Annotated in this window: 54 protein-coding genes (1 of these 54 cut by a window edge); 43 read left to right on the top strand and 11 right to left on the bottom strand. The window is 73.9% G+C overall.

The genetic code is table 11. The features are described from left to right. The 12 genes from eccCa to LX15_RS19550 form a co-directional block, all read left to right on the top strand. Window positions 1–452, top strand: partial view of a type VII secretion protein EccCa gene (gene eccCa / locus LX15_RS19605; protein WP_253671074.1) — the 3' end only. 3,595 nt of this gene lie to the left of the window's left edge; only the last 452 of its 4,047 coding nucleotides appear in the window; its start codon lies off the left edge, out of view; the stop codon is at window positions 450–452. Window positions 453–664: 212 nt separating this feature from the next. Beyond that, the gene (locus LX15_RS19600; RefSeq protein WP_253671073.1) at window positions 665–2,593 is read left to right on the top strand and encodes a type VII secretion-associated protein; all 1,929 of its coding nucleotides are present in this window, start codon (window positions 665–667) and stop codon (window positions 2,591–2,593) included. 69 nt (window positions 2,594–2,662) lie between these two features. Beyond that, on the top strand, window positions 2,663–3,058 hold the full coding sequence (locus LX15_RS19595) for a hypothetical protein (protein WP_253671072.1): 396 nt from the start codon (window positions 2,663–2,665) through the stop codon (window positions 3,056–3,058). A gap of 168 nt (window positions 3,059–3,226) precedes the next feature. Continuing rightward, window positions 3,227–3,547 carry a WXG100 family type VII secretion target gene (locus tag LX15_RS19590; protein ID WP_253671071.1) on the top strand — a complete coding sequence of 107 codons (321 nt, stop codon included), beginning with the start codon at window positions 3,227–3,229 and terminating at the stop codon, window positions 3,545–3,547. 68 nt (window positions 3,548–3,615) lie between these two features. Then, entirely contained in the window at window positions 3,616–3,903 is a 288-nt protein-coding gene (locus tag LX15_RS19585; RefSeq protein ID WP_253671070.1) for a WXG100 family type VII secretion target, read from the top strand. Between the two features lie 670 nt (window positions 3,904–4,573). Next, window positions 4,574–5,017, top strand: a complete 444-nt coding sequence (rplM, locus tag LX15_RS19580; RefSeq protein ID WP_253671069.1) for a 50S ribosomal protein L13 — start codon at window positions 4,574–4,576, stop codon at window positions 5,015–5,017. Beyond that, window positions 5,014–5,496, top strand: a complete 483-nt coding sequence (gene rpsI, locus LX15_RS19575; protein WP_372502759.1) for a 30S ribosomal protein S9 — start codon at window positions 5,014–5,016, stop codon at window positions 5,494–5,496. The genes rplM and rpsI overlap by 4 nt, the downstream gene beginning before the upstream one ends. Window positions 5,497–5,662: 166 nt before the next feature. Continuing rightward, window positions 5,663–6,997, top strand: a complete 1,335-nt coding sequence (glmM, locus tag LX15_RS19570) for a phosphoglucosamine mutase (RefSeq protein ID WP_253671068.1) — start codon at window positions 5,663–5,665, stop codon at window positions 6,995–6,997. A 28-nt stretch (window positions 6,998–7,025) separates the two neighbouring features. Beyond that, entirely contained in the window at window positions 7,026–7,376 is a 351-nt protein-coding gene (locus LX15_RS19565) for a hypothetical protein (RefSeq protein ID WP_253671067.1), read from the top strand. 259 nt (window positions 7,377–7,635) lie between these two features. Beyond that, the gene (locus tag LX15_RS19560; protein WP_253671066.1) at window positions 7,636–7,953 is read left to right on the top strand and encodes a type VII secretion target; all 318 of its coding nucleotides are present in this window, start codon (window positions 7,636–7,638) and stop codon (window positions 7,951–7,953) included. Next, the gene (locus tag LX15_RS19555) at window positions 7,946–10,915 is read left to right on the top strand and encodes a WXG100 family type VII secretion target (RefSeq protein ID WP_253671065.1); all 2,970 of its coding nucleotides are present in this window, start codon (window positions 7,946–7,948) and stop codon (window positions 10,913–10,915) included. Before LX15_RS19560 ends, LX15_RS19555 begins: the two co-directional genes overlap by 8 nt. Window positions 10,916–10,979: 64 nt before the next feature. After that, complete coding sequence (locus LX15_RS19550) at window positions 10,980–11,417, top strand: hypothetical protein (RefSeq protein WP_253671064.1); 438 nt, start codon at window positions 10,980–10,982, stop codon at window positions 11,415–11,417. Window positions 11,418–11,661: 244 nt separating this feature from the next. Here LX15_RS19550 and LX15_RS19545 read toward each other — a convergent pair whose 3' ends face one another. Continuing rightward, a complete protein-coding gene (locus LX15_RS19545) occupies window positions 11,662–12,483 on the bottom strand; it encodes a dienelactone hydrolase family protein (protein ID WP_253671063.1) in 822 nt (273 codons plus the stop codon). Between the two features lie 78 nt (window positions 12,484–12,561). Here LX15_RS19545 and glmS point away from each other — a divergent pair, with 78 nt between their 5' ends. The 12 genes from glmS to tsaD all read left to right on the top strand — a co-directional run bounded on the left by glmS (window position 12,562) and on the right by tsaD (window position 23,431). Beyond that, on the top strand, window positions 12,562–14,433 hold the full coding sequence (gene glmS / locus LX15_RS19540) for a glutamine--fructose-6-phosphate transaminase (isomerizing) (RefSeq protein ID WP_253671062.1): 1,872 nt from the start codon (window positions 12,562–12,564) through the stop codon (window positions 14,431–14,433). A gap of 87 nt (window positions 14,434–14,520) precedes the next feature. Next, window positions 14,521–15,144: a hypothetical protein gene (locus LX15_RS19535; protein WP_253671061.1), complete on the top strand. Its 624-nt coding sequence runs from the start codon at window positions 14,521–14,523 to the stop codon at window positions 15,142–15,144. Between the two features lie 43 nt (window positions 15,145–15,187). Beyond that, window positions 15,188–15,580, top strand: a complete 393-nt coding sequence (locus tag LX15_RS19530) for a holo-ACP synthase (RefSeq protein WP_253671060.1) — start codon at window positions 15,188–15,190, stop codon at window positions 15,578–15,580. After that, window positions 15,577–17,046: an NAD(P)H-hydrate dehydratase gene (locus tag LX15_RS19525; protein WP_253671059.1), complete on the top strand. Its 1,470-nt coding sequence runs from the start codon at window positions 15,577–15,579 to the stop codon at window positions 17,044–17,046. Before LX15_RS19530 ends, LX15_RS19525 begins: the two co-directional genes overlap by 4 nt. A gap of 70 nt (window positions 17,047–17,116) precedes the next feature. Further along, the gene (locus LX15_RS19520) at window positions 17,117–17,476 is read left to right on the top strand and encodes a DNA polymerase beta superfamily protein (protein ID WP_253671111.1); all 360 of its coding nucleotides are present in this window, start codon (window positions 17,117–17,119) and stop codon (window positions 17,474–17,476) included. Next, window positions 17,365–17,634: a hypothetical protein gene (locus tag LX15_RS19515; protein WP_253671058.1), complete on the top strand. Its 270-nt coding sequence runs from the start codon at window positions 17,365–17,367 to the stop codon at window positions 17,632–17,634. The genes LX15_RS19520 and LX15_RS19515 overlap by 112 nt, the downstream gene beginning before the upstream one ends. A 434-nt stretch (window positions 17,635–18,068) precedes the next feature. Further along, window positions 18,069–19,355, top strand: a complete 1,287-nt coding sequence (gene alr, locus LX15_RS19510) for an alanine racemase (protein ID WP_253671057.1) — start codon at window positions 18,069–18,071, stop codon at window positions 19,353–19,355. Beyond that, a complete protein-coding gene (locus LX15_RS19505; protein WP_308213490.1) occupies window positions 19,352–20,614 on the top strand; it encodes an alpha/beta fold hydrolase in 1,263 nt (420 codons plus the stop codon). The genes alr and LX15_RS19505 overlap by 4 nt, the downstream gene beginning before the upstream one ends. A 2-nt stretch (window positions 20,615–20,616) precedes the next feature. After that, window positions 20,617–21,102: a tRNA (adenosine(37)-N6)-threonylcarbamoyltransferase complex ATPase subunit type 1 TsaE gene (tsaE, locus tag LX15_RS19500; RefSeq protein ID WP_372502760.1), complete on the top strand. Its 486-nt coding sequence runs from the start codon at window positions 20,617–20,619 to the stop codon at window positions 21,100–21,102. Window positions 21,103–21,177: 75 nt separating this feature from the next. Further along, entirely contained in the window at window positions 21,178–21,867 is a 690-nt protein-coding gene (gene tsaB, locus LX15_RS19495; protein ID WP_253671056.1) for a tRNA (adenosine(37)-N6)-threonylcarbamoyltransferase complex dimerization subunit type 1 TsaB, read from the top strand. Continuing rightward, window positions 21,864–22,373, top strand: a complete 510-nt coding sequence (gene rimI / locus LX15_RS19490) for a ribosomal protein S18-alanine N-acetyltransferase (protein ID WP_253671055.1) — start codon at window positions 21,864–21,866, stop codon at window positions 22,371–22,373. The genes tsaB and rimI overlap by 4 nt, the downstream gene beginning before the upstream one ends. Next, the gene (gene tsaD, locus LX15_RS19485; protein WP_253671054.1) at window positions 22,370–23,431 is read left to right on the top strand and encodes a tRNA (adenosine(37)-N6)-threonylcarbamoyltransferase complex transferase subunit TsaD; all 1,062 of its coding nucleotides are present in this window, start codon (window positions 22,370–22,372) and stop codon (window positions 23,429–23,431) included. Before rimI ends, tsaD begins: the two co-directional genes overlap by 4 nt. 5 nt (window positions 23,432–23,436) lie before the next feature. On the opposite strand, the gene LX15_RS19480 is transcribed toward tsaD, so the two are convergent. Beyond that, complete coding sequence (locus LX15_RS19480) at window positions 23,437–24,978, bottom strand: FAD-dependent oxidoreductase (protein ID WP_253671053.1); 1,542 nt, start codon at window positions 24,976–24,978, stop codon at window positions 23,437–23,439. Window positions 24,979–25,290: 312 nt separating this feature from the next. Here LX15_RS19480 and groES point away from each other — a divergent pair, with 312 nt between their 5' ends. From groES to LX15_RS19465, 3 genes are all read left to right on the top strand, one after another. After that, window positions 25,291–25,587 (top strand): co-chaperone GroES, encoded by a 297-nt coding sequence (gene groES / locus LX15_RS19475; RefSeq protein ID WP_073479286.1) that lies wholly within the window; start codon window positions 25,291–25,293, stop codon window positions 25,585–25,587. 85 nt (window positions 25,588–25,672) lie between these two features. Further along, the gene (gene groL / locus LX15_RS19470) at window positions 25,673–27,298 is read left to right on the top strand and encodes a chaperonin GroEL (RefSeq protein ID WP_253671052.1); all 1,626 of its coding nucleotides are present in this window, start codon (window positions 25,673–25,675) and stop codon (window positions 27,296–27,298) included. 230 nt (window positions 27,299–27,528) lie between these two features. Beyond that, the gene (locus LX15_RS19465; RefSeq protein WP_253671051.1) at window positions 27,529–28,413 is read left to right on the top strand and encodes a helix-turn-helix domain-containing protein; all 885 of its coding nucleotides are present in this window, start codon (window positions 27,529–27,531) and stop codon (window positions 28,411–28,413) included. 50 nt (window positions 28,414–28,463) lie between these two features. Here LX15_RS19465 and LX15_RS19460 read toward each other — a convergent pair whose 3' ends face one another. Continuing rightward, window positions 28,464–28,805, bottom strand: coding sequence for a PLD nuclease N-terminal domain-containing protein (locus tag LX15_RS19460; RefSeq protein WP_253671050.1), 342 nt, complete (start codon window positions 28,803–28,805; stop codon window positions 28,464–28,466). 188 nt (window positions 28,806–28,993) lie between these two features. Further along, complete coding sequence (locus LX15_RS19455; protein ID WP_253671049.1) at window positions 28,994–29,290, bottom strand: WhiB family transcriptional regulator; 297 nt, start codon at window positions 29,288–29,290, stop codon at window positions 28,994–28,996. Between the two features lie 303 nt (window positions 29,291–29,593). On the opposite strand from LX15_RS19455, the gene LX15_RS19450 reads away from it, so the two are divergent. The 5 genes from LX15_RS19450 (at window position 29,594) to LX15_RS19430 (ending at window position 35,072) form a co-directional block, all read left to right on the top strand. After that, entirely contained in the window at window positions 29,594–30,766 is a 1,173-nt protein-coding gene (locus LX15_RS19450) for a MerR family transcriptional regulator (protein WP_372502758.1), read from the top strand. A gap of 81 nt (window positions 30,767–30,847) precedes the next feature. Continuing rightward, window positions 30,848–31,795: a hypothetical protein gene (locus LX15_RS19445; protein WP_253671048.1), complete on the top strand. Its 948-nt coding sequence runs from the start codon at window positions 30,848–30,850 to the stop codon at window positions 31,793–31,795. Between the two features lie 39 nt (window positions 31,796–31,834). Further along, window positions 31,835–32,431: a response regulator transcription factor gene (locus tag LX15_RS19440; RefSeq protein ID WP_073479281.1), complete on the top strand. Its 597-nt coding sequence runs from the start codon at window positions 31,835–31,837 to the stop codon at window positions 32,429–32,431. Between the two features lie 967 nt (window positions 32,432–33,398). After that, complete coding sequence (locus LX15_RS19435) at window positions 33,399–33,971, top strand: sigma-70 family RNA polymerase sigma factor (protein WP_073479280.1); 573 nt, start codon at window positions 33,399–33,401, stop codon at window positions 33,969–33,971. Next, on the top strand, window positions 33,972–35,072 hold the full coding sequence (locus LX15_RS19430; protein ID WP_253671047.1) for an anti-sigma-D factor RsdA: 1,101 nt from the start codon (window positions 33,972–33,974) through the stop codon (window positions 35,070–35,072). A gap of 45 nt (window positions 35,073–35,117) precedes the next feature. Here LX15_RS19430 and LX15_RS19425 read toward each other — a convergent pair whose 3' ends face one another. Continuing rightward, complete coding sequence (locus LX15_RS19425) at window positions 35,118–35,555, bottom strand: DUF5319 domain-containing protein (protein ID WP_253671046.1); 438 nt, start codon at window positions 35,553–35,555, stop codon at window positions 35,118–35,120. A 348-nt stretch (window positions 35,556–35,903) separates the two neighbouring features. Between LX15_RS19425 and guaB the strand changes: the two genes are divergently transcribed. The 6 genes from guaB (at window position 35,904) to LX15_RS19395 (ending at window position 44,041) form a co-directional block, all read left to right on the top strand. Further along, complete coding sequence (gene guaB / locus LX15_RS19420; protein ID WP_253671045.1) at window positions 35,904–37,415, top strand: IMP dehydrogenase; 1,512 nt, start codon at window positions 35,904–35,906, stop codon at window positions 37,413–37,415. An 82-nt stretch (window positions 37,416–37,497) separates the two neighbouring features. Next, window positions 37,498–38,628 carry a GuaB3 family IMP dehydrogenase-related protein gene (locus LX15_RS19415; RefSeq protein ID WP_253671044.1) on the top strand — a complete coding sequence of 377 codons (1,131 nt, stop codon included), beginning with the start codon at window positions 37,498–37,500 and terminating at the stop codon, window positions 38,626–38,628. A 174-nt stretch (window positions 38,629–38,802) separates the two neighbouring features. Beyond that, entirely contained in the window at window positions 38,803–40,524 is a 1,722-nt protein-coding gene (locus tag LX15_RS19410; RefSeq protein ID WP_253671043.1) for a GMC family oxidoreductase, read from the top strand. 193 nt (window positions 40,525–40,717) lie between these two features. Then, window positions 40,718–40,951 (top strand): hypothetical protein, encoded by a 234-nt coding sequence (locus LX15_RS19405; RefSeq protein WP_253671042.1) that lies wholly within the window; start codon window positions 40,718–40,720, stop codon window positions 40,949–40,951. 59 nt (window positions 40,952–41,010) lie between these two features. After that, window positions 41,011–42,606: an FAD-dependent monooxygenase gene (locus LX15_RS19400; protein WP_253671041.1), complete on the top strand. Its 1,596-nt coding sequence runs from the start codon at window positions 41,011–41,013 to the stop codon at window positions 42,604–42,606. 61 nt (window positions 42,607–42,667) lie between these two features. Further along, the gene (locus LX15_RS19395) at window positions 42,668–44,041 is read left to right on the top strand and encodes an FAD-binding oxidoreductase (protein WP_253671040.1); all 1,374 of its coding nucleotides are present in this window, start codon (window positions 42,668–42,670) and stop codon (window positions 44,039–44,041) included. 667 nt (window positions 44,042–44,708) lie between these two features. Here the strand turns inward: LX15_RS19395 and LX15_RS19390 are convergent. Then, window positions 44,709–46,172, bottom strand: a complete 1,464-nt coding sequence (locus tag LX15_RS19390) for an aldehyde dehydrogenase family protein (RefSeq protein WP_253671039.1) — start codon at window positions 46,170–46,172, stop codon at window positions 44,709–44,711. A 64-nt stretch (window positions 46,173–46,236) separates the two neighbouring features. Further along, window positions 46,237–46,392, bottom strand: coding sequence for a hypothetical protein (locus LX15_RS19385; RefSeq protein ID WP_253671038.1), 156 nt, complete (start codon window positions 46,390–46,392; stop codon window positions 46,237–46,239). A 156-nt stretch (window positions 46,393–46,548) separates the two neighbouring features. Between LX15_RS19385 and guaA the strand changes: the two genes are divergently transcribed. Continuing rightward, window positions 46,549–48,162 carry a glutamine-hydrolyzing GMP synthase gene (guaA, locus tag LX15_RS19380; RefSeq protein WP_372502757.1) on the top strand — a complete coding sequence of 538 codons (1,614 nt, stop codon included), beginning with the start codon at window positions 46,549–46,551 and terminating at the stop codon, window positions 48,160–48,162. A gap of 285 nt (window positions 48,163–48,447) precedes the next feature. Beyond that, window positions 48,448–48,867, top strand: a complete 420-nt coding sequence (locus tag LX15_RS19375) for a hypothetical protein (protein ID WP_253671036.1) — start codon at window positions 48,448–48,450, stop codon at window positions 48,865–48,867. Between the two features lie 48 nt (window positions 48,868–48,915). On the opposite strand, the gene LX15_RS19370 is transcribed toward LX15_RS19375, so the two are convergent. Together LX15_RS19370 and LX15_RS32570 are read right to left on the bottom strand one after the other, a co-directional pair. Continuing rightward, entirely contained in the window at window positions 48,916–49,155 is a 240-nt protein-coding gene (locus LX15_RS19370; RefSeq protein WP_253671035.1) for a hypothetical protein, read from the bottom strand. Beyond that, on the bottom strand, window positions 49,148–50,659 hold the full coding sequence (locus tag LX15_RS32570) for a PspC domain-containing protein (RefSeq protein WP_301304898.1): 1,512 nt from the start codon (window positions 50,657–50,659) through the stop codon (window positions 49,148–49,150). The genes LX15_RS19370 and LX15_RS32570 overlap by 8 nt, the downstream gene beginning before the upstream one ends. A 203-nt stretch (window positions 50,660–50,862) precedes the next feature. On the opposite strand from LX15_RS32570, the gene LX15_RS19350 reads away from it, so the two are divergent. Together LX15_RS19350 and LX15_RS19345 are read left to right on the top strand one after the other, a co-directional pair. Further along, window positions 50,863–52,185 (top strand): ATP-binding protein, encoded by a 1,323-nt coding sequence (locus tag LX15_RS19350; protein ID WP_253671107.1) that lies wholly within the window; start codon window positions 50,863–50,865, stop codon window positions 52,183–52,185. Next, complete coding sequence (locus LX15_RS19345) at window positions 52,182–52,874, top strand: response regulator (protein WP_253671034.1); 693 nt, start codon at window positions 52,182–52,184, stop codon at window positions 52,872–52,874. Before LX15_RS19350 ends, LX15_RS19345 begins: the two co-directional genes overlap by 4 nt. A gap of 60 nt (window positions 52,875–52,934) precedes the next feature. On the opposite strand, the gene LX15_RS19340 is transcribed toward LX15_RS19345, so the two are convergent. Then, window positions 52,935–53,927, bottom strand: a complete 993-nt coding sequence (locus LX15_RS19340; RefSeq protein ID WP_253671033.1) for a DMT family transporter — start codon at window positions 53,925–53,927, stop codon at window positions 52,935–52,937. A 230-nt stretch (window positions 53,928–54,157) separates the two neighbouring features. Here LX15_RS19340 and LX15_RS19335 point away from each other — a divergent pair, with 230 nt between their 5' ends. Next, entirely contained in the window at window positions 54,158–55,072 is a 915-nt protein-coding gene (locus LX15_RS19335; RefSeq protein ID WP_253671032.1) for a LysR family transcriptional regulator, read from the top strand. Window positions 55,073–55,719: 647 nt separating this feature from the next. Here the strand turns inward: LX15_RS19335 and LX15_RS19330 are convergent. Beyond that, a partial coding sequence (locus LX15_RS19330) for a serine/threonine-protein kinase (RefSeq protein WP_253671031.1) occupies window positions 55,720–57,379 on the bottom strand: 1,660 nt, incomplete at its 5' end.

Genomic DNA, 57,379 nt, shown 5'->3' with positions numbered 1-57,379 from the left:
AGCAGCTCCAGGCGGTGATCGGCGACGTCAGGACGGCGATGACCCGACGGCTGCCCGGCCCGGACGTCACCCAGGAGCAGCTCAAGAACCGCTCCTGGTGGAAGGGCCCCGACCTGTTCTTCATCGTCGACGACTACGACCTGGTCGCGCCGAGCCCGCACGCCAACCCGCTGGCCCCCCTGGCCGAGTTCCTGCCCCAGGCCAGGGACATCGGTCTGCACTTCGTGCTGATGCGCAACTCCGGTGGCGCCAGCAGGGCCGCGTTCAGCGACCCGATCATCGGGAAGCTGCGCGAGGGCTCGGCCCCCGGCATCGTGATGAGCGGTAACAAGGACGAGGGCAACCTGATCGGCAACGTCAAGCCCTCGCCGATGCCGCCGGGCCGGGGCACCCTGGTCGCGCGCAAGGGCGGCAACCGCCTGGTCCAGATCGCGCACATCCCCCCGGAGTGACGATGGGCGGATCGGGGGGGGGCGGCGGGCGCCGTGCGCGCCGCCGCCCCCGACCCGCGCCGAGCGCGCGACAGTGCCAGCAGTGCCGATCACGGCCGGCTGTGCCCGGTCGGGGTCGGTCGTGCGACCGGTCCCGAGAACGACGACAGGACGCCCGGACCTCCGGTCCGGGCGTCCTTCTTCCGCGTCCAGCCCAGTGAGAAGGTGAGCGGGTGACCCTGCACGTCGCGATCGACTTCGGCACGTCCAGCACCTGCACCGCGGTGGCCACGGGGGAGCACGCCGGCGGCGGCAGCGAGCCGCAGGTGGTCGTGGTCGACGGGCAGCCGCTGGTGCCCTCCGCGGTGTTCGCCGCCGCCGACGGCACGCTGTTCGTCGGGCACGAGGCGGAGCGCCAGGCCGCCGTGGACCCCTCCCGGTACGAGCCGCACCCGAAGCGCCGGATCGACGAGGGCGAGCTGCTGCTGGGCAGCACGGTGCTCCCGGTGCGCGAGGTCATCCGGGCCGTGCTGTCCCGCGCGGTGGGGGAGGCCAGGCGCGTCGCCGGCGGCGCGCCGGTCGACCTGCTGGTGCTGACCCATCCCGCGGACTGGGGCGCGATGCGCACGCACGTCCTGCGGCAGGCGGCGTCGGGGCTGGCAGCGGAGATCGCGCTCGTGCCGGAGCCGGTGGCCGCCGCCGTGTTCCACTCCGCCGGCCACGGCATGGCCGACGGCGCCGCCCTGGCCGTGCTCGACCTCGGCGGCGGCACGGTCGACTGTAGCGTCGTCCGCCGGCAGAGCGCGCCGTCCGCCCACGACCCTGGGCGGCCGGTCCCGGTCTTCCAGGTGCTCGCCACCAGGGGCGACCCCACGTTCGGCGGGGCCGACATCGACCAGGCGTTGCTGGAGCACGTCGGCGGGCTGGTCGCGGGGACCGACCCCGAGGCGTGGCGCAGGCTCGTCGAGGGGCGCGACCTGGCCGACCGCCGCCGCCGGCGGGTGCTGCGGCAGGACGTGCGGGGCGCCAAGGAGACGCTCTCCCGGCACGCCTACACCGACGTGCCGATGCCGCCGCCCTTCCCCGACGCCCACGTCACCAGGGCCGACCTGGAGGGGCTCGTCGCGGGCCCGCTGTCCCGCGCCGCCGAGCTGGTGGTGGCGACTGTGCGGGACGCGGGGCTGACGCCCCAGCAGCTCTCGGGGGTGTTCCTCGTCGGTGGGTCGAGCCGGATCCCCCTGGTGTCCCGTCTCGTCTACGAGCGTACGGGCCTCATGCCGATCACCCTGGACCAGCCGGAGACCGTCGTCGCCCGGGGCGCCCTGCGCGCCGTGACCAGGGACCCGGACCGCACCGCGGGCCTGCCTCCGGCCGCGTCGGCGGCGGGCGCGTCGCACCCGCCCCGACCGGGGACGCCCGCCGTCGGGCTCCCGGCGGGTTCCCCGGCTTCCGGCCCCTTCCCCTCGGTGGGCGGGGCCGCGGGCCCGAACCTCCGGCCGGTCCCCGGCACACCGCCCGCCGGGTTCACTCCGCCGGGCGGGTTCGGGGCTCCGGGCCTCCCTCCCGCACCGACCCCACCGACCCCACCGGCGGCGCCGGCGCCCCGCCGTCGCGCTCCGCTGCTCGTGGGCGGCGCGGTCGTGCTGGTCGCGGTGATCGCCACTGTCCTCGGCGTCACCCTGAGCGGGTCGGGCGACGAGGGCGACAGGAAGCCGCAGGCCGCGCAGGGACGGGAGATCGCCCAGTACGACTACCGGTTCCGGATGCCGGCCGACTGGGAGCAGACCGGCGGCGACGCCGGGCAGCGCAAGGTGCAGGTCAAGCCGACGGACGCCGCGGTCGACACCGACCTGATCGCGGTGCAGGAGTTCAAGCTCAACTACGACAGCGACGCCGACCGGGGCCGCGCGCTGCGCCAGCTCAGGGCCGAGTTCGACCGCTCGACCAGCCGGGGGTTCTCCGACTTCGAGGAGAAGGCGAGCTTCGCCGGCCGGGACGTCGTCCACTACCGGCAGCAACGGGAGTCGACCACTGTGGACTGGTACGTGCTGTTCCGGGGGACGACGCAGGTCGCGGTGGGTTGCCAGTACACCGAGGGCGGGCGGTCCCGGGTGGCGGGCGCCTGTGACGAGGTCGTCCGCACGCTGGAGATCACGGGCTGAGGGACGGGAAGGCCGGCGGTGCGGCGGTGGCTCGCCGACCGCGCCGGCGCACGGGCGAGGGAGGCGCGGATGTCCGAAGTGGACGAGGCCATGCGGAGGTTCCTGGCGGCGGTGGACTCCGCGTCCGACCGGGGGCGTCGGGCGGTCGCGGAGGCGAGGGAGCGGGACGCCGCCTTCCGCGGGGCCACCGGGGACCTGGTCGACCGGGTGCGGCGCGGCGGGGTCCCCGCGCGGCGCGACGAGCTCACCGCCGAGCGCCTGCGCGCGGCCGCGACCGGGTTCCGCGTCGAGCACCGACTGCCGGTGGAGGAGCTGCCCTCGGGCGCGGAACTCCTCGCCGAACATTCCCTCGAGCAAAAGAAGGCATTTGTTTCCGGGAACGTCGGGGAAGGGGCCGCGAACCGTCGCCGACCCGCCGAAACCGACGATGACGAGGACTTTTCCCAGGAGCGAATCCTCTACTGAGTCGCGGTTCCCGCCCCGTCGCGTTCCCGAGCGCAACTACTTCCGGAAAAACTCACCGGGGTGGGAACCGGAACTGGCAACCTCTGCGTCGCAGTGTTGTCCGGGACGGAAGGCGAGAGCCGGGAAGCCGCGGACGACGAGGACGAACGAGACAAGGGGGCCCACGAGATGGCCGGTTCCTACACCACCGACTCGGAGACGATGCGCCAGGCCGGCGTGGACGTCCTGAACACCAACAGCGACATCCAGGGCTCGCTGAGCAGCCTGCGCGGCCAGATCGAGCCGCTGGCCGCCGCGTGGAAGGGCGACGCCGCCGCGGCGTTCCACAAGCTGATCGAGCGGTGGCAGCACGACGCCGACAAGCTCAACAACGCCCTGAGCGACATCGCCGACATGATGGGCGCCTCCTCGCAGGAGTACCTGCGCCAGGAGGAGGAGCAGGCGTCGTCCATGAACTCGATCCTGGGCGCCCTCGGCGGCGAGGTCTGATCCAGCGCACCGGTCGACCGACCTGACCGCATCCCTCACTCGACTCTCGGACGTAGAAAGGCATTTCGATGGAGATCAAGGTTACTTTCGGTGCGCTGTCCCAGGCGCAGAGCGACATCTCCAGCACGGCCAACAAGATCGAGGGCCAGCTCGAGAGCCTGAAGTCGCGCCTCCAGCCGCTGGTGTCCACCTGGGAGGGTGACGCCGCCGCCGCGTACAACGAGCACCAGCGCAAGTGGGACGAGGCCGCCGCCGACCTCAAGCAGGTCCTCAACCAGATCGGCATCGCCGTCGGCCACGCCCTCGAGCAGTACCAGGACGCGGAGCGCAAGAACGCCTCCCGCTGGGGCGCCTGAGCCTGGCGGCTCGGACCGTCGAAGACCCCGGGGTCGCCCCGACCCCGGGGTCTTTCGCGTGTCCGGTGCTCGCGGCGCGGGGACGTGGCGGCGCGACCGGGGTGACATGACATGGCACCTGACCGGGTGATGCGGGGCCTGACGGTGTGACGGGGGCCGGCCGGGACGACGGCGGCACGCCCTTCCCGCGGCCGGGGTCGGCGGCGCAGTATGATCTCTGCCGCTCGGCCGACCAGGAGGTCGGCCGAGGTCCGGACGTGAGGCCGACCACGCGTGTCCCCGAGTGACCGCGGCGACGTCGGTCCCTTCTCGCGTGCCGCCCGTCCCCCGTCACCCGTTCGGTTGGGGCTGCCATGACCAGCCGCGACCCGGTACGGTGAAACCGCCCCGGGCATCACCCGGGGTGGGGGTCTCCCGGCCGCCGCCGGCGGTCGTGCGGGGCCCGTCGGGCGCACGTGGGGCGTGGTGTTCCGCGCTCCGCGCGAGCCCGAGGGGCCCTGGTCGGCGACCCCCGTTTTGACCCCGCCTCAGGTGGGCGGGTATCTTCTCCTGCTGTTGTGCGGTGTGCGGCACGTGGCCGCGTATGCCCCGAGGTCGAGCGGTTCCGCCGTTCCGTGCCGAGGTGACCGCCGCGACAACTTCCCGACGCGAGTGACGACGAGGTAGATCCGTGCGCACGTACAGCCCGAAGCCCGGCGAGGTTGAGCGCGCCTGGCACGTCATCGACGCGCAGGACGTGGTGCTCGGCCGGCTTGCCACCCAGGCCGCCACGCTGCTGCGCGGTAAGCACAAGCCGACCTACGCCCCGCACGTCGACACGGGTGACTTCGTCATCATTGTCAACGCCGACAAGGTCGCCCTGACCGGCAACAAGCGTGACCAGGAGTTCGTGTACCGCCACAGCGGTCACCCGGGCGGTCTGAAGAAGCGCTCGTTCGGCGAGATGCTGGACAAGCACCCCGAGCGGCTGGTCGAGAAGGCCGTCAAGGGCATGCTGCCGAAGAACAGGCTCGGCCGCGCCATGGGCCGCAAGCTGAAGGTGTACGCGGGCGCCGAGCACCCGCACGCCGCCCAGCAGCCGAAGCCGTTCGAGATCACCAAGGTTGCCCAGTGACCGACGCACTTGAGGACCAGAGCGTGACCACTCCTGAGACCGCTGAGACCGCCGACACCCTGGTGGCCGAGTACGCCGCCCCGGTCGTGAGCGACAAGCCCGTCCAGACCGTCGGCCGCCGCAAGGAGGCCGTGGTGCGGGTCCGGCTCGTTCCGGGCACCGGCAAGTTCACGGTCAACGGCAAGACCCTCGACGCCTACTTCCCGAGCAAGGTGCACCAGCAGCTCATCCGCGAGCCGCTGGTGACCGTGGAGCGGGCCGAGCAGTACGACGTGATCGCCAACCTGCGCGGTGGCGGCATCACCGGCCAGGCCGGCGCGCTGCGCCTGGCCATCGCCCGCGCGCTGGTCGCCCTGGACGAGGACGACCGCCCGGCGCTGAAGAAGGCCGGCTTCCTCACCCGCGACGCGCGGGCCAAGGAGCGGAAGAAGTACGGCCTCAAGAAGGCCCGTAAGGCTCCGCAGTACAGCAAGCGCTGACGCGCCTGCCTGGCCAGGGCCAGAGTGGGACAACCTACGGGAGCAGTCATCCGTCTGTCGGGTGGCTGCTCCCGTAGTGCTTTCGTCGTAGTTTCTTCCTCGTTCCTTCCCCGCCGCTTCTTCGCTGCGTCCCCTCGACGTCGTCTCGCAGGAGGTCCCGGAACCCATGGCGCGCCTGTTCGGCACCGACGGAGTGCGTGGTTTGGCCAACGCCGACCTGACCCCGGAACTCGCGCTCGCGGTGGCCGCCGCGGCCGCCAGGGTGCTGGGCGAACGCGACAGGACGCACCGCCCCGTCGCCGTGGTCGGCCGTGACCCCCGGGTCAGCGGCGAGATGCTGGAGGCCGCGGTGACCGCGGGCCTGGCCGCCGCCGGCGCCGACGTCCTGCGGGTCGGCGTGCTCCCCACGCCCGCCGTGGCCCACCTGGTCGGCCAGCTCGACGCCGACTTGGGCGTGATGATCTCGGCCTCGCACAACCCGATGCCGGACAACGGGATCAAGCTCTTCGCTGCGGGCGGCCACAAGCTGCCCGACGCGGTGGAGGACGAGATCGCCGCCCGCCTGACGGACACCGCGGCGCGGCCGACCGGGGCCGGCATCGGCCGGGTGCGGGACGTGACGGACGCCGCCCGGCGCTACGTCGACCACCTGCTGGTCGCCGTGCCGCAGCCGCTGACCGGGCTGCGCGTGGTCGTCGACTGCGCCAACGGCGCCGCCTCGACCGTGGCCCCCGAGGCGTACCGGCGGGCGGGCGCCGAGGTGGTCGCGCTGCACGCCTCCCCCGACGGGGTGAACATCAACGACCGGTGCGGGTCCACGCACCTCGACCAGCTCCGCGCGGCGGTCGTCACGCACGGCGCCGATCTGGGCATCGCCCACGACGGTGACGCCGACCGCTGCCTCGCGGTGGACGCGGCGGGGGAGCCGGTCGACGGCGACCAGATCATGGCCGTCCTCGCCCTCGCCATGAAGGAGAGCGGCGAGCTGGCCCAGGACACGCTGGTCGCCACGGTGATGAGCAACCTGGGGCTGCACCTGGCCATGCGCGCGCACGGCGTCACCCTGCGGACCACCGCCGTGGGCGACCGGTACGTGCTGGAGGAGCTGCGCGCGGGCGGGTACTCGCTGGGCGGCGAGCAGTCCGGCCACGTCGTGCTGCCGGCCCACGCGACCACCGGCGACGGCCTGCTCACCGCGATGCGGCTCATGGCGCGCATGGCGGGCACCGGCCGGCCGCTGGCCGAGCTGGCCTCCGTGATGCGACGGCTGCCGCAGGTGCTGGTCAACGTTCCGGTCAGCGACAAGGCCGCGGTGGTCAGCGCCCCCTCGGTGGCCGAGGCGGTCGCCGCCGTCGAGGCCGAGCTGGCCGGCCAGGGCAGGGTGCTGCTGCGCCCCTCCGGGACCGAGCAGCTCGTCCGGGTCATGGTCGAGGCGCCGAGCCAGGACGCGGCCGAGGCGGTCGCCCACCGGCTGGCCGGCGTGGTGTCGTCGGTCGGCTGAGCCCGGCCGGTCGGGAGGGGGTGCGGCGGTGGGGCTCAAGGTCATCGAGCTGGCGATCATCGTGTTCGCCGTGGTCGCGGTGCTGGTCGTGGTCCTGGTCCTCGCGCTGCGCTCCCGACGCCCCAAGCAGCCGCCGAGCGGCTGGCCGCCGGCGGGTCACGGCCCCGCGCCCGGATACGGCCCACCGCCCGGTCATGGCGCACCGCCCGGTTATGGCGCACCGGCAGGCCACGGGTCGCAGCCCGGTTATGGCGCTCCTCCTCCCGGGCCGTACCACCACCCCGGGCAGGCCGGGGTGCCGCAGCCACCGACCACCCCGCCGCCGGGCTACCCGGCGCAGCCCCCGTCCGGCCCGCCGCCCCAGCAGTGGGGCGGCTGAGGGCTCGCCGCCCGAACCCACGCTGACGTTCGTCGGTTTCCACCGGTTCGTCCCCGCCTCGCCCTGACGCACCTCGCCGCGCGGCGCCGCTGCCTTCGCGAAAGCGAGCATCGCGTGCGAAGTGGACCTCTCCGCGTGATCGGCCTGGCACCATGGGAACCCTGGTCCGTTCCCGGGCGTCCGAAGCGCGGATCGTCGCCTCGGGCGTCGCCGTGGCCGGGGGGACCACGTGGGTGGGAAGCATCATGGAGGGGGCCGTATGACCGGGAAGCTCGGCGTCTCATCCGCCGACCTCACCTCGGCCGCGAAGGGGTACCAGCAGCACGGGCAGGTCGTCACCGACCAGAAGGCGGTGGTCGAGGCCGCCAGGATCGACCCGGGCAAGTTCGGCCGTGACCAGCAGTTCCGCCCCTTCGGGGCCGCGTTCGGCGAGTTGGTCGCCAAGCTGGCCGCGAACACGGCCGCCTACGGCGCGAAGGCGAACGAGGTCGCCCAGAAGCTCACCGAGACCGCCGGCGAGTACGCGAGGACCGAGCAGGGCAACGCGGCCAACCTGAAGGGGACGCACTGTGCCTGACCAGGCCAAGGGCAAGGAGATCCGCGAACTCCTCAACAGCCCGGACGTTCCCGAGGAACAGAAGAAGAACCTCGTCTTCGCGCTCGGCGCCGTCGATCCCACGAACGACTACTACCAGTACGCGGAGAAGTACGGCGTATTGCTCGATCTGCATGCCATGGATGGCGGCCAGGTCGACGCGGCGATCGCCAAGGCCAAGGAGTACCGCGAGGTCGGCACCAGCATCAAGCGCCTGGAACAGGGCGGTGACGTCGCGAACTCCAACCACCTGCTCGACGACGGCGCGCCGGGCCTGCGATTCTTCGAGAAGTTCCTCCCGCTCTACAAGGAGGCGATGGGCGTCACCGGCAAGGGCGGGGGGCAGAACGGCGACATCGACCTGCGGCGCGACGTCTACGCGGAATACGACAAGGTCCGCGACATCGATTTCGGCGCGTTCCGCCACGCGGCCAACAAACTGAACGAGGCCGGCGGCAAGCTCGACGAGGCCAAGGTCGGCATGGCCAACGCGGCCAAGCCGCTCCAGAGCACGTGGCAGGGGACCGGCGCCCAGGCCGCGTTCGCCCACATGGGCAAGGTCGACATGGGCGGCAGCGTCGTCTCCGGCGACCTCAAACGGGCGGCGCAGGCCGTGGCCGCGGCCTCCGGCGACGCGCAGAACAAGGTCCGAGAGTTCGCCAAGCGCGTGCACGACCTGTACGACGAGCGGTGCGCCGGCATGTCGGAGGACGACGTCCGCGAGGCCATCAAGGTGGCCAAGGGCGACGCCACGCTGTCGTTCGGGGAGAGCCTGAAGATCACCCTGAAGGCCGGTGTCATCGGCGCGATGACCGGTCTGTTCGCGCCGCTGGTGGGCGGCGTGATCCACATGAACGACGTCAAGAAGGCCATCGAGGGCAAGGTCAACGAGGCCAAGCAGAAGCTCGACCTGTTCACGCAGGACTTCGCGAACCGGTACCGGATCTTCCGGGAGGCGTGCGCCGCCATCCAGCGCGGGATCGGCGAGTCCTGGCAGAAGCTCCAGCAGGCCATCGGCGACGTGCACCCCGACGCCTTCAAGGACGTCCAGGCCGGGGACTACACGCCGGACCCGAAGGGCGACGACAGGGGTGACGGGAAGGGTGTCGTCGGCGGCGGCACCGGCAACGGCAACGTCGGCGGTGGCAACGGCAACACCGGTGGCGGGGACATCAAGACGCCTCCGGTGCCGGCCGTGGACGATCTGAAGCCCAAGGAACCGACGCCCGACGTGTCGACCGGCCCGACCAGGCTCAAGCCGGGCGACGTCGATCCGCGCAAGCAGGAGAGCGTGACGATCGAGGACCACGGGCGCAAGATCACGGTGAACAGCCCGGACGGCCAGGGCGACGTGAAGATCAGCGTGACGGGTCCCGACGGCAAGCCGAAGACCTACAACATCGACTTTGGCATGGCCACGCCGAAGGACGGGGCCGGCCCCGGAGCGCTCGGCCCGGACGGCAAGCCGCTGATGCGGACCATGGACCTGCGGCCGGGCGAGGGCGGCCACCTCTCCCAGCCGGGGCAGCCGACCTCTCCGGGGCACCCGGCGACCCCGGGGCAGCCGCTCGGGCACCCCGCACCGGGACAGGGCGGGTCCGGCGCCGTCCCGCCGCCGCTCCAGGTGAGCGGCGAGCAGCTCCTCCAGCCCGGCCCCGACGGGAAGGCCGTCATCCGCGACGGCGAGCTGACCATCACCGCGTCCCACCCGCCCGGCGCGCCCGACCGGGTCACGGTGACCGTCGACGCCGGTGACGGCTCCAAGCCGACCACCTACGAGCTGGACTTCGACGAGAAGGGCCAGGCCAAGCAGGACGGCGCCGCCGGCACCCGGCCCGACGGCCTCCAGCAGGGCGGGCACGGCGGCGGGCAGCGGCCCCCCGTGTCCCCGATCGGCTACCCCCAGGGCGAACAGCCGAGGCACGGGCAGCAGTACTTCACCCAGCCCTACCCGGTGGGGCAGGACGACCCGCGCCCGCCGTTCGGCGGTCAGCGCGGGGAGTTCGTCCACCCCGTGGCCCCGGTCGCGAGCGGCCCGAGGGACGAGTTCGCGCACCCGGTGGCCCCGGCCGCCAGCGGCCCCAGGGAGGAGTTCACCCACCCGGTCGCGCCCGCCCCGCACAACCCGGTCTTCCCCGGCCCCGGGCAGGGCGGGCCGGCGCCGTACGGGCCTCCCGCGCCCTACGGTCCGGTCGGACCAGCTCCCGCCGACCCGTCGAGCTGGGGTCCTGGCGGGGGCGGCGCGGCGATGCCCCCGGGAGGTCCGGCCCCGGTGGGCCCGGCCCCCGCGCCTCCGGGCGGCTGGCAGCCCTCGGTGCCGCCCTCGGCTCCCGTGGGGCCGATGCCGTACCCCGACACGTCTCCGACGGGACCGGGCGTGACCGCCCCCGCCACCACCGCGCCGGCGAGCGCTGGGTTCGCGCCGCTCAACCCGCTCGGCTTCGCGTCGGGACAGGACGGGCAGCCGCACGGGTACGGCGGAGGCCAGGCGGGACTGGCCGGCCAGGGATACGGCGCCCAGGGACACGGCGCTCAGGACGGACAGGCCGGCTACGCCTCGGCGGGGTACGGGCCCGGTGGCTACTCGGCCATGAACCCGGCCTCCTGGAGCCAGCAGGCCGGCCCCGCCGGCGCGCCGGGACCGGAGCAGAGCGGCCTGGCCAGCACCCACGCTCCGCAGGCCAACGGGCCGGGCGGTGCGGGCCTGGCCGGCATGCCCGACCAGGGCGGCGGCTCGGCCAGCGGCCCCAACGCGGGACAGGCCGGCATGATGGGCGGCGGCATGCCGATGATGGGCGGTGGCATGGGCGCCCACGGTGGAGCCGGCGGCGATCAGCAACGCGGCGGCAACCAGTGGCGCGCCCAGGGCGGTCAGCTCTTCAACGACGACGAGCAGTCCGCCGTGCATCGCATGCGGGGCGTCCTCGGGGAGGAGAAGCGGTGATGTCGTCGGCCGACCGGGTGTCCCGCGAGAACACCGCCGAGGCGGCTGAGGGGAAGGAGCGGCGGTGAGGATCGACCCGGCCATCCAGCAGTTGTTCGACGAGAGCTCCGCCGACCTCCGTCGGCGGATGTCGGACCTGGGCGCCGAGCTGGAGGAGAGCAAGGAGCGGCACGCGCAGCGGACCAAGGAGATCACCGAACGGTTCGCCGCCGAGGAACGGGCGTTGCTCGACAAGTTCGAGAACGCCATGGAGAAGCCGCAACCCCCCACGGCGGCGCGGCACAGCGGTGTCGGGGAGCACCAGTTCTTCGACGACGACGAGGAGACGGCCCGGCCGCAACCGCAGGGCGCGTCGCCGGCGTCCGCGTCGTCGGGGCCGTCGTTCTCCGCGCCGCCGCTGTCCCCGGTGGCGCCCGCTCTCCCGGCGCAGCGGCCCCGCGCTGCCCGACCCGCGCCCGTCGATGACGACGAGGACTACTCGCAGGAGAGCTGGCTCACCTGACCGGCCGGCCGGAGGGCGAACGGCTGCCGTGTCCTCTGTGGACATGGCAGCCGTCCTTTTCGGGCACCTCGGCGTCCTGTCAGCCAGTTCGTCTACTGAGGACAGTCTAGTTCGGACGGTTTCCGGTTTTTCCCCGGCGGTGCGAACCGGACGGATCGGCGGGGGACCGTGGACAGGGGACGCCCAGTCGGGACAGTGCGAACGAGACGGTGCGAGGAAGACGGTGCGCCGAGGACGGTCGACGTCACCGTGCGGCGGCGCCGGCCAACGGACCCCGCGTGAGGTCGATCGGGCACCCGCGCACGTCCTCGGACAGGAGCACGTCGTAGTCCCGTCGGCCGGCGAGGTGCCGGAGGAAGAACGCGGTCAGCAACGCCCTCGCCAGCCGCCGCGTGCCCCGTTCCGGCGCGCCGTCCAGCAGCAGGTCGCTGTAGTGACGCCCCTCGGTGAAACCCAGGTGGGTCGCCTTCCCGACGGTCCGCAACGTCACCGGCCCCGCCCACGCCCGCGCGAGGGGCTCGGCGTGGGCCACCGACGGGGCGAGGCGGTCGCGCCCCGCCGCCACGTGCAGGGCGGGCATCCGGCAGCGGCCGGCCACGGCCAGCGCGGACGGGCGGGACTCCGCCGGCGCCAGCGTCGCCACCGCGCGCACCCGCTCGTCCTGGGCGGCGGCGAGCACCGCGCACCCCGCGCCGAACGAGTGGCCGGCCACCCCGAGCCGCTCCGGGTCCACGCTGATCCCGCCGTCACCGAGGCGCACCCCGGCGCACACGTCCAACGCGGTGCTCAGGTCGGCGGCGAACAGCCGGTGCGAGGCCAGCGGGCCGCGCTGGGTGGCGGGGGCCGCGACCACGATCCCCCACGACGCCAGGTGCCGCATCAGCTCCCGGTACCGCTGCGGCGGCTGCATCCAGCCGTGCCCGAACGCCACCGCCGGCAGGCCCAGCCCCGAGCGCGGGGTGAGCACCAGTCCCGGCAGCCCCACCAGACCGAGGTCCCCGTGGAGCACCTCGTGCGGTCCGGGCCGGCTGAGCTCCTCCAGCGCCTGCTTGGCTGTGCGCGCCATGTGGTCGGACGGTAGTCGATCGCGCACGGTCGCACGGAGGTGACGGGGTGGAAGCGCGTTCTGGCTAGTCTGTCGGACGTGTGTGGGATCGTTGGTTACGTAGGGCACAGGTCCGCGCTCGATGTGGTCCTCGAGGGACTGAGCCGGCTGGAGTACCGGGGCTACGACTCGGCCGGTGTGGCCGTGTTGGACGGCGCCGGCGGCCTGGCCGTCGAGCGCAAGGCCGGCCGGTTGGCCAACCTCGAGGCGAGGCTGGACGAGGTCGGCAGGGACCGCTTCGCCGGGACCGCCGGCATGGGGCACACCCGGTGGGCCACCCACGGCGCGCCCACGGACCCGAACGCCCACCCGCACCGGGACGAGACCGGGCGACTCGCGGTGATCCACAACGGGATCATCGAGAACTTCGCGCAGTTGCGGGCCGAGCTGGAGGCCGCGGGCGTGGAGCTGGTCAGCCAGACCGACACCGAGAGCGCCGCGCACCTGATCGGCAGGGCCTACCGAGGCCTGGACGGCTCGGACTGCGCCGGCGACCTCGTCGCCAGCGTGCGGACCGTGTGCCGCCGGCTGGAGGGCGCGTTCACCCTGGTCGTGACGCACGCCGACCACCCCGACCAGGTGGTGGCCGCCCGTCGCTCCTCGCCGCTGGTCGTCGGCGTCGGTGAGGGTGAGCACTTCCTGGCCTCCGACGTGGCCGCGTTCATCGAGCACACCAGGGACGCCGTCGAGCTGGGCCAGGACCAGGTCGTCGTGATCGACCGCGAGGGCTACCGGATCACCGACTTCGCCGGCGAGCCGGCCGAGGGCCGCCCGTTCCGCGTCGACTGGGACCTGTCGGCCGCCGAGAAGGGCGGCCACGACTACTTCATGCTCAAGGAGATCGAGGAGCAGCCCGAAGCGCTGGCCAACACGCTGCGCGGGCACTTCCAGGACGGGCGCATCGTGCTCGACGAGCAGCGCCTCGACCCGCAGGACCTGCGCGACATCGACAAGGTCTTCGTCGTCGCCTGCGGCACCGCCTACCACTCCGGCCTGGTCGCCAAGTACGCCATCGAGCACTGGTGCCGGCTGCCCGTCGAGGTCGAGCTGGCCAGCGAGTTCCGCTACCGCGACCCCGTGCTCGACCGCGACACCCTGGTCGTGGCGATCTCGCAGTCCGGCGAGACGATGGACACCCTGGAGGCCGTGCGGCACGCCAGGGAGCAGAAGGCCAGGGTGCTGGCCATCTGCAACACCAACGGCGCGCAGATCCCCCGCGAGTCCGACGCGGTGCTCTACACGCACGCCGGGCCGGAGATCGGCGTGGCCGCCACCAAGACCTTCCTGGCCCAGATCGCGGCGAACTACCTGGTCGGCCTGGCGCTGGCCGGCGCGCGCGGCACCAAGTACCCGGACGAGGTGGCCCGCGAGTTCGCCGAGCTGGAGGCGATGCCGGCGGCTGTGCAGCGGGTGCTGTCGACCGTGGAGCACGTGCGGGAGCTGGCCCGCGGCCTCGCCGACGCCAAGGCGGTGCTGTTCCTGGGGCGCCACGTCGGGTTCCCGGTGGCGCTGGAGGGCGCGCTCAAGCTCAAGGAGCTGGCCTACATGCACGCCGAGGGCTTCGCGGCGGGCGAGCTCAAGCACGGCCCGATCGCGCTGATCGAGGAGGGGCTGCCGGTCGTGGTGGTCATGCCCTCCCCGAAGGGGCGGGCCGTGCTGCACTCCAAGCTGCTGTCCAACGTGCAGGAGATCCGCGCCCGCGGCGCCCGCACCATCGTCATCGCCGAGGAGGGCGACGAGACGGTCCGCCCGTTCGCCGACCACCTCGTCGAGATCCCCGCGGTGCCGACGCTGTTGCAGCCGCTGGTCGCCACGGTGCCCCTCCAGGTGTTCGCGGCCGAGGTCGCCAGGGCCAGGGGCTACGACGTGGACAAGCCGCGCAACCTGGCGAAGTCGGTCACGGTCGAGTGATCCTTCGGCGGACTGCCTCACACTGACAGGTGGCCTTCGCTACGTATGACGTGGCGGGGGCCACCTTCCAGTGCAGAGGGGACGGCGATGACAGCCACCGGGACCACCGAGCCGCGGCGCCTGCTCGCGGCCGTCGCGAGCAACGTGTTCGGGCCGGAGGTCTGGGTCGTCACCCTGCCGCTGGCCGTCGGCTGGCGGGCCACCGGCGAGCGCATCTGGCCCACGCTGGGCTGGTCGCTGTGGATCGCGGTGTTCGCGGCGGTGATCCCGATGGTCGTCATGGTCCGCGGCGCGCGGCGCGGCCAGTGGGAGGGCCGGTACGTCGACAACCGCGAGGCCCGGCTGGTGCCGTTCCTCGTGTGCATGGGCTCGGTCCTGCTCGGCTCGGTCGGCCTGTGGCTCGGCCGCGCGCCGGGCGCGTTGATCGCCCTGGCCGCCGCGATGCTGGCCACCCTCGCGGTCTGCCTGTACATCACGGTCGCCCGGCGGTGGAAGATCTCGCTGCACTCGGCGGTCGCCACCGGCGCGGTCGCCATCCTGACCGTGCTCTACGGGCCGTGGGCCGCCCTGGTCGCGCCGCTGGCCGCGCTGTCCGCGTGGTCCAGGGTGGTCCTGGGCAAGCACACCGTGGCGCAGGTCTTCGCCGGCGCGGCCGTGGCCGTCCTCGCGGGCGGGGGGCTGTTCTGGAGCGTCCAGGCGGTCCTGCCGTGAGCGCGTCCCGCGCCGGCGCCGCCGGCGTGGCAGCCTGAGTCGCATGATCGTGGGCATCGGCACCGACCTCGTCGGCGTGCGGCGGTTCGCCGCCGCCGTCGAGCGCAGCCCCGGCCTGGTCGAGCGCGTGTTCACGGCGGAGGAGCGGACGACGTCGGACGGACGGCCGCGCCGCACCGCCTCGCTGGCCGCCCGGTTCGCGGCGAAGGAGGCGACGGTGAAGGCGCTCGGGGCGCCACCCGGCTACCTGCTGACCGAGTGCGAGGTCGTGTCGGGGGCGGACGGGCGGCCCACCCTGCGCCTCTCCGGCGCGCTCGCGGCCGCCGCACGGGCCGTGGGCGTCACCTCATGGCACGTCTCGCTCACCCACGACGCCGACCTGGCCGCCGCCATCGTGGTGGCGGAGGCCCGCGCCGGGCAGGATGACGCCCCATGAAGGGCGTGTGGACGGTCGAGCGGGTCAGGGACGCGGAGCGTCGGGTCTTCGAGCGGACCCCGGAGGCCGCGTTGATGCGGCGGGCGGCGTTCGCCGTGGCGGTGCGCTCCGCCGAGCTGCTCACCGAGCACACGGGCGGCACCGCCGGCCGACGCGTCGCGCTGCTCGTGGGCGCGGGGAACAACGGGGGCGACGCGTTGTGGGCCGGCGCGTTCCTGCGCCGCCGTGGCGTGGCGGTGACCGCGGTGCTGCTCGCCCCGGAGCGTGCCCACGCCGAGGGCCTGGCCGCCCTGCGGCGGGCGGGCGGGCGACGGGTGTCGGTGCCCGAGGACGGGGAGACCGCGCGGGCGGTCGTCGCCGAGGCGGACCTGGTCATCGACGGCATCGTGGGGTTGTCGGGGCGGGGTCCGCTGCGCGTGGACGCCGAGGCGCTGGTCGCCGCCGTGACCGGGCTGGTGGTGGCGGTCGACGTCCCCAGCGGGGTCGACCCGGACACCGGCGCGGTGAGCGGCCCCGCGGTCCAGGCGGACGTCACCGTCACCTTCGGCGGGCGCAAGCCGGGGCACGTGCTCGGCGAGGGAGCGGTGTTCGCGGGCGCGGTGAGCGTCGCCGACATCGGTCTGGGCGACGAGCTGGGCGAGCCCGACATCGTGCTGCTCGACGCGGCCGACCTCGGCGCCCTCTGGCCCGTGCCGGGGCCGGAGGACGACAAGTACACGCAGGGCGTCACCGGGGTGGCGGCCGGCTCGGCGGCCTATCCCGGCGCCGCCGTGCTCGCCACGGGCGCGGCCGTGCTCGCCACCTCCGGCATGGTCCGGTACGCCGGGCCGGCGGCCGACGCGGTGCGCACCCGGTGGCCCGAGGTGGTGGCCACCGGCTCGATCGGCGACGCCGGGCGCGTGCAGGCGTGGGTGGTCGGCCCGGGACTGGGCACCGGCGCGGCCGGACGTGACGTGCTGGCCCACGCCCTCGGGCAGGGGGTGCCGGTGTGCGCCGACGCCGACGCGATCAACCTGCTCGCGTCGACCCCCGAGCTGTGGGACGCCAGGGACCCGGACACGCCCTTGGTGCTCACCCCGCACGAGCGCGAGTTCGCGCGGCTGGCCGGGGACGTGGGCGCCGACCGGGTGGCGGCGGCGCGCCGGGCGGCCGAGCGGTACAACGCCGTGGTGCTGCTCAAGGGGCACACGACGGTGGTGGCCGCGCCGGACGGGCGGGTCCTGGTGAACCGGGCGCGCGGAGCCTGGCCTGCCACGGCGGGATCGGGTGACGTGCTGTCCGGGCTGATCGGCGCGCTGCTGGCCGCCGGGACGGACCCGTGGCTGGCGGCCGGGTGCGCCGCCGGGGTGCACGAGCTCGCCGGCGACCTCGCCGCCGACGGGGCGCCGATCGGGGCGTCCGCGCTCCTGCGGGCGATCCCGGACGCCGTCCGGATGGTGCGCACCGCCGCGGCCGCGTCGGCGTAGGTCGCTCCGGGAAATTCGGTGCGTCGTCCCCCGGTTCGTGGCTACCGTTCCCGGCTCGCTCCGGAAGTGGATGCGGCTCGCCCTGCACGGCAACCCGACGGTGATCCTCCCGCTGTTCGTGCCGGAGAGCGAGGTCGTCCTCGCCACGCGCCTGGGCCGGGAGCTGAGGGCCACGCCGGAGCTGGTCCTCTCACGCCGGACGGCGCGCCGCTTCCTCGGCTACCTCGACGCCCAACGGCCCGCCTGCTGGGGGAGAAGGGGGGTGCGCGGCCGGAGCTGGTCGAACGCCACGGCTTCGACACGAAGTTCGCGTACCACATGGTTCGCCTCGGCCTCCAGGGCGTGGAGCTGCTGGAGACGGGCCGGATCACCTTGCCCATCGCCCAGCCGTGGCGCGAGCGGCTCGGCCGGCTGCGCGAGGGCGAGCTGAGCAGGGAGTTCGCGCTGGACGCGGCGGCGGAGTTCGAGGCGCGGCTCCGGGAGCTGGCGCACACGTCCCCGCTGCCGGAGGAGCCCGACGAGGACAGGGCCAACCGGTGGCTGGTCCGGGCGTACCAGTCCACGTGGGAGGAGAAGGGCTGGCTCTGAGTTCGGGCCTCTGAGTTCCGGCGGACGAGGTCTGGCTCGTGCTGACGTCGGTGTGAGCCGAGGCCGGCTCGTGCCGAGGCCGGAGGGGCCGAGTTCGAGCGGCTCCGGTGTCCGGATGTCGGGCGCGCTGGGGCGGCGCCGCTGTTCCTGCTTGCAGGCGGCGAACGCAAGACCTGCCACGCATCTCCCGCCGCTTGGGGGGATGAATTCATCCTGTGGTGAGTGGAGTTGTCCACAGGTGCCCGAGTTGTCCACAGCGCAGCGTGAGGCACTTTGACGCTCCGTGGTGGGCGGATAGGCTGGTGCAGGGGTCGCCCCCCAGGGCGGGTGGGGGCTGACCTCGGTGAAGGCGGGGCGTGGCGCGGCGTCGGTGGCCGAGGGCACGGCGGACGCGGCCGAGGCGGAGCAGCGCGCTGTGCCACGATAGCAGGGTTATGACTGCGCAGGACGGAGCATTCCCCCGCGCCGAGGTCGTGGTCGACCTGGACGCGGTGCGGCACAACGTCGGGCTGCTCGCCGACCGGGCGAACCGCTCCGGCGCACGAACCATGGTCGTGGTCAAGGCCGACGGGTACGGCCACGGCGCTGTCCAGGTCGCTCGCGCGGCGCTGGAGGCCGGCGCGAGCTGGATCGGCGTGTGTCACCTGGACGAGGCGCTGGCGCTGCGCCGGGCCGGTGTCACCGCGCCGGTGCTGTCCTGGCTGCACGTCCCGGACGAGGACTTCGCGCCCGCCGTGGCGGCCGACGTCGACCTCTCCGTGTCCTCCCTCCGCGCCCTCGACGCGGTCCTGGCCGGGGCGCGCGCGGTCGGCCGCCCGGCCCGCCTGCACCTCAAGATCGACACCGGCCTCTGCCGCAACGGCTGCCCGCCGGACCACTGGCCGGAGCTGGTCGCGGCCGCGGCGGCGGCCCAGGCGGCTGGGGAGGCCGAGGTCGTGGCCGTTTGGTCCCACCTGGCCGCGGCCGACGAGCCGAACCACCCCTCCGTCGACGCGCAGGCCGAACGGTTCGCGGCGGCCTACGACGTGGCCAGGGCGGCCGGCCTGACGCCGATCCGGCACATCAGCAACTCCGCGGCGCTGCTCACCCGCCCCGACCTGCACTTCGACCTGGTCCGCCCCGGGGTGGCCGCCTACGGCCTCAACCCGGTGCCGTGGGCCGGCGACTTCGGCCTGCGGCCGGCCATGACCTTCCGCGCCAGGGTGGCGTTCGTGAAGCGCGTGCCCGCCGGCGAGGCCGTGTCCTACGGCCGCACGTGGGTCACGCCGAAGGACACCACGCTGGCGCTGGTCCCCACCGGTTACGCCGACGGCGTGCCGCGGGCGCTCAGCGGCCGGATGGAGGTCTGGCTGGCGGGCCGGCGGCGACCGGTGGTCGGGCGCGTCTGCATGGACCAGATCGTGGTCGACTGCGGCGACGACCCGGTGGCCGAGGGCGAGGAGGTCGTGTTGTTCGGCCCCGGCGACCGCGGCGAGCCCACCGCGCAGGAGTGGGCCGACACGCTCGGCACCATCCACTACGAGATCGTTACCGGGATGGTCCGGCCCCGGGTGGTGCGTACGACGACGAGCCGCGCCGACCAGGGCGACCGCGCTGAGCAGACCGACCGGGCTGAGCAGACCGACCGCGCTAGTCAGGCTGAGCAGGCCGGCCCCGCCGACCAGGCCGAGCGCGCCGGTCGAGGCCAGGACCGGCGGACACCCACCGGGGTCAGCTCGTGAAACCCCTCTGGCGTGCCGTCGGGCTCGCCGGCGGTGTGGCGGGCGCGGTCACCGGTCTCGTGGTCGGGGTGACGGCGTCGCGGTCCCGCGCGCGTCGACGCGCGGACCGGGAGCCGCTGATCGATCCGCCGGCCGACCGCGAGTGCACGGTGGCCGCCGACGACGGCGTCCCGCTGTCGGTGGAGGAGGTCGACCCGGCCGACGGCGGCGAGCCCGACCTCACCGTCGTCCTGGTGCACGGGTACACGCTCGACCGGCGGTCGTGGCACTTCCAGCGGCTCGACCTCCCCGAGCTGACCAACCCCCGCGTGCGGCTGGTGCGCTACGACCAGCGCGGGCACGGGCGCTCGGGGTCGTCCCCCCGGGCGAGCTGCACCCTGGACCAGCTCGGCCGCGACCTGGACGCGGTGCTGCGGGCGGTCGCGCCGACCGGACCGGTCGTGCTGGTCGGGCACTCGATGGGCGGCATGACGATCATGGCGCTGGCCGAGCTGCGGCCCGAGCTGTTCCTGGAGCGGGTGGTCGGCGTCGCCCTGCTCGGCACCTCGGCCGGCGAGATCGGCCGGCACGGCCTGCCGCGCCCGGTGCTGTCCCGCTACAACCCGGTGACGCTCGGCCTGGCCACCCTGGCCGGGTGGCAGCCGGGGCTGCTCGAACGCGTCCGCCGGGTCGGCGACCACCTCAACTGGGGCGCGGTGCGGGCGCTCGCGTTCGGCGACCGCCGCGTGGACCCGCGACGCGTGGACCTGGTGCACCGCATGCTCGCCGAGACCTCCGTGCGCGCGATCACGGACTTCCTCCCCACACTGGGCTCCCACCACCGGTACGCCGCCCTGGCCGGCCTGCGGCAGTGCGAGGTGCTCGTGATGGCCGGCGATGCCGACCAGATCACGCCGTTCGCGCACTCCGAGGTGATCGCCGCCGAGCTGCCGGACGCCGAGCTGGTCAGGGTGCCCGGCGCGGGGCACATGGTGGGGTTGGAGCAGCCGGAGCTGGTCGACGAGCTGGTGGCCGCGTTCCTGCGGCGCTGCGCGGTTCGGTGCGGGACCGCCAGGAGCGGGGCCGACGGGGCGGCTGGGCTCGACCAGCCGGGGCGCGACAGAGTCGGCCTCGACCGAGTTGACCTGGACCGGGCTGACCTCGACGGGGCTGGTCTCGGCAGAGCGGGGCTCGACGGCGTCGGACCGAACGGGGTCGGGCCGGACGGGCTCGGGCTGGATCGGGGCGACGAGGGCGAGTGGGTGGAGAGGCGAGCGTGACCGTGTCGCGGATCGAGGACATCGCCGTGGAGCTGCCGGACGTCACGGACACCGTGGAGTTCGGCCGACGGCTGGGCGAGGTGCTGCGCGCCGGCGACCTGGTGCTGCTGTCCGGCCCGCTGGGCGCGGGCAAGACGGCGACGGTGCGCGGGATCGCCGCCGGCATGGGCGTGGCCGGTCAGGTGAACTCCCCGACGTTCGTGATCGCCCGCGTGCACCGTCCCGCGCCCGGCGGGCGGGGCGTCCCGCTGGTCCACGTCGACGCCTACCGGCTCAACGGGCTGGACGAGCTGGACGACCTCGACCTGGACACCGACCTGACCGACGCCGCGGTGGTCGTCGAGTGGGGTGAGGGCGTCGCGGAGCGACTGTCCGAGGATCACCTGATCGTGCGACTGGACCGCCGGCAGGACGACGTCCGCGTCGCCCGGTTCGAGCCGCACGGGGAGAGCTGGGAGTCGCGGCTGCGCGCGTCCTTCGACGTCTGAGGCTCTGAGGCGGCCCGCCCGGCTCGGGGCCGACGTGCCGCACGCGGTCCCCGGGGCGCGCCCTACGCTGGACGGGTGCTCGTCCTCGCGATTGACACCGCCACGCCGGCCGTCACCACCGGGTTGGTCCAGCTCGACGCGGCGGCGGGGCCGCGCACCCTCGCGTCGCGCGTCACCGTCAACGCCCGCGCCCACGGGGAGCTGCTGACCCCGCAGGTCAGGGAGGTCGTGGCCGAGGCGGGCGCCGCCCTCGGCGACGTGGACGCCCTCGTCTGCGGCGCCGGCCCCGGCCCGTTCACCGGTCTGCGGGTCGGCCTGGTCACGGCGGCCGCGCTCGGCCACGCGCTCGACCGGCCGGTGTACCCGGTCGCCACCCCGGACGCGATCGCGTACGACGTGTTCCGGGACGCGCCGGGCCAGGAGCTGCTGGTCGTGACCGACGCGCGGCGGCGGGAGGTGTACTGGGCGCGGTACGACGAGACCGGCGCCCGGGTCGACGGCCCGAACGTGGAACGCCCCGCCGAGCTGGCCGACCGCCTCGCGGGCGCGGTGGTGCGCCGCGCCGCCGGGCAGGGCGCGGAGCTGTACGCCGACGTGCTTGGCCTGCCCGTGACCGCGCCGGGCTTCCCCAGCCCGGCCGGGCTGGTCGGCGCGGCGGCCGACGCCGTGCTCTCCCGCGCGACCCCGGCGCCGCTGACCCCGCTCTACCTGCGCCGGCCCGACGCCGTGGAGCCGGGCGCCCGGAAGCGGGTGAGTCAGTCGTGAGCGCCGAGGGCGCCGCCGCGCTCCCGGCCCGGCTGGAGCGCCTGCGCTACCAGGACCTGGGGCGGTGCGCCGAGCTGGAACGCGAGCTGTTCCCCGGCGACGACCCGTGGCGGGAGTCGGTGTTCGCCTCGGAGCTGGACCAGGGGCACTACTACCTCGGGGCCTGGGTCGGCGACGAGCTGGTCGGCTACGCGGGGTTGGCGGTCGTCGGCCGGCGACCGGTGGCCGAGGCCAGCGTGCAGACCATCGGCGTCGACCCCCGCTGGCAGGGCAGGGGTGTCGGCCGCGGGCTGCTGCGCGCGTTGCTGCGCAGGGCGGACGCCTTCGAGGCGACCACGTTCCTGGAGGTGCGCACCGACAACGCCCCGGCCATGGCCCTGTACGTGGCGCACGGCTTCGAGGTCGTGGGCCTGCGGAAGCGCTACTACCAGCCCTCGGGCGCGGACGCGTACACGATGCGGCGCCTCCCCGTCTCCGAGGCCGAGCACGGGAGGACGGCGTCGTGAGCGCGCTCGCCGGGGCCGTCGTGCTCGGGATCGAGACCTCGTGCGACGAGACCGGGGTCGGGGTGGTGCGCCTGCGCGCCGACGGGCACGTCGAGCTGTTGGCCGACGAGGTGGCCTCCAGCGTCGACGAGCACGCCCGGTTTGGCGGCGTGGTGCCGGAGGTCGCCAGCCGGGCGCACCTGGAGGCCATGGTGCCGACGGTGCGGCGGGCCATGGAGGTGGCCGGGGTTCGGCCGTCCGATGTGGACGCCGTAGCGGTGACGGCGGGGCCGGGGCTGGCCGGGGCGCTGCTGGTGGGCGTGGCCGCGGCGAAGGCGTACGCCACGGCGTGGGGCGTCCCGCTGTACGGCGTGAACCACCTGTCCGCGCACGTCGCGGTCGACACGTTGGAGCACGGCCCGCTGCCGGGGCCGGCGTTGGCGTTGCTGGTCTCCGGCGGCCACTCCAGCCTGCTGGAGGTCGCCGACCTGGCTGGCCCGGTCAACCAGCTCGGCGCGACGATCGACGACGCGGCCGGCGAGGCGTTCGACAAGGTGGCGCGGCTGCTCGGGCTGCCGTTCCCCGGCGGCCCGCACATCGACCGGGTCGCCCGCGAGGGCGATCCGGACGCCATCGCCTTCCCGCGCGGCCTCACCGGACCCCACGACCCCGCCTACGACTTCTCCTTCTCGGGGCTGAAGACGGCCGTGGCCCGGTGGGTGGAGGCGGCGGAGCGCGCGGGCAGGAGCGTCCCGGTGGCCGACGTCGCGGCGTCCTTCCAGGAGGCCGTGGTGGACGTGCTCACCGCGAAGACGGTCAGGGCGGCCAGGGAGCGCGGCGTCGACCACCTGATCATCGGGGGCGGGGTCGCCGCCAACTCGCGCCTGCGGTGGATGGCCGAGCAGCGGTGCGCCGACGCCGGGATCACGCTGCGGGTGCCCCGGCCGAAGCTGTGCACGGACAATGGCGCGATGGTGGCGGCGCTCGGCGCGCACCTGCTGGCCGCGGGGGTCGAACAGTCCTCCTGGGACATCCCGGCCGATCCCGGCCTGCACGTCTCCGAGATCGTGATGCCGTGAGGCCCTCACGCCCGGTCGCGGTCGGCCCCTGAGACGTCCACAGGGGACAGCGGGTGCACGGCGGGGCCGTGGAGCACGCTCCCGTCGGGGCGGAACCGCGACCCGTGGCACGGGCAGTCCCACGTCCGCTCGGCGTTGTTGAACGCCACGAGGCACCCGAGGTGCGTGCAGCGGGCCGAGACGGTGTGCAGGACGCCCTCCTCGTCGCGGTGGGCGGCGACGAGCCGGGAGCCGACCCGGGTGACCGTCGCCTCGCCGGGAGCGAGGTCGGCCGGCTGGCGCCGGTTGCCCAGCGCCCGCGCGTGGTCGACCGCCGCGTGCCGCGCCACCGTGGCGTTGAAGCGGCCGACGGTCGGCAGGGACCCGAGCCGGGGGCGTCGCGCCGGGTCGTACAACGGGGCCCAGTCGTTCTCCTCGCCCGTGACGAGGTCGCGCAGCAGCAGCCCGGCGAGGGTGCCTCCGGTCATTCCCCACTGCCCGAACCCGGTCGCCACCCACAGGTTGTGGACGCCGGGGAGGTAGCGCCCGATGTACGGCAGGGCGTCGGGGGTCGCCAGGTCGTGGGCCGACCACTGGTGGGTGGGGGCGCCGATCGGGAAGCGCCGGCGCGTCCACTCCACGAGCCGGCGGTGCCGGGCGACGACGTCCTCGTGGGCGCCGGGCCGGGAGTGCTCGCCCAGCGCGATCAGGAGGTGCCGGCCGTCGTCGAGCGGGGTGGTCCGGATGGAGTGTCCACTGTCGACACCGAGGAACAGCCCGTCCGGCGGCTCGTCGACCGGCGCGGCGACGACGAGGTCGCGCACCGGGTCCAGCCGCGCGAAGAACACGCCCCTGTCCAGGATCGGGTAGTGCGTGGTCACGACGACGTCCCGCGCCCGCAGCCGCCCCCGCGTGGTGAGCACGATGCGCCCGTCGCCGCCCGGCTCGACGGTCAGGGCCCTGACCCCCTCCGCGATCACACAACCCGCCGCCTCGGCCCGGTCGGCGAGCGTGAGCAGCCACCGGCGCGGGTGGAACTCCGCCTGCCCGGTCACCACGACCCCACCCGCGGTCTCGAAGGGCAGCCCGACCGCGTCCCTGAACTCCGCGGTGAGCCCGGCCCGCGCGGCGGCCTCCGCCTCGCGGCGCAGGTCGGGGACCTTCCTGGGGTCCTCGGTGAACAACCAGCTCTCCCTGCGGCGGAAGGCGCAGTCCACGCCGAGCCGCTCGACCTCGGCGGCGATCCACTCCAGCGCGGCCGTCTGGCTGTCCGCGTACCGCGCCGCGGCCTCCTGGCCGTGCAGCGCGGCGAGCCGGTGGTACTTCATCCCGTGTTGCGTGCTCACCTTGGCGGTGGTCGCGCCGGAGACGCCGGACGCGATCCGCCCCGCCTCGACCAGGGCGACCGAGCGGCCGGCGAGGGTGAGCAGGTAGGCGGTGGTGATCCCGGCGATGCCCGCGCCGAGGACGGCGACGTCGACCTCGGCGGGCAGCTCGACGTCGGCGCGGTCGGGGGCGGGAGCGCTGGTCTCCCAGTACGAGGGGCCGCTGAGGGCAGGAGTCTCCATCTTCGGGGGATAACCGGGAACGCCGGCCGCGACGCGACCACCGACGGCGTTCCGCCCGCCTGGCGGGTGGTCCCGAGCCGGCGCGCGGACGGGTGTTCCGGCGGGTCCGGGCCCGGGGGAGCGGCCGACCGTGGCAGGGTGGTGGCGACACGCGCGCCGCGAGGGGTGGGGTGCGTTGAGCGTCTGGCACTCTCGTGGGTAGAGTGCTAGTCGCACGGCGCCGGCCCGCCCCGGCACCCGCGACGGCGGGGTGGCAGGAGCCGTCGGTACCTGCCAACGCTTCGAAGACCCCAGAAGGTGGAGGTCACACCGGTGAGCGTGAACATCAAGCCGCTCGAGGACAAGATCCTCGTCCAGGCGAGCGAGGCCGAGAACACGACGGCGTCCGGCCTCGTCATCCCGGACACCGCCAAGGAGAAGCCCCAGGAGGGCAAGGTTCTGGCGGTGGGCCCGGGTCGCGTGGACGACAAGGGCAACCGGGTTCCGGTGGACGTCAACGTGGGTGACACCGTCATCTACTCCAAGTACGGCGGCACCGAGGTCAAGTACAACGGCGACGAGTACCTGATCCTCTCCGCCCGCGACGTGCTGGCCGTCATCGAGAAGTGACGTCCCGCTGACCGCGTGAACCGCCCCGGCGGCCCCGTCTGGGGTCCCGGGGCGGTCGCGTCACGGGTGACAAGGAAGGCAGGCAATGCCCAAGCAGATCAGCTTCGACGAGCACGCGCGCCGGTCGCTGGAGCGCGGCGTCAACCAGCTCGCCGACGCGGTGAAGGTGACGCTCGGCCCGCGCGGTCGGCACGTGGTGCTGGACAAGAAGTTCGGCGGGCCGACGGTCACCAACGACGGCGTGACCGTCGCGCGCGAGGTGGAGCTCGACGACCCGTTCGAGAACCTCGGCGCCCAGCTCGCCAAGAACGTCGCCACCAAGACCAACGACGTGGCCGGCGACGGCACCACGACCGCCACCGTGCTGGCCCAGGCCATGGTCCGCGAGGGTCTGCGCACCATCGCCGCCGGCGCCAACCCGACCGCGGTGGGCCGGGGCATCCAGGCGGCGGCCGACGCCGTGGTGGAGACCCTCAAGACCAAGGCGACCCCGGTCAAGGGCCGGGACAACATCGCCCAGGTCGGCACCGTGTCCTCGCGGGACGAGACGATCGGCGCCCTGCTCGGCGAGGCGATCGAGAAGGTCGGCGAGGACGGCGTGATCACGGTCGAGGAGGCCTCGACCCTGACCACCGAGCTGGAGATCACCGAGGGCGTCCAGTTCGACAAGGGCTACGTCTCGCAGTACTTCGTGACCAACCCGGAGGCCGCCGAGGCCGTGCTGGAGGACGCCTACGTCCTGCTGCACCGGGAGAAGATCTCCGCGCTGGCCGACCTGCTGCCGGTGCTGGAGAAGGTCATGCAGACCGGCAAGCCGCTGCTGATCGTGGCCGAGGACGTCGAGGGCGAGGCGCTGTCCACCCTGGTGGTCAACGCCATGCGCAAGACGATCAAGGTCTGCGTCGTGAAGTCGCCGTACTTCGGCGACCGGCGCAAGGCGTTCATGGACGACCTGGCGATCGTCACCGGCGGCCAGGTCGTGGCCGCCGAGGTCGGCATGAAGCTGGCCGAGGTCGACCTGGAGGCGCTGGGCCGCGTCCGGCGCGTCGTGGTCACCAAGGACACCACCACGCTGGTCGACGGCGGCGGCGACCGGTCGGCCGTGGAGGCCAGGGCCGAGCAGCTCCGCAGGGAGATCGAGACCACCGACTCCGACTGGGACCGCGAGAAGCTCCAGGAGCGGCTGGCCAAGCTGGCCGGCGGCGTCGCGGTGATCAAGGTTGGCGCGGCCACCGAGACCGAGCTGAAGGAGCGCAAGCACCGCATCGAGGACGCGGTGGCCGCGACCAAGGCCGCGGTCGAGGAGGGCATCGTGCCCGGCGGCGGCTCGTCGCTGGTGCACGCGGCCAAGACGCTGGACGACGACCTCGGCCTGACCGGTGACGAGGCGATCGGCGTGCGCGTCCTGCGCTCGGCGCTGAACGCCCCGCTGTTCTGGATCGCGGCCAACGCGGGCCAGGAGGGCGCCGTCGTCGTGTCCAAGGTCCGGGAGCAGGAGTGGGGCCACGGCTTCGACGCGGCCAACCTGGTCTACCGCGACCTGCTGGAGATCGGCGTCGTCGACCCGGTGAAGGTGACCCGCTCCGCGGTCGCCAACGCCGCCTCCATCGCGCGCATGGTGCTGACCACCGAGAGCGCCGTGGTGGAGAAGAAGGAGGAGGAGCCCGAGGCCGGTCACGGCCACGGGCACGGGCACGGCCACCGGCACTGACCGGGACCGGAACGCCTTTCGGCACGAGGGGCCGGCTCGCGACGCGAGCCGGCCCCTTGCCGTCGGGCGCGGTGCCGTCGGGACCCCGGCTCGTCCTCGGACAGCCGTCCTCGGTCGGGGCCACCGGCCGAGCATTACCCGATCAAGTGACACCAGAACGCTTGTGGCGCGGCGCGCGCGGTTGAACACTCTCGCGATCGAGGACCGGCGATCAGCACTGGAGGTGTTCGGTGACCACACGCCAGAGCCCGGCCGTCGACCGTCGGCGGCTCGCGTCCGAGCTGCGCAGGCACCGGGAGCGCGCCGGTCTCACCACCGTCGAGGTGGGCGCCAGGCTCGCCTGCTCCCAGTCCAGGATCAGTCGCATCGAGCGGGCCAGGATCGGCGTGGGGCCGTGCGACGTCCGGGACCTCTGCGCGCTGTACGGCGTCTCGGGGGAGGAGACCGAGTTCCTGGTGGGCCTGGCCGGGCGGTCCCGGCAGAAGGCGTGGTGGAGCCGGTACCACGACGTCATCGACGGACCCTACGTCGAGATCGAGGCCGGCGCGGAGCGCCTGCGGGCCTACGACGCCCTGTGGGTGCCCGACCTGCTCCAGACCCCGGCCTACGCGCGGGCGGTGGTGCGCGCGGCCCGGCCGGGCCTGCCCGTCGACGAGGTCGAGCGGCGGGTCGAGTTCCGGATGGCCCGCCAGCGGATGCTCACCGACGAGCAGCCGCTGCGCGCGGCGGTCGTGCTGGACGAGGGCGTCCTGCACCGCGCGGTCGGCGGCCCAGGAGTGATGGGCGGCCAGCTCCGCCATCTCCGCGAGGTGTGCGGGTTGCCCACGGTGGCCCTGCGGGTGCTGCCGTTCGCCGTCGCCGAGGAGGTCGTCGCCGACACCGGTTTCGTCCTGCTCGACGTCCCCGGTCTGGCCACGCGGCCCACCGGCGGCATCGTCTTCCGGGACGTCGCGGGCGGTGGCGTCGCGGTGGAGGGCGCCGAGTCGGCCCGCCACCACACGGAGCTGTTCGACCGGCTGTGGTCGGCGGCCCTGCCGGAGACCGAGTCGTTGGCGTTCGTCGATGCCGTCGCCGGGAGGTTCGAGGCGCTGGCCAGGGACGAGACCGACGCCTGAGGTGAGCGCCCGCGCGGCCCCGCGTCGACCGGCCTACGGGTTGACGGGTGTCAGGGCGGCGCGGGCGGCGCCGCGCCGGGCGGTGGCGGCGACGAGAGCGTGACCGTCGAGGGGACCATGTGCGCGACGGGCCGCCCCACGGCGAACCACAGCAGGATGCCGAGGGGTTGGAAGAACAGGGCGATCAGCACCCAGAGCACCTTCCTCCCCGCGGTCATCGGGGAGCGCAGGACGCTCACCACCGTGATGATCAGCAGCACCAGGTAGAGGAGGGCCCCGACTCCCGCGCCGAGCGCGGCGCCCCACCCCCAGGCCTCGTCGTAGTCGTGGTCGTACCGGTCCCTCGTCGCCCAGAACGCGAGCGCGGACAGCGGGGCGGGTGTCGCCACCATCGGTCCCTCCCTCCTCGTCGGCTCCGCCGACGCCGACCTCCGTCGACGCGCGGAACAGGGCGCGCGGCGGCGGGTCGGTGGACAGGACGAGGGGGCGGTGCCGGGCTCCTCCCCCAAGGAGTCCGGCTCCCGCCCCCTCGCCGTGACCGTCGCCGGGGCTGCCCCCCGCGAGTCCCGGTTCCGGTCGCTCACCGCAGCGCGAGCTGCCGCTTCCTGGCCTTGATGATCGAGTCCCGCTCGGACTCGGACAGGCCGCCCCAGATGCCGTAGGGCTCCTGCACCGCCAACGCGTGGCGCCGGCACTGTTCCAGCACCGGGCATCGTTGGCAGATCGCCTTCGCCCTCGCCTCCCTCCTGGCCCGTGCCGGTCCCCGCTCGCCGTCAGGATGAAAGAAGAACGCGCTGTCCATCCCGCGGCAGGAGCCGCGGAGCTGCCAGTCCCAGAGATCCGCGTTGGGTCCGGGGAGTCGTCGGGTGTCAGCCACCGCGACCACCTCCTCACCGTGTCGGTGCCCCACCTTCGGTTGCGGTGTTGATCCGGCTTGACCGTGCCAGCGGGCCCGCGATCCCCGTCCCTCCACGCCGTGAGCCGGTCTCGCGGCTGTCTCCCGACCTTGCGAGCAGGTCTCGCTGTTCCAACCAGGACTCACGGTAGAACCGCGTCAAAACTTGTTCAAGACCTTTCGCGTCAGAAGTTGTTCAACTCGTCCCGCTGTGCGCTGGGCCACACGGGGCGCATCCGGTCGTCCGGGTTGCCACCCGGCCGGGTCACCCGGACCATGTCCCGCGTGACGACGCAGCCGGAGACGCACGACGGGGCGACGGCTGGCGACACGCACCACGACGTCGTGGGCATGGCGGACTTCCCCGAGCCGACCGAGGTGGAACCCCCCGGCACCGGGATGGGCGGGACGGGTCCCGAGACCGGACGCGACAGTGAGCCGCGGCTCACCGTGGCCGCGGTCGCCAGGCGGCTCGGGGTCGCGCCCGCCACCCTGCGCACCTGGGACCGCCGCTACGGCCTGGGGCCCAGCGACCACACCAGCGGGCGGCACCGCCGGTACGGGCCCCAGGACGTCGCGCGGCTGGAACTCATGCAGCACGCGCTGCTGCGGGGGGCCTCGCCGGCCGAGGCCGCCCGCTACGCGTTGACCTCCCCGCTGCCCGCGCTCCAGGCGGCCACCGCGGTCGGGCGGCCGCCGGTCGAGGCCGTGGGGCCGTCGCCCGGCGCGGAACCGCTGCTGCTCGCCGGTGGCGAGGGGGAGCCCGACGCGGGAGCGGGCGTCGGCGGGCGGGTGTTGCGCCTGCCCGGCGCGAGCCGTCGGGCCAGGGGGCTCGGTCGCGCCGCGCTGGCGATGGACGCCGCCGCGGCGCTCCACCTCGTCGCGGACGCGATCGCGGAGGATGGCGTGGTCGGGGCGTGGGACGGCGTGATCCGCCCCGTCCTGGCCGCCGTCGGGGAGCGCTGGGAGCACTCGGGCGCCGGGGTCGCGGTGGAGCACATGCTCAACGAGTGTGTGATGACGGCGCTCGCGAGGGCGACCGCGTCCGCGCCCCCGCCGTGCAACCCGCGCCCCGTGCTGCTCGCCTGCGTGCCGGAGGACCAACACGTGCTGCCGTTGCGGGCGCTCGCCGCCGCGCTCGCCCTCCGGGGCGTCGGCTCGTTGATGCTCGGCCCCGCGTTGCCCGTCGACGCGTTGGTGGCCGCGGTGCGGCGCACGGCCCCCGCCGCCGTGGTGCTGTGGGCGCAGCTTCCGCACCAGGCCGACCCCCGACTGCTCGCGGCTGTGCCCCGCACCCGGCAACGGGTCCGGGTGTTCGCCGGCGGACCGGGGTGGGAGCCGCTGCTGGCCCCGGCGCAGGTCGAGGTCCTGGAGGCGCTCGGCCCCGCGGCGGACCGGGTCGAACAGGCGGTCCTCGGCCCGCGTGGCGTCGCGACGGACGGGTTGGCGCGGACCTGAGAGCGGGGCGGCGCGGGCCGGGCCGCGCCGACGCCGGGTCGCGCGGCGGGCGTTGTCCGGGGCGGCGACCACAATGCCGTCATGGACGAGCTTCGCCGGGCCGCCTTCGGGGACCGACCCGACGCCGACGTGTGGGCCGACGCGCGGTCCGCCGACCCTCGACGGCGTTGGCTGGCCGCGGTGGCCCTGGGCGGTCAGGGGTGGTACGCCGCCGCGGCCACCGCGTTGTCCGGGCTCCTGGCGCACCCGGACCCGGTGCTCGCCGCCATGGTCGGGGTCACCCTGGCGTCCCACCGCCGCCAACTCGGCGCGCACGCCGCCGCCAGAACACTGGACGGGCAGGCGCTACGACGAATGGCGGAAGAGAATTGGCGAACGGTCGCCCGCCATTCAGTCGAATTTCCTGAAATCAACTCGGATGACGCCCGCGTCGACGCATTGGTGGGCCTGGCGGCCGACGCGGTCGGATTGGGTCGAGTCGACGAGGCGCGGCGCCTGCACGCCGCCGCCGGAGCCGTTGATCACGTTTCTTCGCGGTGCGCAATACGCCGTGACTGGGTGGGCGCGGAGATCGCGCTCGCTGGCGGCAACCCCCACGCGGCAATTGCCTGCGCCGAACGGGCGGCGGTTCGCGCGTCCGAGTGTCCCTCGATCCGGCACCAGGCCAAGTCTCACCTGGTCCTGGGCGTCGCCATGGCGACCGCCGGCGACGCGGGGGGAGCCGAGCTGCTGGAGCGGGCGCTCGACCAGGCCCTCCGGCACGGCCTGCTCCCGCTCGTCTGGCCGTCCGCCCTGGTCCTGGCCGGTCTGCCCGGCCGCGACCCCGCGCGTTTCACCCCGTTCGCACGGGGCGCCCTCCAGACTGTCCTTCGCCGTGCCGACGCCCGCGCCAGACTCCTCGCGGAGGCCTCTTCGTGGTTACCCTCAGATTTGCTCCGTTCCAGTGACCCACCCCGAACGGGCGGCGAAACGATTCTTGACGGATTAAGCACCGGATCGTGTCAAGGTTCGGCTCCCGGCGTCCGATAGGGGAGGTGGAACGTCACTCGGCTGCAGGAAGGAGTCCCCGTGACGACGGTCCTGATCTGCGATGACCGGCGCAGCGTCCGGGAGGGCCTCACCCGTGTCATGTCGGCCGTACCGGGGGTGAGCAGGATTGACTGTGTCGCGCACGGTGATGAGTTGCTGGCGCGCTACTCCCGGCAGCCGGTCGATGTCGTCCTGGTGGGCACACAGCGGGCGGTGCCGACGGGAGTGGAGGCGACCAGGCGGCTGGTCTCCGCGCACCCGCAGGCGAACGTGATCGTGTTCGGAGCGCCGGACGACGCCGGCAGCATCGCCGCCGCGATCGCCGGAGGCGCCCGCGGCTACCTCCGCTGGGACGCCTCGCGACCGGAGCTGGTCGCCGCCCTCGCGCACACGCTCGCCAGCACCTCGGTGCCCGCCCCTCGCCAGCCCTCCGACCCGGGGGTCCAGCTCACCGAGCGGGAGCTCCAGGTGCTCAGGGGCATGAGCCAGGGGAAGAGCAACGGCCAGATCGGACGGGAGCTGTACCTGTCCGAGGACACGGTCAAGACCCACGCCCGCCGGCTGTTCCGCAAGCTCGGCGTGCGGGACCGGGCGCAGGCGGTCGCCCACGGCTTCCGGCGGGGCCTCGTCTCCTGACGGGGCCGCGTCGTGGCGGGAGGTCCGGCGGCGGACGGGGTCGACCGCGGGTGGCCGGGGAGTGTCCGGCACCCGTGACGACCGGCGCGGTTGTCCGCTGCGCGGGTCCTCGTCGTCGCGGCGGCAGGCGACGGGCGACGGCACGGCGACGGCGGCCTCAGCGGGTCGCGGGTCGGTCTGGTCGGCGGGGAGTGGGCAGGCCGCGCCGAGCGCCGACGATGAGCCGGGCCGAACCGGGCCGGGCACAGCAACGAACAACGGAAGAACGACGAGAACGACGCTCGCCGACCTCGACCCGAGGAGGCGACCCGAGGGCCAGGGGCCCCGAGGTCGTCGCGGGGACGCGGCGGCGGGCGACGGCACGGCGACGGCGGAGCGCGCGCGTCGGGGCGGTGCCGGGCGCGGAGGACCACACCCGGTCCCCCGGTCCGGGACCCGTCGACACGAGGGGCGTCCGCGTCGTCGTCGGCCGATCCTCCAGAACGGTCCGCGTGGGGCGGCGGGCCGCCTCGGCGCGCTGGAGGGGCCCTGGGAGGCGGTTCCCGCGACGACGGCGACCACGGCCTCCCGGATCTCGGACCTCCGACCTCGCGACGACCGACGAACCCTCTGACGCGCGGCGTCCGCTTCGTGGCGGCGTCGGCCGGACGAGGGCGCGCGGGCGGTCGACCGTGGTCGCGGGTGTGATCCGGGGACCGCGGCGACCAACGTCGCGCGGCCCGGCGCGTCCTCGTGAGTGTCTCCCTTTTCCCGGGACGGGTGCCCACGCTCGCCGGCCGTGCCGGCGGAACGGCGCACTGGACCATGTGAGCGGGATCCCAGCCGGCGTCCGGGTGTCGATCGGCTCCCAACAACCGACCAGTCAGTGCTGCCCGGTACGGTGAACACGACCGGCAACGAGAGGGTTACCCCTCCGAGCCGGTCATCGTCGGTCCGCCTACGCGTAACACCAGGGCTGCTGTCTGCGATGACCAACACGGGGGACGGGCTGGACGCCGTCGTGGGCGCCGCCGTCGAGGGCGACCGCCAGGCGATCGAGCGTCTGTTGGCGACGATCCGTCCCCTGGTGGTGCGGTACTGCCGTGCCCGCGTTGGTAGGCAGGAACGATCGTTCACGTCCGCGGACGACGTCGCCCAGGAGGTGTGTCTCGCCGTGCTCACGGCGCTGCCGAGCTACCGAGACCAGGGCCGACCGTTCCTGGCCTTCGTGTACGGCATCGCCGCGCACAAGGTGGCCGACGCGCACCGCTCGGCGGCGCGCAACCGTTCCGAGCCGGTGCCGGAGGTGCCGGACGCGCCCGAGCTGGGCGCCGGCCCCGAGCAGCGCGCCATGCAGGGAGAGCTCTCCGAGCGGATGGCGCACCTGCTCCGGGTCCTCCCACCCAAGCAGCGGGAGATCCTCCTGCTGCGGGTGGTGGTCGGGCTGTCCGCGGAGGAGACCGCCGAGGCGGTCGGCTCGACGCCGGGGGCCGTGCGGGTGGCGCAGCACCGCGCGCTGGCCCGGCTCCGCAAGACGCTCGCCGCGGAGGAGGTGGTCTGAGTGGCCAGACGGCACGACGAGCACGAGGTCGAGCCCCGGGAGCGGGGCGAGCTCGCAACGGGCACCCACGCCGACCCCGACCACGGTGCGGACGTCGGCGACGACGCCAGGGCCCCCGAGGACGACCGGGACGTCGTCCGGGGCGCCAGAGCCGGCCGTGACACCGGAGCCGACGCCGACGACGGCACTGACGACGACGACACCGACGACACCGACGGGGCGGACCTGGCCGACCTCTCCCTGATCCAGGCCGACGACGCCCTCCTCGACGCGCTCGGCGGCACCGATCCCTGTGTCGACGGCCAGCTCGCCGACCAGGAGCTCAGCACGCTGCTGCTGTCCTGGCGGCGCGACGTCGACGGCGAGCCGTTCGACGAGCTGGTCGACGTGGACACCGCGGCCTCCGTGATCGCCGCGGCCCGCGCCCCCCGCCGCCGGCACCGGCTCCTGGTCCCGCTGGCCAGCGCCGCCGCCGTGCTGGCCATCGCCTTCACCGGGGTCGGCGTGGTCGCCAGGGACGCCAGACCCGGCGACCCGCTGTGGGGCCTGACCCGCGTCCTCTACTCCGAGCACGCCCGCTCCGTGGAGGCCGCCGCGTCGGTCAGGGCCGACCTGGACACCGCGCGTTCGCTGCTCGCCGGGGGCCGCATCGCCGAGGCCAGGGACGTCCTCCAGCGGGTCGAGTCCCAGCTTGGCGTGGTCAACACCGAGGACGGCAGGAACGACCTCACCGCCAGGCACGAGTCCCTGGTCGAGGCCCTGCGGACCCGCGCCCCCCACCCGCCCAGCACCCACCCCGGCGCCAGCCCGACCGGCGGACAGACCCCTCCGCCGACGCCCGCGCCGAGCACCACGCCCTCCGCGCCGAGCACGCCGGAGACGAGCACCCCGCGCCCGGCGCCGGTCACCACGACCACCCCGCTGCCGTCGAGCACACCGGTGCCGAGCAGCGGGAACCCGACCACCTCCCCGCCGGGGACCGGCAACCAGGGCACGGGCACCGGGACGGGGACGACCGACGGCTCCCGCAGCGGCAACGAGACCGGTGGGCAGAGCCCGAACCAGGGCGGTCAGAGCGTCCAGAGCGGGGTCACGAACTAGCCAGCCACCGGCCGGCCCGTGCCGCGTCTTCCGCGTGCGGGACGACTAGCGGTTGCTCTCGGCCGAGGCGACGCCGTCGTGGTAGCCGCGGCAGTACTCCCAGCTCACGTAGGCCGACGGGTCCGGGTCGTAGGCCGGCTCGTGGGGTCGCATGTGCCCGTCCGACAGCAACTGCTGGAGGCTGGCCCGCAGCAGCTCCCAGTCGTGGTAGTGGGGTTCGCCACAGTCGGCGCAGTCCACGACGATTCCCCGAACCCCGCGCGGCTCCAACAACGCCTGGTAGACCGCGAGGTCGGTGAGGTCGGCGAGCAACTCGGCGCGCTCCTCGTCGCCGAGCGGCTCCCAGGGCTCGTCGCCGTCCTGCCCGGCCAAGGCCCGGGCCGGGTCGTCCGGGTCACCCGCGAACGGGTCAGGGGGCAAGGCATCGTGCGGCACGGGACCGCACCGTACCGGGCGACGTGAGAGCTGTCCGGAGGTGACCATGGTTTTTCCTCACCTTCGGACAGCGAACGGGTGCGGGTGTCCCGCTCGGCACCGCGGCTGTCCGGAGGTGACCATGGTTTCTCTCACCTTCGGGCGGCGGCCGGGCGCGGGCGCCCCCGCCGGGCGCCGCGCCGGGCGAGGGTGACATGAGTCCCGTGCCTCGCCTGTGGGGATGACGGGCGGGGCGCCCGCGGGAGCGGGCCGGAATGACCGCCGCGCCGGTCCCGTTAGCATGGACGCATCCGCCCCGCCAAGGGTGGACCGGCGCCTGACCTGCCCGAAACCACCCGAACGAGGATCCGGCCGCCATCCGTGCGTCCGGCGCCCACGAAAGGCCAGCCACCCGCCATGACCAGCGAGCTCACCGCTCACGGCGTCCCGCCCAAGTTCGCGATGCTCGGTCTCACCTTCGACGACGTCCTGCTCCAGCCGGGCCCGTCCGAGGTGGTGCCCAGCGAGGTGGACACCAGCACCCGGGTGTCCCGCAACGTCAGCCTGAAGGTGCCGCTGCTGTCCTCGGCCATGGACACGGTCACCGAGGCGCGGATGGCGATCGCCATGGCCCGCCAGGGCGGGATGGGCGTGCTGCACCGCAACCTGTCGATCGAGGACCAGGCCTCGCAGGTCGAGGTCGTGAAGCGGTCCGAGGCGGGCATGGTGACCGACCCGGTGACCTGCTCCCCCGACGACACGCTGGCCGAGGTCGACGCGCTGTGCGCGCGGTTCCGCATCTCCGGCGTGCCGGTGACCGACGCCGAGGGCGCCCTGGTCGGCATCATCACCAACCGCGACATGCGCTTCGAGGTGGACCACACCCGCCCGGTGCGCGAGGTGATGACCCCGATGCCGCTGGTCACCGCGCAGGTCGGGGTGACGGCCGAGGCCGCGCTGGGCCTGCTGCGGCGGCACAAGGTGGAGAAGCTGCCGATCGTCGACGGCGCCGGCAAGCTGCGCGGCCTCATCACGGTCAAGGACTTCGTCAAGACCGAGCAGTACCCCAACGCCACCAAGGACCGGAACGGCCGCCTGCTGTGCGGCGCCGCGGTCGGCGTGGGCGCCGACGGCTACACCAGGGCGATGACCCTGGTCGACGCCGGCGTGGACGTGCTCGTCGTGGACAGCGCGCACGGTCACCAGCGCAACGTGCTGGACATGGTGGCCAAGCTGAAGCAGGAGCTGGGCGACTCGGTCGACGTCGTCGGCGGCAACGTGGCCACGCGGGCCGGCGCGCAGGCGCTGGTCGACGCGGGCGCCGACGGCGTGAAGGCCGGCGTCGGCCCCGGCTCGATCTGCACCACCCGCGTGGTCGCCGGCGTCGGCGTGCCGCAGATCACGGCCATCTACGAGGTGGCCCAGGCGTGCGCCCCCGCCGGCGTCCCGGTGATCGGCGACGGCGGCATCCAGTACTCCGGCGACATCGCCAAGGCGATCGCCGCGGGCGCGGACTGCGTCATGCTGGGCAGCCTGCTCGCCGGCACCGCCGAGGCCCCCGGCGACCTGATCCTGGTCAACGGCAAGCAGTTCAAGACCTACCGGGGCATGGGCTCGCTGGGCGCGATGCAGAGCAGGGGCCAGGCCAGGTCCTTCTCCAAGGACCGGTACTTCCAGGACAACGTGCTGTCCGAGGACAAGCTCGTGCCGGAGGGCATCGAGGGGCGCATCCCGTTCCGCGGCCCGCTGTCCCAGGTCGTGCACCAGCTCGTCGGCGGCCTGCGCTCCGGCATGGGCTACACCGGGTCGGCCACGCTGGCCGACCTCAAGGAGGCCCAGCTCGTGCGGATCACGGCGGCGGGGCTCAAGGAGAGCCACCCGCACGACATCACCATGACGGTCGAGGCCCCCAACTACACGACCCGCTGACGGTCGTTCGCCGAAACGGCGTAGCCTGCCTGCCGGCTGACTCACGAGGAACCGCCGCGCCCCGCGGCGGGGAAGGGGAGACGTGCGCGATCTGGTCGAGATCGGGATGGGTCGGACCGCGATGCGGGCCTACGACCTGGACGACGTGGAGATCGTGCCGTCCCGGCGCACCCGCTCGTCGAAGGACGTCTCCCTGGCGTGGCAGATCGACGCCTACCGCTTCGAGATCCCGCTGATCACGCACCCGACCGACGCGGTGGTGTCGCCGGCGTCGGCGGTGCGGATCGGCGAGCTCGGCGGGCTGGGCGTGCTCAACGCCGAGGGCCTGTGGGCGCGGCACAGCGACGTCGAGGACGCCCTGTTCCGCGTGGTGCGGGCGGCCGAGGAGGACGAGGACCCGGACGCGCCGGTGCGGGTGCTCCAGGAGCTGCACTCCGCGCCCGTGCGGGTGGACCTCATCACCGAGGCGATCAAGCAGGTCAGGGAGTCCGGGGTCACGGTGGCGGTGCGGGTCAGCCCGCAGCACGCCGAGGAGCTGACGCCGGACCTGCTGGCGGCCGGCGTGGAGATCCTGGTCGTGCAGGGCACGATCATCTCCGCCGAGCACGTGGCCAGGGACGGGGAGCCGCTGAACCTCAAGCGGTTCATCGCGGACCTGGACGTGCCGGTGATCGCCGGCGGTGTCGGCGACTACCGCACCGCGATGCACCTGATGCGGACCGGCGCGGCCGGCGTGATCGTCGGGTACGGCGAGTCGCGGGCGACCACGACCGACCAGGTGCTGGGCATCGGCGTGCCGATGGCCACCGCGATCGCGGACGCCGCCGCCGCCCGCCGGGACTACCTGGACGAGACCGGTGGTCGGTACGTGCACGTCATCGCCGACGGCGGCCTGACCCACTCCGGCGACATCGCCAAGGCGATCGCCTGCGGCGCGGACGCGGTGATGCTGGGTGAGGCGCTGGCCGACGCGAGCGAGGCTCCCGGGCACGGCCTGTACTGGACCTCCGCCGCGGCGCACCCGTCGCTGCCGCGCAGCGAGGTGATCGGGTTCGGCGACTCCGGGCACGACCTGGAGAAGGTGCTGTTCGGGCCGTCCTCGGACCCGAGCGGGACCGTGAACCTGTTCGGCGCGCTGCGCAGGGCCATGGCCAAGACCGGCTACTCGGACCTCAAGGAGTTCCAGAAGGTGGGCCTGACCGTCCGCCGCTGAGCCGCGGAGCCCCTTCGGCTCCCCGTCGTCGCCGAGCCGCCGCCCCGTCCGGTGTGGGTTCACCCGCCGGTGGGGCGGCGGTTCGCGTTCGGGAGGGCGGCCCGCCCGCGCTTTCCCGTTACCTTTGGTAACAGGGTCTGGTCGGACGGGCCGAGGTGGGGCTAGCCTCCCGCTATGGCGCTACTCACAGGTAACCACGGGGTGGGCGACCGGCCGGACTACGACGTGGTGGTCGTGGGGTCCGGCTTCGGCGGGAGCGTCGCCGCGTTGCGGCTGACCGAGAAGGGCTACCGGGTCGCGGTCGTCGAGGCGGGACGGCGTTTCGCCGACGACGAGTTCGCCCGCACCTCGTGGGACCTGCGGCGCTACCTGTGGGCGCCCCGGCTGGGCTGCTTCGGCATCCAACGCATCCACCTGCTGCGCAACGTCATGGTCCTGGCGGGCGCGGGCGTCGGCGGCGGCTCCCTGGTCTACGCCAACACGCTGTACCGGCCCCTCACGCCGTTCTACCGCGACCGGCAGTGGGCGCACATCACCGACTGGGAGGCCGAGCTCGCGCCGTACTACGACCAGGCGAGCCGGATGCTCGGCGTGGTCACCAACCCGCACGTCACCCCGGCCGACGAGGTGATCCAGGAGGTCGCGGCGGACATGGGCGTGGCCGACAGCTACCACCCCACGCCGGTCGGCGTCTTCTTCGGCCGCCCCGGCGAGACGGCCGAGGACCCCTACTTCGGGGGCGCGGGGCCGAGGCGCACGGGCTGCACCGAGTGCGGCTCGTGCATGACCGGCTGCCGGGTGGGCGCCAAGAACACCCTGGTCAAGAACTACCTCTACCTCGCGGAACGCAACGGCGCGCACGTCCTGCCGCTGACCACGGTCACCGCGCTCGTGCCCCGGCCGGACGGGAGCTGGGTGGTGCGGACCCGCCCGACCGGCGGCCGGCGTCGGCCCGAGCGCGCCATCACCGCCGCCCAGGTCGTCCTCGCGGCCGGCACCTGGGGCACCCAGAACCTCCTGCACCGGATGCGGGCCGAGGGCGTCCTGCCCCGACTCTCGCCCAGGCTCGGCGAGCTGACCAGGACGAACTCCGAGGCGATCGTGGGAGCCGGCCGGCTGAGCGTCGACCCGGCGCGGGACTTCAGCCGGGGTGTGGCGATCACCTCGTCCTTCCACCCCGACGAGTCCACCCACATCGAGCCGGTGCGGTACGGCAAGGGCAGCAACGCGATGGGGCTGTTGCAAACCCTGGCCACCGACGGCGCGGCCAGCACACCGAGGTGGGTGCAGTTCTTCCGGTACCTCCTCCGGCACCCGGTGACGACGTTGCGCCTGCTGTCCGTGCGGCGGTGGAGTGAGCGGACGCTGATCCTGCTGGTCATGCAGGCCCTGGACAACTCGATCACCACCTTCGTGCGGCGGGGCCCGCTCGGTCGGTGGCGGCTGAGTTCGAAGCAGGGGCACGGCCAGCCCAACCCGACCTTCATCCCGGCCGGCCACCGAGCCAACCAGCTCGCCGCCGAGCGCATCGGCGGCGTGGCCGGCGGCACGTGGGGCGAGCTGTTCAACATCCCGCTGACCGCGCACTTCATCGGGGGATGCGTGATCGGGGAGACCGCCGAGCAGGGCGTCATCGACCCGTACCACCGCGTGCACAACTACCCGACGCTGTCGGTCGTGGACGGGTCGGCGATCACGGCGAACCTCGGGGTGAACCCGTCGTTGACCATCACCGCCCAGGCGGAGCGGGCCTTCGCGTTCTGGCCGAACGCCGGTGAGACCGATCCCCGGCCCGCGCCGGGCCAGTCGTACCGGCGCGTCGCGCCGGTCGCGCCGCGCCGTCCGGCCGTCCCCGCTGACGCGCCCGCCGCGCTCCGCCTGCCCCTCGCTCAGTAGACACTGTGGGCGTGTGGGGAGGACTCCCTGCGACGAGATGGGTGCGGAGCGCATCTGGGGGGTGACGGCCACGTGAGCGCTGCGTTCGATCAGGTGGGTCGCTGGACGATCAGAGATGTGCTCGCGATGCCGGATGACGGAATCCGGTACGAGGTCGTGGATGGTGCCCTGATCGTGAATCCACCACCGAGTCGTGGTCACCAGACGGCGTCGTTCCTGCCGCACTCCCTCCTGCGCCCGGCCGCGCGTGCTGCCGGGCTGCGCTACCTGGGAGGCGGTCGGAGTCGAGCTTCCCGACGAACAGGTGTACGAGCTGGGCTCCGCTGGGGAGTACGAGCTGGTGCGGCGGGTGGGCGCGGGTGAGGTGCTGAGGGTCGAGAAGCCGTTCCCGGTAGCGTTCGACCCCGCGCGACTCGTCGACGACTGACCGCCGCCGCCCGTGCGCAGCGCGAAGCGCCGGCGCGGAGTGTGCGGGAGTATCGGCGCATGGACGACGGCGTCCGTGGACCGGTGCTGGTCGTCGGAGGTGGCCCGGTCGGGCTCGCCACGGCCCTGCTGTTGGCCAGGGCCGGGACACCGAGCGTCGTGCTGGAGGCGGCGCCCCGGCGGTTGGCGGTCGGCAGCCGTTCGATCTGCGTGCAGCGGGACGTCCTCGACATCCTCGAACGGGTGGGACTCGGACGGCGGATCGCCGACGCGGGCGTCACCTGGTGGGTCGGGCGGACGTTCTTCCGCGAGCACGAGGTCCTGGTGACCACGTTCCCCGAGGACAGCCACAGCACGTTCCCGCCGTTCACCAACATCTCGCAGACCGACCTCGAACTGCTGCTGGACGAGCGCGCCGCGGCCGAGCCCGCCGTCGACGTGCGGTTCGGGCACCGGGTGGTGGGCATCGAGCAGGACGACGCCGGAGTGACGGCTCGGGTCGTCACCGAGGACGGAGAACGGGCGTTCTACGGAACGCACTGCGTCGCCGCGGACGGCGCCCACTCGACCGTGCGTCACCTGCTCGGTCTGCCGTTCGAGGGGGAGTCGTACCCGGACCAGTTCCTCATCGCCGACGTGCGCGCCGACTTCGGCTTCGACGCCCCGGAGCGCCGGTTCTTCTTCGACCCGGTGTGGAACCCCGGCCGCCAGGTGCTGCTCCACCCGCAGCCCGGCGGCGTGTGGCGGATCGACTGGCAGGTGCCGGCGGACTTCGACCTGGACCGGGCCCAGGAGTCCGGAGCGCTCGACGCCAAGATCCGGGCCATCGTCGGGGACAGGGACCACGACCTGCTGTGGGTCTCCGTCTACCGGTTCCACCAGCGTCGCGTGCCCGCCATGCGGGTGGGCCGCGTGCTGTTCGCCGGCGACGCCGCGCACGTCATGGCCCCGTTCGGGGCGCGGGGGCTCAACTCCGGGGTGCAGGACGCGGAGAACGCCGCGTGGAAGATCGCCTACGAGCGGGCCGGCTGGGCGGGGCCGCTCCTGCTCGACTCCTACGACGTCGAGCGCGGCGCCGCGGCCGACGAGAACCTCGACGTCACCAGCGCCACGATGCGGTTCCTCTCCCCCAGGACGCAGGCGGAGCGGGAACACCGCCACGCCGTCCTCACCAGGAGCGTCGAGGACCCGAGCGTCCGGCCCCTGATCGACTCCGGTCGGCTGGCCGAACCGTTCTGGTACGTGGACTCGCCGCTGACCACGCCTCCCTCCGCACGGGAGGTCGCGGCCTTTCCCCGCGCACCAGGCGCGGCCCGACCGCCATTGCCGGGCGTGCTCTGCCCTGACGCTCCCCTCGCGGGTGGCTGGCGGCTCCGGCAGGTCCTCGGCCCGCACTTCACCGTGCTCACCTCACTGACCGCCGGGCAGAGCGTCCTGTCCGGCGACCCGGGCTCGCCCACCGCCCCGCCGACACGGCTCGTGCGGTTGCCGGAGCGGGGGCTGGCCGAGGAGTTGCGTCTCGGGCCGGCGTCCTTCGCCCTGGTCCGGCCGGACGGCCACCTCGCGGCGGTGCGGCACGACGTGGCAGCGGACGCCGCCGAGGCGGAGTTGGCGGCCGCGCTCCGGCGTGCGACTGGTTGGGGCCAGACGCCCTGAAGTGGCTACTCCACCGAAGTGCGACACGACAGCGCGACACGACGAGCCGCGGAGCGTCCTCGTGAGCCCTGAGGACTGGGCGGCGCTGCGCCGTCAGCTCACTGGGCGGTTGATCCTGCCCGGGGAACCCGGTTACGACCTGCTGTGCCGTCCGTTCAACGCCCTGTGCGACGACCGGGTGCCGGCGGCGATCGTCCGGTGCGCTGGTCCTGAGGACGTCCGGAGGTGTCTCGACCTGGCTGCCGGGTCGGGCACGCCGGTTGCCGCGCGGAGCGGAGGGCACAGCTACCCGGCGTACTCCACACCACGGGACGGGTTGGTCGTCGACCTGCGCGACCTGGCCGACGTGGAGGTCCGTGCGGACGGCGTCGCCGTGGTCGGCGCCGGCACCCGGCTGGTCGAGGTCGCCACGGCGCTGGCCGGGGCCGGGCGCTGCCTGCCCCTCGGGTCGTGCCCCACGGTCGGCCTCGCCGGGCTCACCCTCGGCGGCGGGATCGGGATGCTCGACCGGGCGTTCGGGCTCACCGCGGACCGGCTCCGGTCAGCCCGGGTGGTGCTGCCCGACGGGCGCCTGGTCACCGCGTCGCCGGACTCCGAGCCGGACCTGTTCTGGGCGTTGCGGGGCGGCGGTGGCGGCAACTTCGGGGTGGTGGTGTCGTTCGAGTTCGCCACGGAAGCCGCGCCCGACCTGGCCGTCTTCGCCATGGACTTCCCGGCCGGCTCGGCGGTGGAGGTGTTCGGCGGGTGGCAGGAGTGGATCACCCGCGTTCCCTCGCGCATGTGGGCCAACTGCACCCTGACGGGTGGCGCCGCCGTGGGGTGCCGGGTTGTCGGGTGCTGGGTGGGAGGGCCCGACGCCGGCCGGTCCCTCCTGGCTGAGCTGGTGCGGAGCGTGGGCACCTCACCTGGGCAGGGGATGTTCCGCGCGGCCGACTTCCTCACGGCGACGCGTCACTTCGCGGGGTGCTCCGAGATCCCGCCGGCGTGTTGTCGCCTCCGGGACGAGGGAGGTGTCCTGCCCCGGGTGGGTTTCGTCGCCTCGTCGCGGGTGCTGACGCGTCCGGTGGGGGCGGCGGCTCTCGTCGGCCTGCTGGAGGGGAGCGAGGGGGTGGTGGTGGAAGTCGACCCGTTGGGCGGCGTGATCGCGGAGGTCGACGCGGCGGCCACCGCGTTCCCGCACCGGTCCGCGTTCGCCACGGCGCAGGTGTACGCGACGGCGACGGCCGAGGACCGGGTGCACCGAACCCGGCTGGTCTTCGAGGTGCAACGCGGCCTGGCCGAACTCGGGGCCACCGGGGCGTACATCAACTATCTCGACCCGGGCCAATCCGACTGGGCGACCGCCAGCTACGGCCCCAACCTCGGGCGACTGCGCGAGATCGCACGGCGCTACGACCCGGACGCCGTTCTCGGCTTCCCACAGGGCCTGGCCTGACCCGCCCAATCTGACCCTTCCCCAGGTCAGCCCCCACCCGCCCGGGGGGCGAGCCCCGCTCCAGCCTATCGGCGCCCACCACGCGGCGGAACCCCACGAAGATCCACTGTGGAGAGATCCGGGGCCTGTGGACAACTCCGATCTCGGACGGGTGAGAGACAGTCAGAAGGTCTGTGCCCCGTGGTCTACTGGTGGTTTTCTCTGGCCCCTGGCCCCTGGCCCCTGGCCCCTGGCCCCTGGCCCCTGGCCCCTGGCCCCTGGCCCCTGGCCCCTGGCCTGAGGCCCATCGGCCAACGCCGAACCGTTCGTGACTCGGGCGGTGATCCATTGCGGTGACCCAGGGCCAGGTCGCGATCATGAGGATCGGCTGGCTGGGCCGAGCAGTCCCGCCGGCGGGAGAGTGAACGGGGTCCGCCCCGCGCCAGCCATCTCGGGCGCCCACAACACGGGCCGTGGCCATGCCATGGCCATGACCTCGCCCAGCGGCGAGGTCATGGCCACCGACGAACCCCACGAACCCCAGCACATGGTCCCCAGGCTGCGACGGCCCGCGATGTCCCAAACCACCTGGTCAGCGGCCAAAACCACGGACTCGGACCGCCACCGGAGACCCGTCGCCGGTAGCGGATCGACGGGACCCGCCTGCGGCACCGGATCTACCCCGGACCTACAACGACACCCCGGTGAGCACGAGGACGCGCTCCTCCGTCAGGTCGTTCATCGCCGAGCGCACGCCCTCGCGGCCCACGCCGGAACCCTTGACCCCGCCGTAGGGCATCTGGTCGGCGCGGTACGACGGCACGTCGCCGACGATCACGCCGCCCACCTCCAGCTCCGCCGACGCGCGGAAGGCGACCCGCACGTCGTGCGTGAACACGCCGGCCTGGAGGCCGTACCGGGAGTCGTTCACCAGCGCCAGCGCCTCGTCCAGTCCGTCCACTGTGGACACGGCAAGCACGGGGCCGAAGATCTCCTCGTCCCACGCCTTCGACCCGGTGGGCACGTCGGCCAGCACGGTCGGTTCGAGCACCGTTCCGGTGCGCGTCCCGCCCGCCAGCACCCGCGCGCCGCGCGCGGTCGCCTCACCGATCCACGTCTCCACGCGCTTCGCGGCGTCCTCGTCCACCAGCGGGCCGACGACGACCTCCGGGTCGTGCGGGTCACCCGTGCGCAACCCCCGCACCGCCTCGACGAGCCGGGGCACGAACCGGTCGGCGACCGCGCGGTCCACGACCACCCGCTGCACCGCGATGCACGACTGGCCCGCCTGGTAGTTGGAGTAGGTGGCGATGCGCCGCGCGGCGAAGTCGAGATCCGCGTCGCTGTCCCAGTCCGCGCAGACCACGGCCGCGGCGTTGCCGCCCAGTTCCAGCACGACGTGCTTGCGGGGCACCGCGTCGGCGATCGACCAGCCGACCGGGCCGGACCCGGTGAACGAGACCACCGGGAGGCGCTCGTCCCGCACCAGCGCCATCGTCTCCTCGTTGCCCAGCGGCAGCACGGAGAACGCCCCGGCCGGCAGGTCGGTCTCGGCGAGCAGCTCGCCGAGCAGCAACGCCGACAGCGGGGTGCGCGGCGCCGGCTTCACCACGATCGGCGAGCCCACGGCCAGCGCGGGCGCCACCTTGTGGGCCACGAGGTTGAGCGGGAAGTTGAACGGGGCGATGCCCAGCACCGGGCCCCGGGACACGCGGCGCACCACGGCCAGCCGGCCGTGCGCCGCCGGGTCGGTGTCCAGCCGTTGCAGGTCCCCGGTGAACCGGCGGGCCTCCTCGGCGGCGAACCGGAACGTGGACACCGCGCGCTCCACCTCGACGGCGGCCCAGCGCAGCGGCTTGCCGTTCTCGGCGGTGATCGTCTCGGCGATCTCCTCGGCGCGCTCGGCGAGCCGGCGTGAGACGTGCTCCAGGGCGGCCGCCCGCAGGTGCGCGGGGGACCGGCGGAACTCTCCCGCCACCTCCGCCGCAGCCGCGACGGCCCGTTCGACCTGCTCGGCGCCCGGGACGGCCACGCTGGCCACCTCGGTCCCGTCGAACGGGTGTCGGACGACGAGTTCGCTCTCACCCTGCTCCGCGCGGCCGGCGACCCAGCACGGGCGCGGCCTGGCCTCCACGGCGTTCGGACCGGTCATGCCCCTACCGTAGGCCCGTCGTCCCGCCCGGGGCGCGCCCGGCGTGCGGGGCGCGCGACGAGGGTCACCACGAGCGGCGACGCATCCGCTGCCAGCCGAAGCCGACCACTCCCGCCGCGCCGGCCGCGGCCAGCAACACCGTTCCGTACAGGACCGTCAGGGCGAGAACCCCGACGACCGCCACCACCGCGAGCAGGCCGGCGAAGAAGGACTCCAGCACGGGCGCCACCTCCCTGCGTGTTGATCGTCACACGGTAGACGTACATCACACGTGACGCCAGTGTGTGTTCCTACCGCCGTAACGGTGACGTCACGCGTGGTGATCCCCACGTTCCGGGTGGGGGTGGTGCGCCATCCGGCGGGTTCACCTGGGACGATGGGAGCAGAAGGAAGCCCACGCGGAGGTTCGCCAGTGAGCGCCACCAGCGCACAGCGCCCGGTTCTCGTCATCGACTTCGGCGCGCAGTACGCCCAGCTCATCGCCCGCCGGGTGCGGGAGGCGCAGGTCTACTCCGAGGTCGTGCCGCACACCACTCCTGTGGAGGAGATCCTCGCCAGGAACCCCGCAGCCGTCGTGCTGTCGGGCGGCCCGTCCTCGGTGTACGAGGAGGGCGCGCCGCGCGTCGACCCGGCACTGTTCGAGCAGGGCGTGCCCGTCTTCGGCATCTGTTACGGCTTCCAGGCCATGGCGCAGGTGCTCGGCGGCACGGTCGAGCACACCGGGACCAGGGAGTTCGGCCGCACCGACCTGTCCGTCACGCCGCAGGGGGGTCGGCTGCACGAGGAGCTGCCCGCCAACCACCCGGTCTGGATGAGCCACGGCGACTGCGTCACGCGGGCGCCCGAGGGCTTCACCGTCACCGCCACCTCCGGCGGCGCGCCGGTGGCGGCGTTCGAGAACGTCGAGCGCCGGCTGGCCGGTGTGCAGTACCACCCCGAGGTGGCGCACTCGCCGCACGGCCAGGAGGTGCTCCGGCGGTTCCTGCACGAGATCGCCGGCGTCCGGCCGCAGTGGACCACCGCGTCGATCGTCGACGACGCGGTCGAGGCCGTGCGGGCCCACGTCGGCGACGGCCGCGCGATCTGCGGCCTGTCCGGCGGCGTGGACTCCGCCGTCGCGGCGGCGCTCGTCCACCGCGCCATCGGTGACCGCCTGACCTGCGTCTTCGTCGACCACGGCCTGTTGAGGGCCGGCGAGCGGGCCCAGGTGGAGCGGGACTTCGTGGCGGCGACCGGCGTGCGCCTGGTGACGGTGGACGCGCGGCAGCGGTTCCTGGACGCGCTGGCCGGGGTCACCGACCCCGAGGAGAAGCGCAAGATCATCGGCCGGGAGTTCATCCGGGTGTTCGAGCAGGCCGCCCGCGACCTCCAGGCCGAGGCCGGCGAGCACGGCGAGCACATCGACTTCCTGGTGCAGGGCACCCTCTACCCGGACGTGGTCGAGTCGGGCGGCGGCACCGGGGCCGCGAACATCAAGAGCCACCACAACGTGGGCGGCCTGCCGGAGGACCTCCAGTTCAAGCTGGTCGAGCCGCTGCGGCTGCTGTTCAAGGACGAGGTGCGCCGGGTCGGCCTGGAGCTGGGCCTGCCGGAGACGATCGTCCACCGACAGCCGTTCCCCGGTCCCGGCCTGGGCATCCGCATCGTGGGCGAGGTGACCGCCGAGCGGCTGGAGATCCTGCGGGCCGCCGACGCGATCGCCCGGGAGGAGCTGACCGCGGCCGAGCTGGACCGCGACATCTGGCAGTGCCCGGTCGTGCTGCTGGCCGACGTGCGCTCGGTGGGCGTGCAGGGCGACTACCGCACCTACGGCCACCCGGTCGTCCTGCGGCCGGTGTCCAGCGAGGACGCCATGACCGCCGACTGGTCGCGCCTGCCCTACGACGTGTTGGAGCGGATCTCGACCCGCATCACCAACGAGGTGGCGGAGGTCAACCGGGTCGTCCTCGACGTGACGAGCAAGCCGCCGGGCACCATCGAGTGGGAGTGACCGTCGGCCGGGCGACCCCCCGGCCGACATGGCGCTCGGTCGGCGGACGTCGACCGGGACGCCGACCCCGCAGCGGGCGCCGAGGGCGTCCAGGACACCGACGGCAGCCAAGACACCGACGGCAGCCGCCGAGACACTGAGGACACCTGGGACGCCTGAGGACAGCGACACCGACGCCGCGCCACCCGGTCAGGGGGGCGCGGCGTCCCCGTTCCGGGCGTGATCCGGCCGCCTCGCTTGGAGGCGTTCGGGTGATCGCGATAGGCAGTGGCGGTGCTCGCGGAGATGAGCGGGCAGGGTCGGCTCGCGGTCGGGGCCCTGGTGGGCTCGGTGGTGTCCGCTCTGTTCTTCCTCGGCCTGGTCCACCGGCCGGCGTCGGAGACCACGCGTCGCGACCGCGTCGAGGAGAACCGCCGCACGACCTCGGTCGAACCGGCCCCCGCCCCCACGACGACCCCGACCACCCCGGAGACGCCGGACTCCCCGACCACGGAGGCCCCCTCGGCCGACTCGCCCACCACGACGCTCCGTCGCCCCGTCACGTCGGCCGTCAGGGTCACGACGCCGTCGCCCGCCGAGCTCCCCACCACCGCGGTGGCGCCGGCGCCCATCCACCCTCCGGCCACGACGACGGTCACGACCACCCCGAGGCCACGGCCGCGGCGGACCACCGCCACCCCGGAATGCGACTGGCTCCTGTGCTGACCCACCACACCTGGCGGGGTGGTCGGGTTCGCCGCGCCCGGTGGGGCGCTACTTGCGGCGGGGGCGGAGCGACGCCACGAGGATCAGCACGCCCACGGCGACCGCGCCCCCCGCGAGCACCCACCGGAGGTCCCAGTCGGGGACCCACAGCGCGCCGTCGGTCAGGTTGTAGCCGGCCACCCCCAACGCGATCAGGCCGGCGAGGAACGTGAGCACGTCCAGGCCCCTGCGGCGCGGGCGCCGGTTCCGACCGCGCCGGATCTCCCGGCCGTTGCCGTGGTCAGTCACGGAGCACCTCCACGTTCCCCATCCCGGTCCGCGCCTCCAGCACGATCTTCCCGCCGCCGGGGCCGTCGGGCCCGTGCTCGACGCTTCTCAACGTCCTGTTCGATCCGCTGGTCCTCTGACTCAGGCACTGGGCGTCACCCAGTCCCGTCGTGCACTCCACCTCGACGTCGGCGTCGCGGGGCACCCGGACGGAGACGTTGCCGAGCTGCACCCGCACCCGGGTGGTCACCTGGTCGTCCTTGGTCAGCCGCAACTGGGACAGGTCCAGGTCGATGTCGCCGGCGCTGAGTGTGTAGGACGGCTGCACGTCCGCGACCGCGTTCGGGGTGACGTGCTGGGCGCCCGCTCCCTCCCACTCGTGGACCGGGCCGGTCGCGCCGCCGGCCATGGCCAGGAACCCGACCGGGACCGCGAGCGCGATCAGACCGCGGCCGCCCCGGAGGAACGAGCCGGCCAGCATCCCGACGCCGAGCACGGCCAGCACGAGCCCCGGCACGTGCGTCCAGCCGATGTCGGGGCCGAACACGATGCCCACCCCGCCCGTGACCAGCGCCAACGCGAAGGTCACCGCGGTGACGCGCGACCGGCGCTTCGGTTCCCCCCGCTCCTCCTGGCGCTCCTCCTGGGTGGGAGCGGGCTCCGGGAGGTCCCAGGCGAACGGCGCGACGCCGAGCGGGTCCCACGCCGGGGGTGGCGGGACGTCCGCGGCCTGATCGGGCGGCACACCCACCGACGGAGCCGGTGCGGTGTGTGTGGAGTCCGGCATGGCGGCGGCCATGTGCGGAGGGACAGGGGGCGCAGCGGGCGCTGCGGGCGCACTCGGCACAGTAGGCGCGGTAGGTGCGGTAGGCGTCGCAGGGGCGGCAGGGCCGGCAGGGCCGACCGTGGTGGCGGCGGACGCCTGAAGCGGGTGCGTGGACAGCGGCCGCGTGGCGGCCTCGCCTCCCGCCGCCTCGCTCGGCTCCGCGTCGCTGGGAGCGGACATCGGCGGCACGCCCACCGGGGGCGCGGCGGTCGGCGGGACACCCGTCTGCGCCGGCTGGATGACCGGAGCGTCGGCGCCGAACTCCCGGTTCTCCTGCCCCCGGTGACGGTGCAGCAGGTACACCGCGCTCGCGGCCAGACCCAACGAGACGAAGGCGCTGACGTCGCCGTCGAACACGAAGGCGCTGATCGGGATCAGCGCGAGGGCGAGCGCCGCCGTGAGCGCGCCGGAGGTCGACGCGCGCCCCCGGTGCAGCAGCCCCTCCACGGCGGAGACCTCGTCGCCGTCCTCGGGCAGCAACAGCCAGCCCAGCACGTACAACAGCACCCCGACGCCGCCGGCGAAGGTCAACGTCGCGAACCCGACCCTGACCAGCACGGGGTCGACGCCGTACCGGCGACCGATGCCCGCCGCGACGCCGGCGACCTTGCGGCCCGTCCGGGGTCGCCGGGGCCGGGTCGCCCAGAGATCGCCCGCCGTGTCCTCGACGGCGGCCCACCGTCCCGGTGTGTCCCGCATCCCGCTCACGTCCCGAGACTCCCTCCTCAGTGTCCTCCCGCGCATCGGGGAGGCCCCTGACCCGCCCCGGAGGCGGGACCAGCGCCGCCCCGGGTCGTTCCCCGATGTCCGCGCGGGCGCCCGGGTGCGACGATGCCAGCGTGGACGTCGAGGTCGACAGCGCGACGACGGAGGAGCGGCGGGAGGTGACGATGCCGGAGACGATGCGGTGGCCCGGGGCCGGACGCCCCGCCGACGAGCAGGCCGTGGGCCTGGCGCGCCCGCCGCTGGTGCGCCGGCGCTCCGGCCGGGTCGTGGGCGGTGTGTCGAGCGGCGTCGCCGAGCACCTGGGCGTGCCCGTGCTGTGGGTCCGCGCGGTGTTCGCCGCCCTGGCCGCGCTCGGCGGGGCCGGGGTGGTCGCCTACGGCCTGCTGTGGATCACCATGGCCCCGGAGCCGGCCGACGCGCCGCAGCGCGAGGAGTCGTCCACCGAGCGGATGCAGGGCATCGGCCTGGCCGTGCTCGGCGCCGGCCTGGCGATCGCCGCCGGCTCGCTGACCGGGTCGATCGGGCGCTGGGTCATCGGCCCGCTCGGCGCGGTGCTGGTCGGCACCGCCGTGGTGTGGCGCGAGGCGGACGAGGCGCAGCGCCGCCGGTGGCTGGGCAGCGCGCGGTCCGGGGTCGCCGGGGCGCTGCTGGGCGGCGGTGGCGTCTCCGCCGTGGTGCGGGTGCTCGGCGGGGTCGGCCTCGTCGTCACGGGCATCGCGATGTTCCTGCTGTCCAGGGTCGACCTCGGCGCCATGCAGGCGGCCGTGGTGTCGGTGCTGGCCACGCTGGTCGGCGTCGCCGTCCTCACCGTGCCGTGGTGGCTGCGGCTCGTGCGCGACCTCAACGAGGAGCGCAGGGCCCGCATCCGCACCGAGGAGCGCGCCGAGATCGCCGCCCACCTGCACGACTCGGTCCTCCAGACCCTGGCGTTGATCCAGAAGCAGCCCGACGTGCCCCGCGAGGTGCTGCGGCTGGCGCGCGGCCAGGAGCGGCAGCTCCGCGCGTGGCTCTACGGCCCCTCGGGGTACGGGCGGCGGGGCGGCGACGCCGACGGCGGAGCCGCGGGCGGGCCGTCGGGCAACCTCGCGGACGCGGTGGCGACCGCCTGCGGCGAGGTGGAGGACACCTTCGCCATCAAGGTCCAACAGGTCGTGGTGGGGGACTGCGAGCTGGACGAGCGGTTGGTGGCGTTGGTGCACGCGGCCAGGGAGGCCGTGGTCAACGCGGCCAAGCACGCCGGGGTGGGCGAGGTCAGCGTGTACGCCGAGGTGGAGCCCGAACGGGTGCAGGTCTACGTGCGCGACCGGGGCAAGGGGTTCGACCCGGAGGCGGTGCCGGAGGACCGGCATGGCCTCGCCGACTCCATCCGGGGGAGGATGGAGCGGCACGGGGGCGCTGTCCGGCTGCGCACGGCGCCGGGCGAGGGCACCGAGGTCCAGTTGGAGATGCCGCGCTCCCGTAACGGGACGAAGAACGCCGCCAAGGAGGCACGAGCGTGAGCGACCAGGACACAGAGGGCACGCCGGAGACGGGGAGCCGCCCGGTGCGGGTCTTCCTGGTCGACGATCACGCGTTGTTCCGCACCGGCGTCCGGGCGGAGCTGGACCACGCGGCGGACACCGTGCGGGTCGTGGGGGAGGCCGGGTCGGTGGACGAGGCCGTGGCCGGTATCGCCCACTACCGGCCGGACGTGGTGCTCCTGGACGTGCACATGCCCGACGGCGGCGGCGCCGAGGTGCTGCGGCGGGTGCGGCCGAACCAGCCCGAGGTGGTGTTCCTGGCGCTGTCGGTCTCCGACGCGGCCGAGGACGTCATCGCGGTGATCCGTGCGGGCGCGCGGGGCTACGTGACCAAGACGATCTCCGGGCGCGAGCTGGCCGAGGCCGTGTGCCGGGTCGCCGAGGGCGACGCGGTGTTCTCGCCGCGCCTGGCCGGGTTCGTGCTCGACGCCTTCGCCGACCGGCCGGGCGCTGCCCCGATCCGGGACCCGGAGCTGGACCTGCTCACCCCGAGGGAGCGGGACGTGCTGCGCCTGCTCGCCAGGGGCTACGCGTACAAGGAGATCGCGTCCGAGCTGTTCATCTCGGTCAAGACGGTCGAGACGCACGTGTCGAGCGTGCTGCGCAAGACGCAGCTCTCGAACCGCTACGAGCTGTCCCGCTGGGCCTCCGACCGTCGTCTCGTCTGATCCACGTCTCGTGGGGCGGCGCGCTCGGCGTGCCGCCCCACGAGGGGATCGTGGGGACGCTCAGTCCCCGGCGCTGGCCGAGGCGGGCTGGGCCGGGTTCAACGGAGCTGCGTTCAACGGAGCTGGGGCCGACGGAGCCGGGGCCGACGAAGGAGCCGGCGTCTCCTCGACCCGGGCCGTCCGGCGTGGGGTGACGCGGGTGAGCGCCACTCCCACGAGGATCACGGCCATCCCGCCGAGGACCCGCGGGTGCAGCTCCTCGTGCAGCACGACCGCGCCCAGCAGCACCGACACGATCGGCATCAGGTAGGCGGTCGTGGACGCGACGGTCGGGCCGTCGTCGGCGATCAGTCGGTAGTAGACGATGAACGCCAGCCCGGTGCCGAACACGCCGAGGACGGCGACGGCCAGCAACGAGACCGCGTTCCACCGCACGGCCTCGAGCCCGCCGACCGGCATCGCCAGGGCGGTCCACGCGGTCGCGCAGATCATCTGGCCTGCGGCGACCGCGACCGGCGGGATGCCGCGCCCGGCCAGGTACCGCGCCATGTACACCGCCGAGAGGCCGTAGCTCAGGGCGGCGCAGAGGATCGCCAGGGAGCCCCAGCCCAGCACGCCGCCGCTCTGCCACGGCGCGAAGATCAACAATGTGCCGGCGAAGCCGAGCGCGAGGCCGGCGCCCTTGGCCCAGCCGAGGCCGCGTTCCTGCCGCACGAGCAGCGCGATCAACAGCGTCCACAGCGGCATGGTCCCGTTGAGCACGCCGGCGAGGCCGGTGTCGACGGTCTGCTCCCCGAACCCGAACATCACGAACGGCAGCGCGTTGGCGAGCAGGCCGGCGACCGCCAGGTGCCCCCACACGCGCGCGCCGCGCGGCAACGCGACCCGTCGGGCCCGGCAGATCGCCACCAGGACCACCGCGCCCAGGGCGACCCGCACGAGCACGAGCTGGACCGGGCTGAAGGCGTCGAGGCCCAGCTTGATCCAGAGGAAGCTGGAGCCCCAGAGCAACGCGAGGGTGCCGAGGCGGAGCAGGCTCCCCGGACTGGTCACGACGGTCCTCCCATGGTGGTCCCCGTGGTCTTGGTCTGGTCTTGGTCTGGTGTCTTGTTCGCCGTCCCGCGCGGACGGCGTCGACGCCGATGACGCCGATGACGCCGTCGGGGCGGCCTCCATCCGCACGAAGTCGGTCGGTGGCGGCCCCTCCACCATGAGGCCCACAAAGCATGAGATCAAGTGAATAATTGTGGAGGCATCGTTCAGGAAATCTGTAAATTCACGGCATGCTGGATGTGCGTCGGTTGCAGCTCCTCCGGGCGGTGGTCAGCAGTGGCTCGATCACCGCCGCGGCCGCCAACCTCGGCTACACGCCCTCCGCGATCAGCCAGCAACTCGCCGTGCTGGAGAAGGAGGCGCTGGTCCCGCTCCTGGAGAAGGCGGGAAGGGGAGTGCGACCCACCGCGGCCGGACTGCTGCTCGCCCACCACGCCGCCGTGCTCACCGCCCAGCTCGCCACGGCCGAGGCCGAGCTGGCGGACCTCCGCGCCGGCCGCACCGGGCGCCTGCGGGTCGCCTTCTTCACCACGGCTGGCGCGATGCTCGTCCCGCCCGCCGTGGCCACCTTCCGCCGCGCCCACCCAGAGGTGCGCCTCGACCTCACGCTCCGCGACCCCCAGGACCCGCTCGCGGAGCTGGTCGCCGGCGAGGCCGACCTCGCGGTGGCCGTCGTCATCGGCGCGTGCCCGACCCTGCCGGGCATCCGGTTCCACCACCTGCTGGACGACCCGTACCGCGTGGTCCTACCGAAGGACCATCCGCTGTCGGCCGAGCGCGGACCGGTCGACCTGGCCCGGCTCGCCGGGGAGTCGTGGGTGGACGCGGCGTCCACGCCGGGGCCGTGTCGTCAGCTCGTGGTCGACGCCTGCGGGGCGGCCGGGTTCGTGCCCAACCCGGTGGCCGGCTCCGACGACTTCCCCACGGCCCAGGGGTTCGTCGCGGCCGGGCTCGGCGTCGCGTTGATCCCGCAACTCGGGCTGGAGGTCGTGCACCCCGGGGTCGCCGTCCGCCCGCTGCGGAATCCCGAGCCGGTCCGCCAGATCTACGCGGCCATCCGGGAGACCCAGCACGACCAGCCGGCCGTCCAGGGCCTCCTCCGCGCCCTGACGAACGCGGCGGACGCGGTCCGCGTCACCCCCTGAAAACCCAAAAGAAAAGGGGCTCCCGCCTTCGGGCGGGAGCCCCGAATCTGTGTACGCGTTCGAGAGAAATTTTTTGTCAATGCTCATTAACGGGGGAGAGTCTCGCTGCTCTACCTCTCGCGGATGTAACACATGTTAATGTAACCTTGGACGCCCGTGTTGGTATCGGTCACAAAAGCCCAAGTGTACATGCTGCAGCGACCTGGGACGTTGACCCTGTCTCCCTCGCCAGAACTGGTCCAGTCGAGACAGTGGTCAGGGTAGGCGACGCCCACGATGGTGCCGCTGAGATAGGGGGTGGCGCGTATGTTAGCGGCCTCGGTAACGTGAAAACATTCCGTGGGGGCTGCTTGCGAGTGGGGTAAGGCAGTTTTCGCGGGCGCGCCACTTGCATTAGCTGGAATGGCGAAGGACAGGGTGGCGAGGAGGGACAGGGTTGCGCCGGCGAGTATACGAAGTAGGCGACTTCCGGTGCGCATGATGCTCCTTTCTTTGCCGAGCATCTTTGACGCTAGCGCCGAGGGGTGAAGGTGATCAAGACCGCCGATCGGGGGAGATCATCCCGATGAGGGTCGGGAAAGGAGACGGAAAGAGAAGGGGCGAGTTCCCCGAGAGGAACTCGCCCCGATAGTCCGGTGGCTGGCGCGTTAGCTGCTGCCTTGGTACCGGTAGTTGTCCACCAGGTACCCAGGCCCGTCAGGGTTGGCGATGACGGGGTGGTACATGCGCCGGTTTTCCGTGCTGTCGTCCCTCTTCGTGACTCGGACGAGGACGGAGTACCGTCCGTCTGGTTCGATGCTCGGGCCTTCGATGATCTCGGCCTTCTTCGCGCTTGCCCAAAGGTTGAACTCGCCCGTCTGCTCGAAAGCGGCCTTACCGCGCAGGCTCAGCTTGCTCCGCATGAGATCGGCGTTGGGCACGGCGGCGTAGAAGTCGAGGACCGCCTGTTCCTTGCTGCTCGCCGGACCAGGGTTGACCTTGGGCGCCTTGGTCGCGGACGGGGGTGGGGAAGCGGGCGCGGTGGTGGCGTGGTTCCCCTTGGTGCCGGTGTTGCCGGGGTCGGCGGAGGAGTTGTTGTTGCCGCTCGACTTGATCAGCGACGTCGCGATGAGCACGCCGGCCACGGCCGCCACCAGCAGCACCGCGAGGTAGACCAGGCCGCTGCGGCGCGGCTTCGGCGCGGGGGCCGAGGGGCGCGGTGCGGCGGCCGGCCGCTGGGGCGGCGGGTCCTGGTGCGCCGGCGAGTGCGGGCGGCCGTTCGTGGCCGGCACCGGGGCGATCTCGGCGACCCTGGTGGGCTTCGGCGCGTTGGCGACCGGCGGGTGCGAGTCGACCCGCGTCACCGACGGCGGCACGGGACGGTGCGGCGGCGTGTGCGGGCGCGGCGGTGCGGCGGGCGCGGCGACGGCCTTGGTCGCCACCGCCTGCGTCACCCCACCCGACTGCCACGGCGGCACCACCGCCACCGTCTCACCCAACCCCGCCGGCAACGGCTTGCCCGCCGCCACCGCCGCCAACGCCTCCCGCGCCTGCGCCATCGTCGGCCGCTCATCCGGCTCCGACCGCAACAACCGCATCAACAACGCCGTCAACGGCCCCGCCTGCGACGGCGGATTCACCTTCCCCGCCGCCACCGCGTGCAACAACGCCAACGTGTTCTCGTTCAACCCGAACGGCGGCTCACCCTCCACCGCCGCGTACAACGTCGACCCCAACGAGAACACATCCGAGGGCGGACCGATGTCCCGCCCCCGCGCCACCTCCGGCGCCAGATACGCCGGCGTGCCCGCCAACATCCCCGTCTTGGTCACCGTCACGTCACCGGTCGCCCGGGAGATCCCGAAATCGGTGATCTTCACCGTGCCGTCCTCGGCCAACAGGATGTTGCCCGGCTTGATGTCCCGGTGCACGATCCCCGCCGCGTGCGCCGCCGACAACGCCGCCGCGACCTGCGCCCCGATCCGGGCCGCCTCCGCCGGCGGCAGCGTGCCCCGCTCGGCCATCACCGCCGCCAGCGACCGCGACGCCAGGTACTCCATGACCAGGCAGGGAGCGCCGTCCTCCTCGACCACGTCGAACACCGTGACCGCGTTGGGGTGCTGCAACCGGGCGGCGATCCGACCCTCACGCATCGCCCGCTGTTTGGCCTCGTCGGCCTCCTCCCGGCTCAGACCGGGCTGTAGCAGCAACTCCTTGACGGCCACCGTGCGGTGCAGACGCTCGTCATGGGCCTGCCAGACGACACCCATGGCGCCGCTGCCGAGGCGCTGCAGCAACCGGTAGCGTCCGGCGACCAGGCGACCCTCG

The organism is Streptoalloteichus tenebrarius, from assembly GCF_024171885.1.
GTDB classification, from domain to species: Bacteria; Actinomycetota; Actinomycetes; order Mycobacteriales; family Pseudonocardiaceae; genus Streptoalloteichus; species Streptoalloteichus tenebrarius.
The sequence above is the reverse complement of the archived record's forward strand: the minus strand, read 5'-3'. Positions and strand labels throughout refer to the sequence as shown.

What these genes read in the sequence shown, in the direction of transcription:
- LX15_RS19460 (WP_253671050.1), bottom strand. Translation starts at nt 28,805, where the DNA reads ATGGTGGCGACACCCGCCCCGCTGTCCGCGCTCGCGTTCTGGGCGACG.
- LX15_RS19520 (WP_253671111.1), top strand. Translation starts at nt 17,117, where the DNA reads ATGCGGCTCGCCCTGCACGGCAACCCGACGGTGATCCTCCCGCTGTTC.
- LX15_RS19435 (WP_073479280.1), top strand. Translation starts at nt 33,399, where the DNA reads ATGACCAACACGGGGGACGGGCTGGACGCCGTCGTGGGCGCCGCCGTC.
- LX15_RS19545 (WP_253671063.1), bottom strand. Translation starts at nt 12,483, where the DNA reads ATGGCGCGCACAGCCAAGCAGGCGCTGGAGGAGCTCAGCCGGCCCGGA.
- LX15_RS19400 (WP_253671041.1), top strand. Translation starts at nt 41,011, where the DNA reads ATGGACGACGGCGTCCGTGGACCGGTGCTGGTCGTCGGAGGTGGCCCG.
- LX15_RS19590 (WP_253671071.1), top strand. Translation starts at nt 3,227, where the DNA reads ATGGCCGGTTCCTACACCACCGACTCGGAGACGATGCGCCAGGCCGGC.
- guaA (WP_372502757.1), top strand. Translation starts at nt 46,549, where the DNA reads ATGGGAGCAGAAGGAAGCCCACGCGGAGGTTCGCCAGTGAGCGCCACC.
- groL (WP_253671052.1), top strand. Translation starts at nt 25,673, where the DNA reads ATGCCCAAGCAGATCAGCTTCGACGAGCACGCGCGCCGGTCGCTGGAG.
- LX15_RS19445 (WP_253671048.1), top strand. Translation starts at nt 30,848, where the DNA reads ATGGACGAGCTTCGCCGGGCCGCCTTCGGGGACCGACCCGACGCCGAC.
- LX15_RS19595 (WP_253671072.1), top strand. Translation starts at nt 2,663, where the DNA reads ATGTCCGAAGTGGACGAGGCCATGCGGAGGTTCCTGGCGGCGGTGGAC.
- LX15_RS19535 (WP_253671061.1), top strand. Translation starts at nt 14,521, where the DNA reads ATGACAGCCACCGGGACCACCGAGCCGCGGCGCCTGCTCGCGGCCGTC.
- LX15_RS19530 (WP_253671060.1), top strand. Translation starts at nt 15,188, where the DNA reads ATGATCGTGGGCATCGGCACCGACCTCGTCGGCGTGCGGCGGTTCGCC.
- LX15_RS19350 (WP_253671107.1), top strand. Translation starts at nt 50,863, where the DNA reads ATGCGGTGGCCCGGGGCCGGACGCCCCGCCGACGAGCAGGCCGTGGGC.
- LX15_RS19480 (WP_253671053.1), bottom strand. Translation starts at nt 24,978, where the DNA reads ATGGAGACTCCTGCCCTCAGCGGCCCCTCGTACTGGGAGACCAGCGCT.
- LX15_RS19560 (WP_253671066.1), top strand. Translation starts at nt 7,636, where the DNA reads ATGACCGGGAAGCTCGGCGTCTCATCCGCCGACCTCACCTCGGCCGCG.
- LX15_RS19335 (WP_253671032.1), top strand. Translation starts at nt 54,158, where the DNA reads ATGCTGGATGTGCGTCGGTTGCAGCTCCTCCGGGCGGTGGTCAGCAGT.
- LX15_RS32570 (WP_301304898.1), bottom strand. Translation starts at nt 50,659, where the DNA reads ATGCGGGACACACCGGGACGGTGGGCCGCCGTCGAGGACACGGCGGGC.
- LX15_RS19375 (WP_253671036.1), top strand. Translation starts at nt 48,448, where the DNA reads ATGAGCGGGCAGGGTCGGCTCGCGGTCGGGGCCCTGGTGGGCTCGGTG.
- glmM (WP_253671068.1), top strand. Translation starts at nt 5,663, where the DNA reads ATGGCGCGCCTGTTCGGCACCGACGGAGTGCGTGGTTTGGCCAACGCC.
- guaB (WP_253671045.1), top strand. Translation starts at nt 35,904, where the DNA reads ATGACCAGCGAGCTCACCGCTCACGGCGTCCCGCCCAAGTTCGCGATG.
- LX15_RS19585 (WP_253671070.1), top strand. Translation starts at nt 3,616, where the DNA reads ATGGAGATCAAGGTTACTTTCGGTGCGCTGTCCCAGGCGCAGAGCGAC.
- LX15_RS19410 (WP_253671043.1), top strand. Translation starts at nt 38,803, where the DNA reads ATGGCGCTACTCACAGGTAACCACGGGGTGGGCGACCGGCCGGACTAC.
- LX15_RS19515 (WP_253671058.1), top strand. Translation starts at nt 17,365, where the DNA reads ATGGTTCGCCTCGGCCTCCAGGGCGTGGAGCTGCTGGAGACGGGCCGG.
- LX15_RS19390 (WP_253671039.1), bottom strand. Translation starts at nt 46,172, where the DNA reads ATGACCGGTCCGAACGCCGTGGAGGCCAGGCCGCGCCCGTGCTGGGTC.
- LX15_RS19525 (WP_253671059.1), top strand. Translation starts at nt 15,577, where the DNA reads ATGAAGGGCGTGTGGACGGTCGAGCGGGTCAGGGACGCGGAGCGTCGG.
- alr (WP_253671057.1), top strand. Translation starts at nt 18,069, where the DNA reads ATGACTGCGCAGGACGGAGCATTCCCCCGCGCCGAGGTCGTGGTCGAC.
- LX15_RS19425 (WP_253671046.1), bottom strand. Translation starts at nt 35,555, where the DNA reads ATGGTCACCTCCGGACAGCTCTCACGTCGCCCGGTACGGTGCGGTCCC.